The following is a 55,502-nucleotide window of genomic DNA, read 5'->3' as shown; positions in this document are numbered from 1 at the left end:
ACTGCCCCAAAGAAAAACGCTGTCCTTATTGTAAGAGTAACCAAATTGCATGGCGTTCGCCACGATCAGACCGCGCACAAGCTTCTCATACTTTACGCGTTTTATTTGTAGATGTTTTTGTAATTCCATCGTGATGTTTTTAAGCTATTATCAAATACCATGCCCCAATAGCTTCATACACTGTCCATTTTTTATTACCTCGATGGATATGATCTTAAGGATACTTAGTGCGATTAACGTTTGTAAATATTCCGGACATTTTTTGTTTTACACAACCTTACTATAGTTCAAAAACCATATATGTTTGTGAACTTTACGTGGCCTTAACAAATTGCTATATCGGTATCGTGCGTCCGGATGTAACAAATAAAAACTTTTTACAAACTGCGAAAAAGCAGGTATAGTTAGAGAAATTGCTTTTAAAAACAGATACTGATCACAATTTTCTCATCACGATTATTCCAATAGTCATAATTATTAAAAATATCTCATTACATTACAAAGATACCGTACTCAATAAGCTTTTAGATTAACAGAACGGAAGAACACCTACCTTGAGATCTTCCTTGTTTAGGTAAAGGATAAACGTTTCGCAGGCGGTTGAAAAGCAGCGGCCTTTGCAACGGTAACACTTTAAATGCACAGCTTACAATAGTTAAATCATGGAAACAACAAACCGTTCAAAAAAATTGGCTTTGTGCTACCTGTACCTGGTACCGCCGGTGGTAGCCGCAATCGGATTTGGAATAAGACCGGTATCTTGTACGGTTTACCTGCCATTATGGCTATTGAATAGCGGTTTGATGTTGCGGGCGGCGTTTCTTCTGGTGCGCCGCCGGCCCAACGGTTACATAGCGTCCGCTTTGCTATTGCTGGTACCATGGTTGTTGTTCGCAATTTTTGCAGGTATGGGCCCCCCTCCGGTAAATATAGCCGGTTGGCTCACTACGGCAGCAACACAGCAAACCCGGTACACGATACTTATTGTGGGAGGCATTTGCGCTTATCTTGGCTTTGGACTTTTAAAGGAAAAATTTGAAAACCCGGGCGAGCGTATGTATGCCGTGTTGGGATTCGCCCTTTTAACCATCGCGCTGCCTTTATTTTTATTGAATATGGCTTTCTGGGGATATTACCTGCCTACGACGTTTAAGGGGTTTCGGCTATCGCCTACCGAACCAAGACCGGGTTGGTATGTTGCTTTTAAAGAGTTGTTTTATATCATCGCCGTAACTGAAGTTGCTCTTATATACCTGGCCACCTCATTTTTTGCCGTGGCGATGAAAAAAGCGAAGTTGCTTAGTTCTGTCTCCTGTAATTGGTACCGTGGCTTTGGTATAGCCGGAATTATCCTAACTATCATCCCTCCTTCCTGGCCTGAGCCGCTTAGTATGGCAGGATATCTGGCCACCATACCGGCAATCCCCTTTACTATGCCCTATCTTTTGGGGGTAAGGTTATTGAAGGGCTATCATAATTAATTTATAAGAATTATAATACGCTGTTTTCTGCCGTTTTAACGATGTTTCTGATGCATATATTTAGCTAAGCAATACAATTCAAAGCTAACTAAAACAAATTCAAGCTTTTGCATGTTAAGTGTTAATGATTTCAACAAATCGGCCAGCCCGCATTTTACTTATCGAAGATTCTGAGATGGATAGGGTAATATTCAATTTAATGATAAAAAAGATGCTTGATAACCCGGTAATCGAAACCTGCAATAACGGAATTACCGCAATCAGCAGGCTGATGGAGCTAAATTCGCTGGGGAATGATCTTTTGCCCGACTATATTTTTCTTGACCTGGCAATGCCGCTGATGGACGGATGGCAGTTTATGGAAGAATATGACAGGCTTGATATCGATCCAACACATAAAAGCAAGATCTACGTACTTTCATCCTCTGTTTTTAAGAAAGACATCGTCAAATCGCATTTAAACCCGCGGATAGAAAACTTTTTATCAAAACCAATTGATTTTGGAACGATCAAAAACGTTTTCTTTTCAAATTAACGGAGCTATCGGGAGCTGATAACAAGTACACCTTTCATCGCCACCTCAGGTATCGATGTTTTAATATGTATTGCACTGATGGCGGATTTTTTTACTGTAATTAAGGATTGGGTAATCGCCCTTGGCGAAAAACATGAGGTAGACCCTTTGTTGCTGGGCTGTCTTTATTTGGTCAGCAAGATTTGCCTTGTAATTTTCATTGGACTGATAGTTAAAAACCTGAAGGCAAAGAAGGCCATCAGGGTGCCATTACTGCTGGCCGCTGTGAGTTTCAGCACACCTTACCTCTACCTTATTATTGCCGGGAGCAATATTCCTGTTTGGGTATATATATTTATCGCGCTGATGTTTACGTACGGAGGTTATAGCATTTGGAAGAAGGTTAAGCTGACCTGATGGCTAATCTGAAGCTGTTCTGCTGCGCCGGTTTTTAACCGAAAGTAACGTTTGAAGATATGTAGCATCTGATGTATCCCCTATTCAAAGTTTAGATTTATACTGACAATTTAAACCTTAACCTACAGATTTTTTAATTACATCGCTTATAAAACTAAGTTCTTGATGAAAATTTTCGGTATCTGCGATAAACATGCTTTGCGGTAAAAACCACCGTCTTGTTGTGCGCTGAAATACTCCGTCTATGATGAACATAACAATAATGATTCTTTCAGAGTTATGTTCATAATTGACGGCAAACTTTCCCTCAAATAATTCGTTGGTCTTTCTATTTTGGAATTTAATTTCCCCCGACAGTGATCCGCGTTTAATAAATTTCAAATTAAAACCGGAGCAATCGATAACGCAGCTCATCAGGCAATCTAAAAATAATTCAGCACTTCCAGAACAAATATCCATGGTTTTATACGCTTATTTACAGGGGCAATCTCCCCGGGAAGTTGTCTTAGTATCATTATACTTTTAAAGTACTATTAAAATCTACCTATTATTATTTGAATACTTTCATCCAACTTATTCATTCAACCAGCAATCAATTATCCCCCAATAAATAGTAATACGATTGCATAAAAAAAGGCCGCCTGAAACCAGACGACCTCCCATCTATATACACAACCCCATTTCCTTAATCTTCTGCAGGCTCGTTGCTGGCCGCGAAGTTTGCCTGGTTCTCGGCGATCTCTGTAAGCAGCGCGTCCGCTGTTTTTTCTTCATCAAGCGTTAATACCAATAAATCTGCAACATCATAATATCCTAAGGTTTTGGCTAACGCTATCATGCCGCCATACGAAGCGATCTCATAATGCTCCGCTTTTTGGCCGGCGAAAATCAGGCCTACATCACGTTGTGCTGTGCCTTCTTCTGTAGCACTGATGATCTCATCGCCTTCATCAACAATACCTGCCATGGCTTCACATTTACGACTATCTGGTTCTAAACCTAAAATGCCAAAAATCTGTTCCAGGCGGGCAACATGCTCTTCTGTTTCTGTAAGATGTTGTTCAAAAGCATCTTTGAGTTCGGCAGAAGTGGCGGCTTCGGCCATTTCCGGTAAGGTATCCACCAGCTTGTTTTCCGCCCAATACAAATCTTTCAATTCGTTCACAAAAAACTCCATCAGTTTGGATTCGCCGGTACCCTCAGCCTGTTCCTCTTCCCACTCATCATCAGGAATTACGGTTTCTGATTCCGGAGCGTTGTAAGCGGCCTGAGTTTGGTATTCACCGGCTGCTCCCTCGTACGAAGGTTCGGCGGCTACATATTCATCATCTAAATCGTTGTTATCATCGACATCTGTTTCAGATTGGTTACGAAGAGATTTCACCAGATCATGCCCTTCAACAATTCCCTGCTGCTGTGCTAATAACACTTGTTGCAGTTGCGGGTTTAATTCGTTTTCCGGATCCAATGCATCTTTATATGCAGCTTTGGCGGCATCTTCTCCGCGCTCGCATTCGTTAAGGATCGCGGTAAGATCGCTGCCTGTAAATGTTGATTTGATATCAATCCAGGCGCGGTGCAAATCGCCGGATGTACTGGTACCTTCAGCTGCTTCGCCTCCAAATTGATACGCCAGGCTGGTAAGCTCCGTAACATTACGGCGGCTTTCGTCTGCTAATTTGCTGAATACCGCTGTCAGGCTGTTTTCATCTTCTTTCAAATCTTTGCCTGCTTTTTCAAAACCGGCGGCACGGTCATTGTTAATTTTAATGAGATCGTTGATTACATCAAGTGATTTTTCTGTGTTTTCCATAGCCATTTGTGGTAGATTGATTATTTATTGGTTTGAATTTTTTTTTGGATGGCCGCAAGCAACTTTTGATAAGGCGCTTCGAATTTTTCAATGCCTTCCTTTTCCAGCTTATCTGCTATCTCCCGCATATTGAGCCCGGCATCGGCAAGCATCTCAAGCATATATAACGCTTGCTCAGTTCCGCTTTCCAGCTTTGCTATCGCTACGCCGTGGTCGCGAAAAGCTTCTATAGTGCTTAAAGGGGCAGTATTTACGGTATCTGGCCCAATCAGTTCTTCAATATACCGGGTATCGCGATAAGCTGGGTTTTTATTTCCGGTACTGGCCCACAACAATCGCTGAGGTTTTGCACCGGCCTCAGCTAATTTTTGCCAGCGTTCGCCGCTAAAGAGTCGTTTATACAAGGAATAGGCGACCCTGGCGGAGGCAATTGCAGCTTCGCCTTTCACTTCTGCCAAATCTTTGTCGTCAAGCAAAGGATCGACAAGCAGATCTATACGGCTCAGGAAAAAACTCGCAACTGAAGCTATCTGGTTAACGGGTTGCCTTGCCGCCAAACGATCTTCCAGCCCTTCTATGTAAGCGTTTGCTACAGCCTCATAACGTTCAAGCCCAAAGAGTAATGTGACATTGATATTAATCCCCTCGGTGATAGCTGTACGGATAGCTGGCAGGCAGGGCAACGTACCGGGTATTTTGATCATCACATTTTTGCGGTCAACCCTTTGCCAAAGTTCCCTGGCCTGAGCTATGGTAGCAGGTTCATCAAGCGCAAGCAACGGCGAAACCTCCAGGCTTACATAACCATCGGCCCCGCTTACTTCCTCGTTATAAACAGGCGCAAACATATCTGCCGCCTGCTGTATGTCGCTGATAGCGAGACCGAAAAAGACACACTCAGGATCGACGTCTGTTTTGGCCAGTTCCAGGATATCCGCATCATAATCGGCACTCGAACTGATAGCCTGCTCAAAGATGGCCGGATTGGAGGTTACCTCCCGGATGCCATCCTCGTTTATCATTTGTTGCAACCGTCCTGAACGCATTATCTGCCGGTCGATAAAGTCAAGCCAGATGCTTTGCTTAAAATCGGTATGGATCTGTTTAACCTTGTTGGTGTTTTGCATAAAATTATTTTTTAATCGGCTTAGCAGACATGTGCACTGACGGATCAGCATTACCCTTGCTCATTGAATCGGTTGCGGGTGCAATGGCAGAATCGTGTCGATCTTTATTAATTGTAGTTGTATCACGGATGGCTGGCCCACCTGCTTTATTTACACTCGTGGTATCCTGGCTGTTATTGATTTGTTTATGACTATCGCCGGAATTACAAGCGAAAACAGAGGTGGTTAGGGCAGCCAAAGTGCCGGTATACCGAATTACTTTTTTCATTTTAATACCGTTGGTGTGCTAACAGCCTCATAAGTGCTCCACTGTGCAACACCTTTTGGCTCGGCATTTTTCACTTCTGCGCTTTTCACCGCGCTCATTTCCTGGTTTAGTTTTTCAGAGGCTTTTAAATCCCTGCTGAAATCCTGGGGCAGGTTAGTTTGGCCTTCCGTTTCCTGCACCTGCTGTAAAGGTTGTTCAACAAAAACCCATTCCTTGCCTATTCCCGGCATTTCACCTTCGTTCCACGGGCCGCGTACAGCACCGTCGGAAAGATTGTAAACTTGCTGAGTATAGCGAGGATCGGCAGCAAGCACACCCGGCGGGAAGTTATCAGGGATGCTATTCAGCGCGGCTTCAAACATTTTATAATGCGCTACTTCGCGGGTCATTAAAAACGACAGCGTTTCGTGAATATAAGGATCGTCAGTAAATTTCATCAGGTGTTCGTAAACCAGTTTGGCCCTTGATTCGGACGCGAGGTTACTGCGCAGATCGACAGTAAGATCTCCATTGGAGTGGATGTACGATGCGCACCATGGGATGCCCTGGCTGTTGCGCGGAGTTACACCACCGCCGGTAATCATTACAAACTGCGGGTTAGCAGTTAATGCCTCGTGGATGATGTTTTCTTTAGCAGCTTTGCCATTCATTACCTGCATAATCTCCGAACTATCGGCAGCGTTTTTCAACTCGCCGTTAACGCCTTTCAGCAGCATTTGGATAGTAGCGCCAACAATTTCCAGGTGACTGAATTCTTCGGTGGCGATATCCATCAGCATATCGTACTTGTCGGGATACGGAACCTTGGCGCCAAATGCTTGTGTAAAATATTGCATGGCGGCAGCAAGTTCGCCGTTTTCGCCGCCAAATTGCTCCAGTAAAAGGTTAGCAAAGCGGGGGTCAGGGCGCGAAACCCTGGCATTAAATTGTAGTGATTTAACGTGGTGAAACATAAATGTAATTTTAGTAGATGTTAAATGAAATGATTGGGCAAGAGCTTGATAGAGAAGGATCGTTTACTAATACAACTATGGGAAGCACCAAATGTTTCAACTTAAAATTAAAATATTATCATATTTTTTAAGTTGATGAAAATTTTTGTGCCGTAAATTTATCGGCTAACCCTCGAGATCCACACATCACAATTAATTACTACCTGTAAGTGCAAGGCTACCGGGCTTCATTTTATTTATATTATAAATTAAAAAAACAAATATTTTCACTTTAAGTTAAATAGATAGATTAAAAAAATCCAACTATGAAAGCTGCAGTATTTCACAAACCCGGCGATATCCGTTATGATACCGTTGAAGATCCTCGTTTAGAACAGGATAACGATGTCATTTTAAAAGTTACCTCTACTGCTATATGCGGTTCCGACCTGCATATCCTGAGCGGCGGCGTACCGCAACCAAAACCTATGATAATGGGGCATGAGTTTATGGGCATTGTTGAAGAAGTTGGTAAAGGCGTAACCAAATTAAAAAAGGGCGACCGCGTGGTAGTACCATTCCCAATATCCTGCGGCCATTGTTTTTTCTGTCAACATGACGCTTCGCCAGCCTGCGAAAATTCCAATTACAAACATTACGGGCCTGACGGCGATATGGCCGGTCAAAAAGGCGCTGCACTATTTGGATATACCGACCTGTATGGAGGGTATTCCGGCGGACAGGCGCAATATGTACGTGTGCCTTACGCGGATATCAGCCCGAGGATTGTACCGGATAATATGACCGATGAGCAGGTTTTGTTCCTGACAGACATTTTCCCTACCGGCTGGTCCGCAATCGATTGGGCACAGCTAAAAGGCGGCGAGGTTGTGGCCATATTTGGCTCGGGCCCTGTTGGATTGATGGCACAGAAAGCAGCCTGGATCAACGGCGCAAGCCGCGTGATCGCAATTGATCCGTTGAATTATCGCTTAGAAAAAGCTAAAGCCGTGAATAAGGTGGAAACACTTAACCCTAATGAAGTTGATGTGGTAGAAGCCATCCGCGCGATAACCGGCGGCCGTGGTGCCGATGTTTGTGTAGATGCTGTAGGCTTTGAACCCGAACGCAATATTATAGATAAGGCAAAAGCCCTGATCAATTTTGAGGTGGGCAGCATGAAAGTACTGGATATGGCTTTTAAAGCTGTTCGCCGGATGGGGACAGTATCTATTATGGGCGTTTATGGTTCAACGTATGACAATTTCCCGCTACACCGCCTGTTTGATAAAGGTATAACACTTAAAATGGGCCAGGCGCCTGTTTTGAATTACATAGACCATTTAATTGAATTGGTAAAAGAAGAAAAAGTAGTACTGGACGATATTATTACCCACACCCTTCCCCTGAGCGAAGTGACGTATGGTTACGAGATCTTCGATAAAAAAGAAGAGGATTGCGTGAAAGTGGTGTTAAAACCCTGGGAACGGATAAAACCAACGGATAATAACGTACCTGTAAAAATAGAAAACTAAACATCAGCATCCACCTATGGAAAATACGACAGCAGTGCCGGAAAAAATAATAGAAGGTTTCCACTATGTAATCGACCTCGCTTCCTTAACAATAAAACTAACAAGTAATGGCAAAAACCCCAGCAAAACAGAACAAGCAACCTGGCATTGAAGCCAAAATGGACCCGGCACCAGAATACATTAAAAGCAGTTATCATGGCTCAGGTAAGTTAGCTGGCAAGGTTGCTTTAATTACCGGTGGAGATTCGGGCGTTGGCCGGGCGGTGAGTATTCATTTTGCCCGCGAAGGGGCTGATGTTGCCATTGTTTATATTGACGAAGACGTAGATGCTAATGAAACCAAACGGTTAATTGAAGCGGAAGGCCGGGCTTGTCTCTTGCTGAAGGGCGATGTAAAGAAAGCCGCTTTTTGTAAAAAAGCAGTCGGAGTTACAGTTGATAAATTGGGAAAACTGAACATTCTGGTTAACAATGCCGGGATGCAGTTCCCTCAAAAAGATCCGAAATCAATCGATGAAAAACAATTGGAAGATACCTTTCGAACCAACATCTTCGCTTATTTCCATTTTGCTAACCAAGCGCTGGAACATATGCAGGAGGGCGATTGCATCATTAATACCACATCGGTTACCGCCTACCGCTCCTCGCCCAACCTCATTGATTATTCATCTACCAAAGGCGCTATCACCAGTTTCACCCGCTCATTGGCTACTAACCTTACCGATAAAAAGATCAGGGTTAATGCAGTAGCTCCCGGCCCTGTATGGACACCGCTGATCGTTGCCACTTTTGACGAGGAAAAGATCAAAAGCTTTGGCAGTGAAACGGCAATGAAGCGTGCCGGCCAGCCTTCCGAACTCGGTCCCGCCTACGTATTTCTGGCCTCAGAGGATGCGTCTTTTATTACCGGTCAGGTTATTCACGTTAACGGCGGAGAGGTCGTTAACGGTTAAACAACAAACAAACGAAACATCATCCTATGAAAACCATCGTATTTATTCACGGCATGTTCCAAAACCCAAAAAGCTGGGAAAACAAAAGGAACGCCTTCGGACTTAATACATCCAATAAAAGGTTGGCACGGCTATTTTCCAACCGGCACTGATCGCCCGGGCATTGAAAAGCACACATTAGTTATCACACTTTTTAGAAACATCAACTCAAAAAACACAGCGCCAAATTTATTTCGACGCTGTGTTTTTTGATGAGGGTATTTTGATCCATCCGGTCTTATCTCCAAAACTTATAAGTTGATAACCTTTATATATTCCCTTAATTTTAACATTATCTTTAGCACTAAGCGCGGCGATTTGCGCAGCGTTACTGTCAGGGGCGTCATATAATGGTTGCTGATACCGGATAGTTTCAGTACGCTCAATAAGGGATTTTATCTGCGAGGCATTAACTATTGCTGATGTGTTATCGGGATAAATAACTTTATATGAATTTCTTGTAGCTGCGCTGATGGTAACCATAGTTTTTCCTGCTAATTGGTAGTTTAGTGTGGACGTGATGGCGTTTGTTTTGAGATTTTTATAACGATTTGCCATAAGGGCTTACTTGTATTTCTGGGTTTTCGTCCTCATTAGCACCGATCAAACGGTAAGTGATGGTAGCGAAAACGGCGAATACGATATGCGCGGGAATACGCTGCAGGTAATATTTTTCGAAGTTGACCCAGGGCGGTAATGGATGAACTTTAAAAGTAGCCTTCCAGATCAGGAAACCTAAAAAGCCGCTGATAGCTCCCAGCATAATTCCGTTTCTTATAGTATGTTTAATTTTGCCGCTTTCCCAAAGCTCCACATATACGGCAGCGAAAACTACGCCCATGCCATAATGAGCGGCCCAACCTGCAATTACCTTTGCATGTTTGGACATCCCGGGTGCCAGCCTCCCGATCATGGTAGCCAAGTGGTCGGGCTCCCGAAAATTTTCGCCGACAAGTACAGACATCAGGTAACTGGAATCAGTCATGAAGTTTGTACCCATAAATCCGCTCAGCAGTACTTTTTCTGGTTTGTTCATTTTGCTTCTTTTTTAGCCTGTAAACTGCTCATTAACTGCTCGTACAAATCGTCGTTTTTTGGCTTTGGCCGGTTTGAGTTTTTTAATGGTCGGCCGTTTGCCTTTGGCCTTCGCTTTGATCAGCCCCATTAATCGGTATGGTATTCACCCTTGTATTTCGGCAGATCAAACTTTTCGGAATATTAGTTAAGCATTCATTTGATGCGGATGGTGGTTTTCGATCTCATCGGCCAACAAATGCAACACCTGATCTTTAAGGTCACCAGGGTTATTGCAAACCCTGAGGTACTCATGCGGATCGGGCTCGAAACTGGCAACCCAGACCCCATCTTTAAAAACTTTAAACTTGCGGGTTTCGCCGTTATGGTGCAGGTATTCTCCCACTTCAAAGCGCTGCACCTCTTTATCCACACTAATGGTTACCGGGAAATTATCCATATTAAAGTATTTGCTTTTACAACTATTGTGAGCGGCTTTTGTTTAGCAACAATAAGCATATATGATAGTTAACTATACCAAAAACGGATGGGAAGTAATTACGCAAAGGGCACACGGAATGCTGGCAGCGCAGCTGGCGTCTCACTGGCATCATTCGGTACGTACTGAACGGTGGCTGGAAACCTTGCTGGCCATTGCCGAACATGATGACGCCAGGGTTGAACCCGGCGATGATGAATTGCTAACCCACCAGGGCGGCCCGGCCGACTTTAAAATGAAAACATATAACCAGGGACACTGCCAGCGTACTTTTGAAGCATCCATAAGCAAAAGCAGGTATGTGGCCCTGTTATGTTCTATGCACCTGGATTTTGTTTACGGCAGCCTTTGTAAAAACAACGCCGAAGATCAATCATTTATGAAAGCGCAGGAAGCATTGCGGAGAGGCTGGCGTAAAGAACTGCATATCACTATTAAACAGGCCGAAAAGGACTACCGGTTGATGGAATGGTGTGATGCGCTTTCGCTACTCATCTGTCAGCGGGAAAACCAGCCGGAAGGCCGGGCTGTAGAGATCAGTAAAGGCCCTGATAACGGCAACTACCTGCTCACTCAGGATGAACCGGGCATATTAAAAATTACACCCTGGCCGTTTGAAGAAAAGGAATTTAAAGTAGCTTTTGAAACCCGGCTTATCAATCAACTAACTTTTAAAAATAACGATGAGTTTCGGAAAGCCTTTTATGCTGCCGGGGTGATTGAAAAATCATGGATCATTAAACATTAAACCCAACTGCTTGTTGCAGCTTTTACCATTTGAACGGTATTCCCATGTCTACACTATCCGAACGATTAATTGAATTTAATAGCGGCCGCCTGCCCGAAATGGTAGCGCTGAAATATTAAGGTATGGCCGAAAACCATTTCCGGTTTTTCAGGGGTACCTGTCATTTATTTTATGAGGATTTAGCTAAAGCTTCCCCCCTGCCTCTCTCGCCATTGGGCTGGATCTGTGGCGACATGCACATCGAGAATTTTGGAAGTTATAAAGGTGATAACAAGCTGGTTTATTTTGACCTGAATGATTTTGACGAAGCCGTACTCGCCCCGGTTTGCTATGAACTGGCCCGGATGACGGCCAGTATTTTTATCGCTTTTGACAATCTTGGTTTCGAGCCTGAAAAAGCTTTAAAAATGGCTCAGTTGTATATCCGCGATTATGCAAATACGTTGGTTAACGCAAAAGCGATCAGTATAGAACCGCGTACAGCCAGGGGAATTGTGAAGGAATTTTTGACCAGGGCAGATCATAGCAATGAAAAAGACCTGTTGAAAAAGCGCACCATCAGCAAAAAGCGGAAAATCATCCTTTCGCTGGAAGATGAACGCCATTTTAAGCTGGATAAAAAGCTTAAAAGCGAACTGAAATCACATATCAACGAGTGGGTACAAAACAGTAATGATGGGCCTTACAATTACGAAGTAGTCAGCACTGTTTTCCGCCTGGCCGGAACCGGCAGTATCGGCGTAAAGCGTTACCTGTTCCTTTTAAAAAGTACCAATACGAAAAACAAATACCTGATGCTGGAAATGAAGCAATCCATGCAATCGTCTGTGTATCCTTATCTGCGGTACAACAGCTGGATTGGGTGAATGAATCCGAAAGGATTATCAATATCCAAAAGCGGATGCAACAGGTACCTGCGGCTTTATTGAGTACCACAACATTTCGCGGCGATACTTTTGTGATCCAGGAACTGCAACCGGTTAAAGACACTATTAAATTTAAACAATTAAACAATTACCGGGATATGTACCAGGTGATCAGCGATATGGCGACACTTACCGCTTCCTCGCATTTGAGGAGCGGCGGCATGCAAGGCTCTTCCATTATCGATGATCTGATCGCTTTTGGCAAATCAGAAGAGTGGCAACCATTGCTGACAAATTATGCGGAAAATTATGCTGCAAAGGTAAGGTCAGACTACAGGCAGTTTATTAAGGATTACAAAAAAGGCCTTTTTAAGCCAAAACCTGTTGATAATCATACCACCAATTAACCAGTTGTTAACTGTAGCCGGGTACATGGCATATTGTTTATTAAACTCAGATCGATGTAAACAGCAAAGAATGAAAAGCATATATCTCAATCAAAAGTAACGTAAAATACACATGAAAAAGGCGTAAAAAACACGGCCAAATAACATAACAATGCCCCCTTAAACCTGATTTTTATTTATTATATTTATCATTCAGGTTTTATCCTCCCTTGTAAATTTATGGAACTATGCACTTTAAAAAAAGAGATAGCTTTGGCAGCTAATCTCTGTTTCGATCTGGAAGTGCATTCATTTTTACGTGAATGGGTTAACAGACACCAGGAAAGTATGCTACTCCAATTTGAACAGCCTATAGATGAATACATTACAAATAATGCTTTGCGGGATTTCTTTTTAAACACGAGGCATCCGATTCAGCACTTGTTAAAAAACCGCTTCATAACCTGTCATTTAGGCCGCCGCTCAAAGGTGGTGTATTTTGATCCCCTCAGCGGTGACCCCTTACTGGCGGTTACAGAGCAGCGGATCTATAATCTTGCCCGACGTATGGATATTGAAAGCATGCATGTGCCGTTCCGCGCTATTCATCCCAATAAGCAGACAGAAGCAGGAGATACGGCCGATATCAGCACTTACCCTATAGGCTCGGCACTTTGCTACAACAGCGGCAACCATTTTATGAGCCGCCCGGCAAACGGGAATGTTTTTAACGAGAATAGCAAGCGTTGCACAGCAAAATCAGAAGGCCGGCTGCACATCCTTTTTAAGCGCGGTTTTTTGGAAGACAGGCTGCAGGATATTAAAATACTCGCCACCGCTATGCAAAATGAATACGAAAGCGTACCCCAGTTTTTGTAGTCTATAGCAGGCACTCGCAGCAGGAAGGGCATTTCGGCACCTCTTTAGTGATCATGGATCCGGCGAATCCCGACTTTCCAATGCGGGTTTTAGTTTGTGATACCTTGCTTAAAGATCTGCCGCAACATCCACGCTGGTGGAATTATTTTATTGAAGAATATTCGAACGTTTTTGGCCCTGGTATTACCGAGATTATAGAAGACCTTTCTCATCCGCTGCAAAAGGTGAACGTAAAAGGTGATCATCCTTATAACCATGATTGGGATTGCCCCTATTACGCGGCCAGCATGGCCGAAGCACTGGCCGATTTGGTGAAAACCGGTCCGGACATGCTATTAACCGGAAGCCTGGAATCGATCCACAACGCGATGAAACACCTGATGCCGGATTATTATAAAAAAGATTATGAATTGAAAGACAGGCAGGAGATCCGCAAGGCAAACCGCTTAAGGCGGTGGTTAAGCGGACGTGAAGTGATTAAAGACCTGGTGACTGAGATCAACCGGAAATCATCATACGAGTTTTAATTCGTCTGCCTGCTCCCAGTTGCAAGGTTTTAATTATTTATTTATTCAGCAAGCAGGCGTTTTAATAAATGCAGGTTCTCTAAAGCGGCCCCTGCTGTATTATTAAAGTAAGCATAAATTGTTTTGCCTTCCTCCTGCCATTCGCTGATATAAGAAGCATATTCGGAAAGAAAACTTTCCGTATAACTTCCCTTATAATTACCGGAAGGACCATGGAAACGGACATATATTAATTCGTTAGCTGTGATCTCCATTGGTGTAGCCGATTTAGGCATGTCCTGCAACACCATCGCGGCACCATAGCGGTTTAATAATTCAAATACATTGTCCTTGTACCATGAAGAATGACGAAACTCTACAGCTATGGGCCATGTCTCAGTATTCAGCGTATCCAATAATTTTTCCAACTGGGGTAACGCGTTTACCTGCAGGCTGGGTGGAAATTGAACTAACAAACACCCTTGTCGTGATTTTGGCAGCCGGATCGCGTCCATAAAATGGCTGACATCCTGCGGGTTGAAAAACATGTTCTTTTCATGGGTAATCCCTCTCCAGAGTTTAAAGGTGAAACGAAAATCATCACTTACTTCTGTAGCCCAGCGAATAATGGTTTTAGCTTGAGGAATTTTATAGAATGAGCTATTAATTTCGATACTGTTTTCCTTTAAAGAATAATATCCCAACCTGGATAGGTGACTGTACTCTGGCAGAAAATCACGCTTAGGTGTGTCAATCTGCAAGCCGCTGGTACCTCAAAGAATTTTCCTTTTCCTTTCATCAGTCCAGGATAATATACCAGTGATTCTCATCATCCAGCGCATAAACCAGACCGTCGCTCATTTCATAAATATCACGGCCGTACTTTTCACTATAATAAATCTTTTCATCGCTAATCACTGTACCATTATTCTCTATCCGCAAAAAGAGCAGTAATGCGCCAAGATTAGGCGCGACATCCTTGAGATGCCGCGCCTCTCCTTCTTTTACAAATGCCGAACTCATGCCTGTTTAAGTTTGGCTTCCATACTTTGGGTGGTGTGCGGCACCGCGCGCAGGCGCTCCTTTTGGATCAGTTTACCGGTAGAACGGCAAATGCCATAGGTTTTGTTTTCGATACGCATCAACGCAGCTTCCAACTGTTCGATAAACTTTTTCTGTCGACCGGCCAACTGGTTAATTTGTTCCTTCTCGAAAGTAGCCGAACCGTCCTCCAGCGTTTTGCCTGCAATTGCAGCGTCGTCGCCATTGGAGTTGGATGCACTTAGCGTCCCAACCAGATCTTGCAGTTCTTCGCGCGCGATATTGATCTTATCTTTGATCAATATTTTAAACTCGTTTAATTCCGTATCGTTGTACCTTGTTTTGATATTTTCCTGTTGCATGATGAGGTTAACAATGATTTATATAAATGGTTGGATATAATCTAAAAAGGAGTGATTATACCTATAAACCAGTAATTCAAGGTAAATCAGGATAACAAAGAAATTTTGCCGAACGAGGCTATGAATCAAATTGCAGCTTTTAAAGCTAGTATTTTAAGTATTTGCCTGTACAAAATTATCCCAACTCTCACATCCACAGTAAACCGACAATACATGTAGAGTAAATAAGGATGGCCCGAATTTGCTCTCTGTAAGGCCAAACAACCTGCTGACCGTAAGCTGGCTCAAATCAAGATTTGTTTCCTTTTTAATTTGACCAGTTAGTGATGCTATATCTGCCCTACCAACCGATTTCAGCCCTGCTTTAATATATACCTGCTTCTTCAATAATTCAATTTTTGAGCTTAAACGCTTTTCTGACACCTACTTCTTCCCTTTTGATTTTAAGCCTATTACGTGCTTAAAACCAGAAGGTTGCTTTTATTGTGTAATAAATACACAATAAGAAAAAAGACCGTTAAAAGATCCCTTCTGTAACTCGTAGCTATTGATCATTTTTTTGGCTATTAGTCATTCTCTTTGTCGCTTTCTCCTTCTGCTTTTTTATCCTCCTCCAATAGGTTGGTACCTATTGGATTAGCGGCAAGTAATTTGGCAAACCAGGCCAGGTTGGCGGTCATGTACCGAAGCGTTTTGTTGGTGTACAAATAACGCTCCCCACCGCCCTCAACGTAATCTTTTTCGCCGCCGGCCATTCCAACCCAATACGCATTCACATTTGGAGGAATAGTAAAGCCCACTTCCTGCAGTGCCCAAAGCACCTGTGCGGCACAGCTGTGCGCGCCATCTTCATTACCGGTTACCAAACAGCCCCCTACTTTGTTATAAGGCATATACTGGCCATTTTCTTTGCTGCTTAATTCTTCATCCCGGAAGATTGCGTCAAGCCGTTCAATTACTTTTTGCGATGTAGATGCCAAATTCCCCATCCATATAGGGGTAGCAATAATAAAGATGTGGCAGGCTTTGATTTTTTCCAATATCAATGGCCATTGGTCGCCCTCTCCTTCATCCGAAGAATTACCAGTCAAAACCTTGTAGTCGTTCAGTCGGATGATCTCAGTTTCAAAACCTTGTTCTTCCAATTGTCCTGCAGCCTTCTCCGCCAGCGCACCAGTATTAGAAAAATCGGGGCTGCGCTTAAGCGTACAATTAATGATTAGTGCTTTCATAAATAGATTAGTAGATTAAACTTTATTTGCCGGGAGCATACTCGCCTAAACCGCCGATCTTCCCCTGATTACGCCCAGGAGCACAGCGATAACGGCGATAACCAATAAGATGTGAATTAAGCTACCTGCAGCATAAGCGAATGTGCCAATGGCCCAGCCAATTATCAAGATAACGGCGATGATGTAAAGTATAGAGTTCATGTTTACTGTTGTTAAAATGTTCATACCAACAAGTTGTTAAAGCCCGATATTGTTTTGTATTAATAATTAATTAATTTTCAAACAAATACATCTTTTATTCCTTTGTTGCCATACACCTCCTACAATGAAACAGAAAAAGAATTTTTTCGAGCGTTTTTCAAATTGGGCTACGGCAGCTACCGGTAGTTCTGCGGCTTTTGTTATCGCAATTGCCGCTATTGTGATCTGGCTGTTAACCGGGCCTTTGGCTAAATATTCAGATACCTGGCAATTGATCATTAATACAGGCACTACGATAATCACGTTTTTGATGGTGTTCCTGATCCAAAAATCCCAGAATAAAGATTCAAAAGCCATTCACCTGAAGCTAAACGAACTTTTGGCGGCACACGAAGGGGCCAGCAACAGGATGGTTGATATTGAGGACCTGACTGAAAAAGAACTGGACCATCTGCATAAATTCTACCAACAGTTATCAGATCTGGCTGAAGATGAAGACGATATTACCTGTACCCACTCTATTGATGCAGCGGGTGAAAATCATAAGTTAAAAGCGGTTCGCTATAAGAGAAAATAAAATTTGACTATCACTGATTACTATTTGATGTTAATTTGGAAAGAGAATCATCGATCAAGCTCATCGCCTTCAAGCGGAGGTTTGACTCGCCACTCTTCATAATAGCTAAAAGCAAACGCTTTTCCGACAGATATTTCAAAGCGTGTTTAAGATCGTACCTTAGTACCCAACCAATATTGTAGATCAGATCAGCATATTTAACGGTTTGTGCAGCGGAGCTAATGGCGGCTAAGCGTACAGCCTCCCTCGCTTTCCTATCCTTCTTTTTTAATTCGGGATAATTTTTCTTCGTGAACACGTCTGTCAGTTCTACAGTACAATTTAGAATCAGGTGCGCTTCCTGGTCTGTATAACCAAAACCGATTAATGCCGAAAGAAGTTCTGCCCCGGTGGTTTCGGTATCTTCAAAAAGATCGTGACAAAGGCCTGTTTCGTAACCCAATGGGACTAAGCAGGCTAACCCGGCAACAGCAATAAGATGATTGATGTAAGGCTCGGCGGTATACCTGATCAGCTGACCTTTGTGCCGCTGTTTTATCCAGTCGAGTAATTTATCCCTACGGTTCATTTAAGCTTATCCAGTTTAAAATATCCTAAATGGATCTCATCCTCTGGCATATTGCTTCCATCGCCCAAAACGATGTGGTACTTGGCTTTCAGGGCCGGCGAAAGTAAATCCTGGATATTGTGAACACTATCCACATCAACCCCGTATTTTTCATCAATATGGGCTGTAGCTATGCCCTTTAACGAGTTGGTTTTAAAAAACAGGCTTTTTTTTGCGAATTGAATAGCAGCTTGACGGCTATTTTGTACCGTGAGCACTGTGTAGTGCTGTTCTTCCAGCTTTCCTGTAGTGTAGCCGCCAAGATTTAAAAAGAATAGTTTGTTAGCGGATACAGGACTTTCACCATTTAAAGGAAAAACCTGCACTGCAAAACCATCAACCTTAGTTACTTCCCGCCAGTCGTCAATGTGCAGGCTACCACCGGACTCCGGCCAGAACACCCGGACTTCAGGCACTAAGTCGGGCAAGCTTTCGGCAATGCCAAAAAAATAATCATGTTGTTCAACTACCCTGCCAGGCGCTTCGGCTCCTAACAGTAAAAGGTATAACTTCATACCATTAATCTTTCAATAATGATACCAGATACCTCTTCACTAAAATCAAGACCGGAATAATCTGGGTTATACCCTCCGATATAAGGCACCGCCATCATGTAGATCCGTTCATTAAAAGACCCATATGCATCCATTACCTGGAAATTATCATTGATAGTTATGCCGGCAACTTTTAAATAGTAATCTCCCTGTTCATCCTTCGAGACCGGCTTACCGGAGTTCATCGCTTTAAGTCCTTCATCTGCGGACTGGAATTTGAGTTTGGCTGGTGTAACAGTTCGTTTTTCAATCAGGCTCTTAAACGGCAGGTCTTCAAATGCTAAATGCGGTTGGCCTATGCAATCTATATAAGTTTGATAATGTACACTTTGCTCGTTTTTATGCTCATCCGTATAATTATAAATGGCGCCGCCGCCCTCATGTGGTTCTACCATGCTTTCCTCACCTACCGGGATCAACTCCAACACACCTGCCTGGTGTAGCGCCAGTAATTCCTCGCTGGAACTTTGAGGGATATAAGCGATCACGATAGAAATCAGCGGCGTAAGCGAATGCTGTAATCGCTGCATATCCTCGGCAGAAAGATGTTTGGCGGGATAGTTTAAAGCAAAACTTAAAACGCCCAGCATTTCCTTCCAATAGATTGATTTTTTATGTTTGATCGATCGCTCAGCTTCGGCATATTCGGCCTTTAATAAAAGGAAAGGGTCAAGTTCCTCGCGCAAAGCCATCATGTTATCCACAAATTCTTCAAGGCGCATATCTTTGATCTTTTCGTAAAACTCCGGTTCCTTTTCCTGGATCGGCAATTTAAAATCCCTTTCAAAAATATAATCCAGCGACAAAAATCCATCGTTAGCTTTAATATGATCTTTGATCTCGTCTTTGCTCAGCAGGCTATCATTTAATAAATGAGAATCTTCCAAATGAAAACGTACCGCCGGCAGCATGCCATTCCGGGTATGCATCACCATTTTAAAATCTGGATGTGAGGCGAACGGTGTATAAAAAAGCTTGCCGTTTTTGTCTTTATCAAAAGTACCGTTATATCGGGCAAGTGTCCGGATAGCATCAACCGCGGTGAGTGATGAACCTTTAATGGCAACCGGGTGGTTAAGCTTTAGGGCGAGTTTCACCGGCGGATACGGCGAATCAAAATAATTGGGGACACTTCCCTCATGCTTTCTCGGCCAGTTATGACCGGTGCAAATGATCACGTGATCAAATTCGGATTGTTCGCCATCTTCGGTTTCTATAATTACCGAACTTTTTTCAGGCCGATCAATAATATCTGACACGGTGGTATTGTAACGCACATGATAAGTGACACCTGTTTCCCGGGCTTGTTTTTGCAGCAGGTCGAATTGCGCGGTGAGATATTGACCAAACAACAAACGCGGCAGCACTTTGTACTCGTTAAAGCGGGCGGCATCTATATGGTATTTATCCAGTGTATCTTTAGAAATGGTTTTAACCCAGTCATTCAGAGAAGTAACCAGGGGAGGGATCTCATTACCCGACACATTGGTAATATGCTCATCATTGGCACCTTCAGCACTATAAGGCATGCCCGATCCTAATTTATTTTTACGCTCGAAAATGGTAATACTCAGATCTGTGTTTCCTGTGTTTACCAATCGCTTGAACATGAATAGCCCGCTTGGGCCCCCGCCCAGTATGGCTATGCGTTTTTTATCTTTCAATTTATTAAGACTTGGGGATTAAATAAATGCTAATATTAATCGCGGCGGCTAATTATCTTTTATTTAGTTCCAGAGCGCGGGATTGTCGCGGATATTGCTCAGGTGTTCAATCACTTCCTGCACTTCATCATGATTTAATTCCCGCTGTCCATCTGCAGTATAAGTGAAGAGTTTTCCAGGTAATTCAAATGTGATAAAACCGAAATACTCGGGATCGTTAATTCTTTCCAGGTGCAGGATGCTCTCCTTACTCCTGCTTATTAAAGGGTTACCAGCACAGATATCGAGAAAAATACTGTACGTATGGGTAATTATCGTACGGCCATTCAAATGGGCAGCTGTATCCGGGATCACCATTAATGGGTAACCTTGTTCGAGTTGAAAAAATAGCGGTTTCATGCTGCTGTAAATGTTTACAGCTACTACAATATGCAGCCTGTTTAGTTTTAGCCAGGTAGCCTAAAATATTAGTAAATAATATTTTCTCTTATAAATTAAGTAAAACCCTTCGGTCTAAAATCATTATGAACCAAACAGACAGATCGCCGATTTAGAGTTTATCGCAGGTTTAGCGGGAGCTTATTTTACCGGAACCATCAGCAACTTTAATGGCATAAGTTGATCGGATGGCCATAAATGCAAAAAAAACAATTGTGCTGATAGCGAGTATAATGTAGATATAGTCTACGGTTTTAAATGAGTTCTCTTTGTTCATAATATGTCAAGAATTCAAAGTTAACTATTTATTTTACAGGCATTAAGAATACCTCACTCCCTATTGCTTTAATCGTAAATAGATTGCACATCGTCCACTTAGTTTAACATTAAGGGGAAACATCATCGGTAAACAACCAAGGATTGGGTTAGCCTGCACCTGGCTATCGGTTACTAACGCCATTCCTCCAACGGATTGTATGCAACCAGATATTGTAATTCGTTAACATGAATAGCTTTCAAAGTGATAGGTTCGGTGAGCGGGACCGAAAGGGCCGTCTCAACCATATTTAGCATTCGGGCAAGTTGCTCAATACCTGGTTCAGCAAATACACTTACACGATATTGTTTCTCAATGGCTATTTTGTCGGCTTTACTAACCAATTTCAATTGCCATGGCTTATCTTGTTTAAAACCATGTTCTATTGCTACATTCCGCAGATCGAACAGGTATTCCATTACCTGTATGTTTATAACTCCGTTTGTCTTCAATCTTTTTTCTTTTTATTAATTGATACACTATCGCTTGATGCCGATTTTTTGCCGGCCTGATAATCTGAAGTCGACTTATTACCGCCTGTTGCGGGAGCCTTTTTTACGTTTTTACTACCTTTATCTTTACTCATGATTGTTTTTTGATTAATATCATTTCAACGTGCGTTTTTTCAGGATGGCTTTAACAATTCCGGGAAACCTGATTATATATCCACACCTCATTTGTTGGCACTGAGATTAGAAAGCAACAAAAAAGCATCCAATTTTATCAATGGATGCTTCTGCGAAATTGATATTGTGATGATTAGATTACTTTAACATTGATCGCATTAAGACCTTTGCGGCCTTCTTCTACATCGTAAGCCACCTGGTCGTTATCGCGGATCTCGTCGATCAAACCTGTAACGTGTACGAAAATTTCACTTCTGTTGTCATTTTGTGAAATAAACCCAAAGCCTTTTGTGGCATTAAAAAATTTCACAGTTCCTTCTTTTTGCATTATATTCTTTTTTAATAAGTGCGCAAGGTACAAATTAAATTCCGTTATTTATTTTTTATTTAAAATATTTAATAAAAAATTAAATTGATTACCACACATCATTTTTACCAATTTGAAGTTTAATGTACCCGTAGTTTGGTTTTTTCGGATCAGACCGACTTTTCCACAGTCAGCTACCCGGACTTCGGTAATATCCAGTATCGCCCTATTACAACCATACCAATTACTTGGTGACCTTTATATCTTTTCCAGTATATCCTGCTTTTCAACCTCTTTCATGTTTCCATTTCTTTTTCAAGCTGCTGTAAATCATATTGCTTTCTGCAGCTTGCCATCGTTTATAAAAGATGGCTGCCGCTGCCGCTTTCTCCGGCTCTCCAGTTCCCCGCTCCATTTGTGCATAATCATCCCCGGCATCATATTTTTTGCCGCCTTTGTAATTCGCATATCGGCGGGCACGGGTGTAACCCATCTGTAAATACTTGCGTGCCATGTCTGCCCCCACAAAATCATCGTTAGCTATATATGTTTCGAACAAATCGAATATTTTTTCGCTGCTCTGTTCGGCGACTTCCCCGTTAAGAAAACGCCAATACTGCCCGATTTCACTTTTATATGGTTCGCAGATCAGAACACCCTGTTCCCCTTTGCCCACCCGGTACAATTCCGGGTGCTCCCGGTAATTGATGTCCGGTTTCCAGGCATATGTAGACTTGTCAAAGTCCAGGTAAGATGGCCGGTTAGTCATATCTAAAAGCATACACAAAAAAAGCCGCCCGATTAGGCGGCTTTTTTAAATTATCAATTCATTAGTTTTTAGCAGCATCGCGCAACGCCTTGATCTGGTCATGCGCTGCGTTGATCTCAGTAGCCTGACTGCGAACCGTTTGTACGGCTTCGGCCGGCAATTCGCCGCCGCTCAGGGCATCGTTGTAAGCTTTTTTGATCGCATCCTCACCACGCTCTGCTTCTGAGAGGATACTGGCGCGGTCACTACCACCGAAGATCGATTTCACATCAATCCATGCACGGTGCAAAGTTCCGCCCACACTATTTCCTGTTTCTACTTCTTCGGCGTCGCCAACAAATGCAGCTAACTCCTGGCCATTTTTGCGGCTTTGCCCCGCATAACCCTGGAACAACTGCTTCAGGTCAATGTTTTCCTCTTTAATATCCGCGATAGCTTTTTCAAAACCCGCTACACGGTCGTTGTTAATCTCGATTAGGTCGTTCAGTACGCCTGTTGCATTTGTTGTAGTTGCCATAATGTTTTTCTTTTTAGATAGGCTTCATACAGTCCCAATACCATGCCAAATATCGTCATCACCGGTATTTTAACTAACACTATTAATGGAACAAAAGTTGTTGTATAGGCGCAGGCAAACACAAAAATCATGGCAACTAAAAAGAAAAAGGATCCCTGCTGGTCAGGCTACACTAAAGAAGGAATGAAAAAGAAAGACGGCAAAACTGTACCGAATTGCGTCAAAGATTCTTCTAAAAAGGACTAAATCAAGGTAAGGAATCATTTCAAGAGAGCAGTATGGTCTCTATAGAGCATTACATCATTCCGATACAACTCTCTTGATAACGCTTCAACAATAATTTCAGCGATCAGCTTAATTAACTCATAACTTTAGCTATACTTTAAAGGCCTGCTTAATGCTGTTAGCATAGGCTAACTAGAAACCATACAATTTACAAACACATAACATATCAGCAATATAATGCACGTTAATAAAAAGGTACTGATCTCCGGTGCAAGTATTGCCGGCCCTACGCTGGCGTTTTGGCTTTCTAAATACGGCTTTGATGTTACGATAGTGGAACGTTCGAAATCGCTAAGAATGGGCGGCCAAAATCTGGATATAAGAGGTGCTGGTCGCGCTGTTGCGAGAATGATGGGCATAGAAAAAGAGATCCTTGCTGCAAATACCGGGGAGATCGGCCTGCAGTTTGTTGATAGCGATAACAAGGTTAAGGCTGCCTTTCCAAGCGATGGTGCCGGAAGCTTCACCAGCGAAGCAGAAATTTTGCGGGGCGACCTTGTTAATATACTTTACAACCATACGAAAAATGATGTAGAATATGTCTTTGGTAAGCACATAACAGCAATTAACCAGCACGATAACAAGGTTAATGTAACCTTCAATGATGATAACAAGGAGGCATATGATTTGCTGATCGCCGCCGATGGCGTTCGGTCAACCACACGGGCGTTGATTTTCGGCGATGAGCCCAAAGTTAAATTTACCGGATTATATAATGCCTGGTACACCATCCCTAAAATAGAAACTGACACCCAGTGGGCACGCTGGTACACGGCAACGGGATCAAGGGTTATGTTGATCCGGCCGGATAATCATGGTACGGTCCGGGCATCATTTAGTTTTCTTTCAGATGATGCCGACATACAAAAGTTATCAGCAGGCGAACAAAAAAAGATCCTGAAAGAAAAACTATCAGGTGCCGGATGGGAAGAAAAGCGTTTGACGGACGAGATTGAAAAAAGCGATGATGTGTATTTCGACGGCATCAGTCAGATCCATGCCCCAAGGTGGTTCAATGGCCGTACAGGGATGATAGGTGATGCAGCTTATTGTCCCACACCTTTAACAGGGATGGGTACAACATTGGCTATTGTTGGCGCTTATTTGTTAGCAGCGGAACTGTCGCGGCATAATAAGCATGAAGACGCCTTCATCGCCTATGAAAAATGCATGCGCCCCTTTGTTGAAAAAGTTCAAAGCCTTCCCCCCGGAGTTCCGTGGCTTGCACATCCAAAATCTAAATTCGGCGTAGCCGTAGTTAATACGGTAGCGGGAATATTGGCAAGCAGTTTTGTTAAAAGAATCGGTAAACTTTTTGAAAGTAAAAACAAGGATGTGACGAAAGATGAAATTGAGCTGCCTGATTTTAAAACCGTTTAATCAACATTACAACTTACTTTGTAATTCATTATCCAACAATCGTTCAGCAAAAGCATAGCTGCATTTATGCTGCCATGGGCCACCCAGATACTGCCAAAGGTCTATACCAAGACTGTCAACCGAAAATGGTTCAAAGCTAACGGAAAGCTCCTTTATCAGCGCACGCGCCCGTTCAGGCGTAGTTTTATTCATAATGGTAATATGGGGCCGGAAGCCCTGCAAGTCCTGGGGTATCAGTTCATTTTTAAAATGAGTGCTTAATAATTTATGTAATAAATTGAGTTCTGAACTCTCCGCCCGGTATGCGACACCCGCACCCAGATTCATCAAGCCGACAATATTTAACGAAAAAGGTTCATAAGAAAAGTCCTTCAATACCTTATAGGTTTCCGGGTCATTCGGCAACTGATGAAAAAGCATTAAATGAGCTTCTAAAAAATTTCGTTCGGGCGGGAAATATAATTGTCGTTTAGTATTAAAAAAGCCCTGGCTGTTTTCGTCCAACTTCAGCGTTAATATCAGCGGTTCTTCCTGCATTTTTCTGAACAGTATTTAACTTCATCCCATACCTTTTCCCATTTTTTACGCCAGGTAAAAGGCCTGCCGCAGGTTGGGCAGATTTTTTGAGGCAGATTATTCTTTTTAATCCCTTTCACAAATCAAGCTTTAGTTTAATGGTATCCAATGTTGTGCTGTTTTCCTATGTATTTGTATAATAAGATCAATTTCAACTATATTCAAATTCATGGTGTCGTTTAATTTAAAGGATTAATTTCAGTTGCCAGGGTTCTGAGATCTTCTTTGCTTACAATCGTTTTCTTTTCATGGTGTTCCAGATGAAAATCTTCCAGCTTCTGTAAAAGGTATTGTAAGGTGAATTTTTCGGCCACAGTTAATTTGCCGGTAATGATCTTGCCTACATAATTGGTATGTTCAAATACCCGGTATAACAAAGCTTTTCCTTCATCGGTAATGGCAACGTGCTTACTGCGTTTATCTTTCTCATCATCCCATTGCCTTACCAGGCCTGATGCGATCAGCCGCCTGATCACTTCAGTGCCCGATGTTTTTTCCTGCAGATTATAACCGATCAGTTCCGACTTTGATAAATGATCGTGTGTAAGTAAAATAGCCAACGCGGTAAAATCTTCGCCGGTTTGCAGTGGGGTACCATCCAAAGCCTTTTTGATATAAAATTTAGCATAACGGCTCATGAAAACAAATAAACGGCCAATGTTATTCTCCAGCTGATAAGCGATCTCCAATGCGGTACGATCATTTTCTCCAAACCTCACCTCGCCACTGGTATTGCTATAAGCAGTGTGACCAACCTTATTCAATAAAAAACCGGTAAAATCCTGGATGGAAGCTTCCCTACCCTGGTTTTCTTCCTCAAGTTCCGCTACGAGGTTTATCAGTTGGTGAATGAGTTGGTATGATTTCATGGTTTGGTGATTAAAATTATCGGCAGATCGTTCAAATTTAGTTTCTTTTAACGAGTTCCGGGTTCTGCGCTTTAAAAGTGGCATAAGCAGCATGATAAACCTTTTTGCTGTCGCCTTCTGGTTTAAAGCTTTTCAACAGGTTCATTGTCTTTATTAAGGTCAGCTTGTATCGGGGCAAGTCCGGAGCATTTATCGCTAGCATATCCGCAATCTCTTGTCCAAGCAGGTAGCGCATTAAGCCCAGGATATCTTCGGCGGTGGCTTTACTTTTATTAACAGACATGATGTGCGCTGTTAGCGAAGAAGTTAATTCCCGTCCCTGAGTTGAAGTTTTAAACTGACGCTTTTTAATGCTGTTATCTAATTGTTGTGCCATTCTGGAGTTTTCAGGGATGAGGTCCTCGTCTAAGCCTGTCAAATATCCAACCACTGCCCAGATGTGCATAAAGGCTGCCTGGTCGTCCTGGCTCACGCTAAAACCGAGCAACCGTAAGCCACAGATGACGATAAGTGAAAGTGAAAATGAAAGATTAGTTCCGGCCATATCTTCCTGGTTGATAGGAACTCCCCAGGATTGATCCCAATGTCCGTTTGCCAGGGTGTAGTGACGAACAGCGGCATGCATAATCCGCACTTTTAGTATTTCTTCGTAAGCGTTGCCATTTTTTCCAAAAGCGTTGGGCCCCATCACTTCCCAAACAAAAACAGCGGTATCATAAAGCCGTTTGGTGGTTTGCTTCCGGATCAATTCTGACAGATACAATACCATTGCGCCGTTGGCCGCAGTGTAGCAATACGGCAAGGATAATAAACCAAGCAAACTCATAATGGAGGTTGAATGCCTGGCATAAAAACCTGCCCCTTTCTTCATTAAACGGGGTTCGGCCCAGGACGGTAGATCGCTGGCTTTATTAACAATCTCGAAATCCGGAAAAACACCCTTTAAACTATCCAAATGTTCCGGGCCGGACTTTCCGGCCATCCATTCCTGTAACTGCCTTTTCTTTAACTCATCAGCAAACGCATGAATTATAAAAGCATCCGCATTCGGATCACCCGACAGCCGTTTGAGGTCTAAAAAGTCATTAGTATATAAATTTTGACCGCTCATTTCCGCGTGTTTTCTAAGGCTGAAGTGAAGATAAATGAGGCGCGACACCCGGCTTTGCGTAGGCCAGCTGACCGACAGGTTGCGGAAGATAATAGGTATCTAATCCGGCCACGGTCATTGTTTTCGCTTTACCGTGATCAACAGTTCCATCCGCTGCAATTACATCATCATCCATTAGTATGTGAATGATCTCGCCGATAAGAATCGTGGTGCCATTAATTTCTATATCAATAATTTCCCGAAGTTCCAGTCCTATGCGAATGTTAGATTCCCCGACAAAGGGTGCCTTGAAGTCCTTAACATATTGTTTATGAAACCCACAGGTGTCGAATTCTGAAATCCCCGACGGATAGCTCGCACTGGTTTGGTGCGCCTGCATATACCATTCGGGTAAAACGTTATTGAGGGTGTACTGACCTGTTGATTTGATGTTACGCAGCGTGTCGTTATGTTCGCGTTCCGGCCTGATCACCAATCCGATCAGCGGCGGGTTTGCACCGAGGTGAAATGCAGAACTGATGATGCACAAATTGGAGATGCCGTCGTTACTGGTTGTGCCCAACAGGTTTAACGAACGAAAACCGATCAGGCTATTGATCAGGCTGATCCGGTAATATTGTTCCAACTCATGGATCTGTTCACTTTTAATATTTAGCATGCTAACTTGTTTTTAATTTAACCCTGACCTGCAGAACAATACATTTCCACCACCTGTTCCAGGCATATTTTAAACCAGGCGGTGTAATCATCCGGTTGTTTTAATAATTCAAGGATCAGCAAATCAGTTTCCATATACCTGAAACCGGCTACTTCAGCCGCATCCGGCCTTGGCATCTCGTCGCTCATGCCTACAAATACATGGTCATATTCATGTTCGATCAGCCCGTTTTCAAACTCGTGGCGATAGCTGAATTGAAACAATTCTTTCAGTTCGCAATCAAAACCCATTTCTTCCTGTAAGCGTCGATGTGCAGCATCAAGTGTTAATTCGCCCAATCGCGGATGGCTGCAGCAAGTGTTTGTCCAAAGGCCACCTGAATGATATTTATCGAGAGCTCTTTGCTGCAGCAATAATTGTCCCCGGCTGTTAAATACGAACACCGAGAAGGCACGATGAAGGGCTCCCACACGGTGAGCCGCCATTTTTTCCATTGTACCGATACCCTGGCCATTTTTATCAACAATCACAATGCCATCATTCATCTTTTTTCTGTTTTAATTTACCGTTTTCCCGCTTCCATCTTTTAAAACGCAATTGATTTACCAGCATCCTAAAAGGCCTAAAGCCTTCATAATACATTTAATTTGTACCTGATCAGGGAATCAAACATCAGGTAGAATTTATGGCCATTAGATACCCTTATACGTTCCGACATTATTTTTTCAGCCGGGACTTTAGCGATCTTTCGGAATAACTGCTTGTAATAAACATAAGCCAGATAAACCCCTTTGCGGCAGGAACGCGGTAATTGCCTGATCCCATTTAAGGCTTCATTTAATTCTTTTAAGATATCTTCCTCGATAGCCCGCTTGTTTTCATCAGAAAACGCAGACAGGTCAACGTCAGGAAAATAAGTCCGGTTCAATTCCTGATAATCTGCATTCACATCCCGGAGAAAATTCACTTTTTGAAAAGCTGAACCCAGTTTCATGGCGGGTATTTTTAAGTGTTCAAATTCTTCTCCGTTACCATTGGAAAATACATGCAAACACATCAGCCCCACAACCTGGGCAGAGCCCATGATATATTCATCGTATTTTTCTGAAGTATAGGCCTGATCTTCAAGATCCATCTCCATGCTATTCAGGAACTGGATAATCAACTGATGCTTTATGCCAAATTGATTAACTACCTGCTGGAAGGAATTAATTACCGGGTTAATGCTTATTCCCCTTTCAATAGCTTTAAAAGTATCTGACTTCAATTCAGCAAGCATCAATGACTTTGGGTAGTCATGAAAACTATCCACAATCTCGTCGGCCAGCCTCACAAAACCATATATCGCGTGAATAGGATCACGAACATCTTTCTTAAAAAATAGTATTCCGAGAGAAAAGCTGGTACTATAAAGCCGGGTTGTTTCCCTACTGCACGTTGCTGATAATGTATCGAATCTTTCTTTCATCTGTAGTTGGGGGATTGTGTAAACAGTTGGGCTAAAACTTTAATATTTATAAAGATGATAAACCTATTAGCAACCAATCGGCCTAACAATATTAATACAATATTGAATTACTATTGTTTTTTAAGAACAATTATGCACTAAATTTATTACAACCTACTTCTCTCACCTAACAAGGCAATCATTTTTTTCAATGGATTTATTGATCCATCTGATTCAATTAGATAAAATTCTGTTTCCGCTTATGAGTTAACCTCACCCGGAATTCCCAAGGAACCTGTTGCTTTTGCCGGAACTTTAGTGTTATTCATCGTCACATGCCTTTGCATGGTGTTGGTTTGTTCTTATCAACCTGCAATTTGGTGGCATCATAGTTGACCATATCAATGAAAAACTTATGGGCACGATTAAGACTTTTTTATTAGGCGCAGGAACAGCTTATGCTATCTACTTCATTACCAGGAAACGAATAGACGGAACCTCAATACTGGACGAGTTATTGGACAATCCTTCGTTATTTATGAACAAGGCGAAAGACTACGCAATAGCAGAAATAGTACATACGGTAAAACAAAAATTAAGGTAATACTGTGAATATACAACAATTCAAGGGATTGCCGTTTTATTTAAAACTGGCCGCCGTACTTTTCAGCCTGATTGCATTGGTTTGGATCGTGATCATCGCAAAGGAAATCCTTTCGCCATTAATATTTTCCTGTCTGTTTTCCATTTTATTACTCCCTTTTGCCGCTTTTCTGGAAAATAAGCTCCAGATACCGCGCAGTGCAGCATCAATGCTCGCGGTTTTAAGCCTGCTGGCCTGTATTGGCGGATTGCTTTATGTGATCGGTTCCCAGGTGTCAGACCTTGCGAGTGACTGGCCACAGTTCCAGAATCAACTACATAAAACGCAAAATGACGTTATGGAATGGATCGGTTCCAGTTTTCATGTCACGCGGCATAAGCAACTTACTTTCGTAACAAATACCACTAACAAAGTAGTTGCGTCCGGGGGATCGGTCGTAGGCGCAACATTGTTATCCTTGTCGGGAATGCTGCTATTTTTAGTTTTTACTTTTATCTATACTTTTTTCTTTTTGCTATATCGCAAACTGATCATGCGTTTTTTGGAATCGGTTTTTGAAGAAGATAACAAAAAAGTGGTGCATGACATTGTTGAAAAAGTGCAGTTTATGATCCGGAAATATATCACAGGGCTTCTAATCGAAATGGCCATTGTTGCGACAGTAGTTAGCGTTGCTTTTATGATCCTGGGAGTTAAGTATGCCATCTTGCTGGGTTTGATCACTGGTTTGTTCAACATCATACCTTATATCGGGATATTCACAGCACTGGTGTTAAGCGCAGCAGTGACCTTCGCTACATCACCGGAGCAAATAACGGTGATTTATGTGATAATTACCCTGGTGGTCACACACCTTATCGACAGCAATATATTGTTGCCATTGGTTGTGGGCTCTAAGGTCCGGATCAATGCGCTGATCACAGTATTGGGTGTGATCATTGGTGAAATGGTCTGGGGTATCCCGGGAATGTTCTTATCCATACCCGTAATAGCGGTATTGAAAATTATATTTGACCGGGTCGAAAGCCTCAAAGCCTGGGGTATAATACTCGGCGATGAGGAACCGAAGCAAAACCGGCTGGCAAAGAAACTAACGGTAAGGAAAAAATTAGTAGCAAGCTGATCAGGCGTTCCGGTTTAAATCCCAGGTTGCAGCGATGTGACCTGGCTAATGCATAACAGGGAGGTTCTCTGGTCTTTTATAAGGGATCCAAAAAGATATAACTGTCCCCTCGTCCACTTCACTTTTGAGAGATATCTCTCCGCCCTGACCCTGGATCAATTCGCGACACAGATACAACCCCAGGCCGGTGCCGGGCTTTTGCCCTCCGGCCTGGTAATATGGCGTGAACAACTGCGCTTGCCTGTTTGCAGGGATACCCGAGCCTGTATCACTAACCGTCACATTCAGCCGATGACCGAGCCCTGCTCCTACAAGTTCAGCTGTCACTGAGACGCTTCCTTGATCAGTATATTTAATGGCATTGCTTAATAAATTCAACAAGACTTGTTTAAGACGAAAACTATCACCCTCAACAATGGTGTCAGAGTGCCCATTCCATAATAATTTCAATTGCAGGTTTTTATTTTCAGCCATAAAACGCATTGCTTCGATTGATTCGGCTATAGCTTCTTCTGGTTTAAAAGGCCCGCTTTGCCGCGTTTGCGCATAGCCCTGCTCCAGCTTACTGGCATCTAATACATTATTGATCGTTTCCAATACAAGGCCTGAGGCCAGCGTAATTGCCCCCAGCTTCTGTTCCTGTTGCGCCGACAATGTTGTTTTTTTCATTGTAAAAACCGCACCGTTGATCGCCATTAATTTATTACGGATCTCATGGCTCATAATGGCCAGGATCTCCGATTTTTGACCGGCCAACCGTACAGCGCGGCTATTTTCCACGCGTATCCGCCGTTCCGCCCAACCGGCACGGCGAACATAGATCACCAGTAAAACGATAAAGATCAAAACGGCCACAAGCGAGATGCCGGTAAAAGTATTTAGGTCGCGTGTTGCTGAAGCATAAGCTTTTAAAGTTGCTTCCCGGCTTTGTTCATAAGCAATTTGGTCTATATCCTGTAACTGCCGCGTCAATTGCCGCAGTTGGTTCAACAAATTAAGGTTAGCTGTTACCAGGGCCTGTCCGGACAATGCCATCCGTCCATACTGCGAGCCAAGTTCGGCCAGCAATCGTTTTGCTGCTACGTTCGAAAGTCCGGCCTTTTCCCGTTGACGCTGGCGTACAGTGAGTACTTTTACCGATTACGTGGTGTGAAACGCATCTTTTAGCCTGCGCAGCAAACTGTTTTTTACTGTTTCTTTTTTGGTGGTTACGATGGTATCGGCACTAACGAGCACAGATGATGTATGCTGGAGATCACCCCGGTTATGGATGCGGTCAAAAGTGGTGACTCGTAGCAACAAATCAAAATTTTTCCGTAGGCCGAATAACTGTCTCGATAAATTAAGTTTTTGCTGCAGCTTTTGTTCCAGTTGCCTGCGGCTTTCCGGTAGGGAACTGTCCCCACCCTGCCGGTAATGATCAATGATCAAATTCATTCCGCGAAAGATCGTATCCAATCGCCGCTGATATATGGCCAGATCAGCCGGGCTTCCGTCTGCCGCAGCTTTCTGAAAGTTGTTCTCCGCAACGTCCAGGTCTACCAAAAGTGCGGTGATCCCCTGGCGGTAAGAAGGTGTTTTTAATTGCTCACCTAATTTGTCGAGTTTATGCGTTATGGCATTTCTCAAAACAAAAGATCCTGTTGTCACCAAAAAGGTGAACAACAGGAAAATAATAAAAACCCGGTTAATTATCCCTGAAAAATTCCCTGCCTTTGTTGCCATGTGTTGATTGACATTGAACAGTTGTATCCTTCATAAAGTTTCAGACCTGATCTTGCTGCAGCTTTGCAATCTTTTCTCTGGTCTTTTCGATATCTTTATTCAAGTCTTTGATCTTTTTCTGGTCTTTTTTTACTTTATTATCAGCATCTTCCGCATCGCCTGTTTCATTCGCAGCTTTTTTTGCTGCTTTGGCCGCTTTACGCGCGTCACCGGTATCACCGCCTACAGCGGAAGAGGCTTCACTTCGGCTTTTTTCCTGTGCTTTACTTGAACTTTTGGATGCTTCTTCGGCAGCGGCCTGTTCATCAGGCAAACGGTTTTGAACTTTGGTCAGTTCCGCCTGCAGATCGGTCAGCTTTTCATTTAATTTGCGTAACTGATTGTTGATCTTCACCGTATCGCGTTTGGTAGAATCATTTTTTTCAGCAGCCCGGGCAAAGGTTCCTAAACCAAGCATCAGGGCAATCATTATCATCTTTTTCATGGTCGTTCTTTTAAATTATACTCAAATGAACGCCATCGATAATTAGTTGGCAAGCCGCTTCGACCAAAACGAATTTCCGGCCGACGAAAACAGGCTCTCATCCGTTAGAGCCATTCGCGAAATTCAGCCTTGAAAGCCTCGCGGTATTGCTCAGTGACCGGGATGATGGTTTTTCCAAACCTGATGGTTAAGTGCTGAATTTGTTCGATCTTGTCAATGTTGACGATAAAAGAACGGTGCACACGCATGAATCGCTTTCCTGAAAGACGTTCTTCCATAGCTTTTAGAGTAGATAAAGCTATTATCGTTTGGTCGCCGGTAAATACTTTGACGTAGTCCTTAAAACTTTCTATGTAACAGATCTCTCTAATATTTACACGGATCAGGTCATGTTCCACTTTTAAAAACAAATACTCATCGGCTGGCGAGGTTTTAGGCACGTTCGCTAACGTTCGCACTTTGGCTACAGCCCGGTAAAAGTCTTCATAGGAAAATGGTTTGACCAGGTAATCTACGGCGTCCACTTTATAACCATCAACGGCATAATCCCGGGAGCCGCTGATGAGAATTACGCGTGGTATGTACTCCCTTGGCAAGTCTTTCAGGGTACTGGCAAAAGTAACCCCATCGATTCCAGGCAAATTGATATCCAGCACCAGTAAACCTATGCCGCCTGCTTCCAGCCTATTCAAAGCCCCGGGAGCATTGTCGTATGATCCCGCCAAATGCAAAAATGGGATTTGATCTACCATTTCGCATACATAGGCATTTACATCCGGGTCGTCATCAATTACCAGGCAGTTAAGCACTTGTTCCATCATGCTAAGATACAATGGGTCGCGATCCTTTCCAATTAAGATATAACGTTGATCATAACAGATTTACGATAGACATTATTCGAGCCAAATTATTGAGAAGCATCCTTGTTAAACAACGAAACTACGTGAATTACATTTAGTTTAGCGGCAAGCTGAAATAAAAAGTACTGCCCTTTTCTATCTGGCTTTCTACCCATATTTTTCCATCATGCCGTCTGATGATCTCGGCACACAAGTAAAGCCCGATACCGAACCCCGAAACATGTCCCAGGGAATCAGCACGGTAATACCTGTCGAAGACATGTTTAACGTCGTCAGGTTTGATGCCGATCCCCACATCACTTACCGAAATTACCACCTGCTTATTTTCAAGCCTGCAGTTAACAACGATTTCCGTACCGGGCCTGGAGTATTTGACCGCATTGCTGATCAGGTTGTTCAATACCTGACCGATCTTATCATGGTCGCCAAAAATACTCACCGATGATTTGCAGGCAAAAGTAATAGTGTGCGCCGTGTGCATAGGATTAACTTCTTCACGTGCCTCCGCAAAAAGTTCCTGTATATCGAACGGTGCTTTACTAATGGCAATCTGACCGGATTCCAATCGGGAAACATTCAAAAATCCATTGATCATGGCGGTCATCTTTTTAACCTGTTTAGCAGATTGTTCCAGCGAACGCTCAATGAATTGATCATCCGCTTTACCGAGTTTGGCCTGCATTACCTGAAGGTATGCGTTCAGCGAAGTAAGCGGCGTTTTCAACTCATGGCTAACCATACCTATAAAATCGCTTTTTCGTTGTTCTTCTTCCTTCATCCGCTGAATATCGGTCGTCGAGCCAACCCACATAGTGATCTCGCCTTCTTCATTTAACACAGGTGAGGCAATATTCAGGTGCCAGCGATAGTTGCCATTAATATCTTTAAAACGCATTTCGCTTTCCAGCGCCATTCCTTTCGTAGCAGCTTCACGTAATTTTTCTGCGAATTCCGGGATCTCATCCGGATGCATCATAGCGTGATAACCAAAATCCCGCAGGTCCTCGAAATTCATACCGGCATAATCCAGCCATTGTTTATTAAAAAAAGTAACCTCGCCGCTGGGCAAAGCATTACTGATCTTGGCAGGTACCAAATCTGCAAGATAACGGAAATGTTTTTCGCTATCCTCCATCTTTTGGGCGGCCAAATGTTGCTGGGTAATGTCCATTACAACACCGGTAAATGCTGAAAATGCTCCGGATGGATCAGCCTGCAGGTTACCTATGGCGCGCAGCCAGCGCAGCTGCTGATCATGCAGACCTTTTACGGGATAAGTTACATCGTAATCGCCGTGATTATAAATAGCATTCTCCAGTTTATCCGACACAAATCCACGATATTCTTCAGTGATCTGGGCAATAGCTTGCTCGATGCTTAGTGGCTCATCAGGGTAATACCCAAACAGTTCTTTTAAGCGGGTGTCGGTAATAAACTCTCTTGTCTCAGAATTGATAAACCATGTGCCAAAATTTGCCGCTTCAATTGCCAGACGAAGTGCAGTTTCACTTTTTTCAACCTGCCTACGGGCTTTCTGTAGCTGCTGATTTACTGAAGCTAACTCCTGATTCGTAGCGGTCAGTTCTTCATTGGATGCGGCTTGTTCCTCGTTGGTTGCTGCCATTTCTTCGTTTATAGCCTGCAATTCCTCTGAACTTTGCGCAAGAGCCTGTTCCATTTGCTTGCGCTCGGTAACATCGCGGGTAGTGCCCGCAACCGCCTCTACTTCGCCCGTTTCATTTAGCACTGGTATCAAAATATAATCATATATGCGTCTTCCTAAAGTTGCGTGGGGGAAAGAGACTTCACCCCTAACGGATTGCTTAGTAGCCCGTACCTGATCGATCTCCCGTTCATGCATTTGTGCATGCCATTCTTCATAACCATTTTCACGAAGGCCTTTACCAATGGCGGTATCCCATGTTTTGCCCCACATGGAAAGCAAAGCACTGTTAACGTAGGTAAACCGGTAATCCAGATCCCAAACATACATCAGATCGGGGGTGCCTGAAGTAATGGCCTCGTAAACCCTTTTCTGCTGATCGGCTTGTTGCCTCACCTCCTGCAGGGCTTCCTCAACCTGCTTGCGCTGAGTTATATCGCTCGCCGTACCGAACCATTCCACAATATTGCTTTCGTTATCCAAAATAGGTACAGCACGTGAAAATGTCCAGCCGGGTGAACCATCTGTTCGCAACACCCGGTGTTCCAACTGAAATATTTTCTTAGCCTTTATCGCCTCTTCTATTGCCGCATTAACCTTGTCCAAATCGTCGGGATGAACGTTCCGTTCCCGCCAACCGGTAATAGGTTTATCGGTGTCCTTCAAAAAACCGCGTCCATCAAGTTCGTTCATTATCTGCCAATCCGCGCTTACGCTATATGTCACATCAGATGTGGCAGTTACCAATGCCCTGAGGCGTTGTTCACTGGCAGAAATGGCTTTGCGTTCTTTAACCTGTCGTGTGTTTTCCAGCACCCAAATAGCTAATTTGGTCACTTTACCGGTTTCATCCTTTACAGGTGCGTAAACAAAGGTCACAACTATTATCTCCTCGCGGCCATGCCTGATCAGCATCAGCTCCGCTTCTTCCGCGTAGTAGGCTTCACCAGTTTGCACCACGCCAACCATCGCAGCTTCATAATATGTGCGGGCTTCTGCAAAGGGGTCCCAGTACCACTTGCCTATAATGGCTTCTTTAGGTTTACCCGCAATTTCCAGGAACTTATCATTGAGCATTTCGGCCTTGAAAGTAAACGCATCCAAAATGCAAATGCCTATCGGGGCGCTTTGTACAATCGTATGTAACAGCTCATTATCCTGTAAATTCATAATGCTCAAAAAACTGAAAAACAGGAAATTTGTTTGATTGTAAAACTGCTATATTTACTTATAACCCACTGGCATTGAAGAAGAGAATATTGATCATTGAGAACGACCAGGATATCCGGAATATCGTGGAACTCATTTTAGAAGATCAGGGATTTGAAACGCTAAGTATTCCTGAGCCGGCTGATCTGGCTGAGATCAGCTCATTCAAGCCTGATCTGATCCTGCTTGACGAGTTCATCAACAGTAAACCTGGCCATCGCTTGTGCCGTAAGATCAAACAGGTACCAGACCTCGCGGTCACCCCGGTAATTATCCTTTCAACCGCTAATGATATTGAGCTGATTGTTGAAGAATGCGGGGCCAACGATCATATCCGTAAACCTTTTGATATAGAAGACCTGATCAGTAAAGTACTTCGGCTCCTTAGCTACCAGCAATTAACCCATATCGGAGTATAGATTCCTGCACTGAACCGATTAACAAACAACTCAATCCCGGTTGAGAAATCCTTATTTTACTACAAACTGTGCTAAATATGAGGCTATTGCAATTGATCTTTTACCTTATTGAGCAGCACGTCGATGTCAAAAGGTTTGGGAATAAAATCGTTCGGGGCTCCTTTTTGATTTAATGAATCTGAAAGGTTGTGCGTACCAGAGATCAGGATTACCGGTATATGGTGTGTGTTTTCATCTTCCTTTAATTTGCTGCAGATTACCCGGCCATCCATATCGGCCAGCATCACATCCATCAGTACAAGATCTGGATTAAACTCGCTGATCACAGCTTTAACCTGTTCTCCTGAGGAAAGCGATTTCACTTCAAAACCACTATCGGTCAGCAAATAGGATACCACATCCAAAATGTCCTGGTCATCATCCAGGATGAGTATTCGCTTGCCCATAGAGTTATATATTTATTTTGTTAGCACAGTGCGAATACGATGCCAGTAAAGCGCACGCTCACATAATATTGAATAAGGATTATTAAATGTATCTTTGTGATGTTCAGCTATGATAGAAAAAGAGTTACCGGTTCCGGAGAATGAAGCTGAAAGGCTGATCGCATTACAATCTTATGATATTATCGATAGCGGTGAGGAAAAGGATTTCGACACTATAGCTTCTATAGCGTCTGCCATTTGCGGTACACCGATCTCGCTGATCACTTTCATTGACGAAAAACGCCAGTGGTTTAAATCACATATCGGGACTGACCTAACTGAAAATTTCCGTGACCTTTCTTTTTGCACCTACGCTATTGCAGCACCCGATGAGATCCTGATCGTACCGGATGCTTTGCAGGATGAGCGTTTTGCAGACAATCCTGTCGTGACGGAAGCCAATGTTACCTTCTACGCAGGCGTGCCACTCGTTAATGAAGATGGTTATGCTTTAGGTACCTTATGTGTGCTCGATCAGCAGTCGCATGATTTTAGCCAGGGACAAATTGATGCGCTAAAAGCGTTGGCCAAACAGGTAGTGGATAAAATTGAACTGCAGCGTAAAGTATCCTTACTCGAAAAAACCAACCAAGAGCTATTGAATGCTAATGTATTGATCCAGAAGTTCGCTTCGATGGCCGCCCACGATATTAAAAACCCGCTCAGCAGCATCAAGCTGACCTCGCAGGCCCTTCGTACCAGAAAGGAAATTACCATGAGCGAAAACTGCTTACGACTGGTAAACATGAACATATCTGCTACGGATAACCTGTTGCTACTGGTTGACGAAATGATGGCCTATTCGAAGAACCCGGCATTATTACTTGAAAAGCGGCAGGAGTTTGAACTCAATGCTTTAATCAGCAAAATAGTAAGCTTGCTGACAGTACCGGATAGTATCCGTATTGAAATACCATCGGCTAAGCAAATGGTAAACTTTTCGATTGTTGCTATGGAACAGATCCTGATCAACCTGCTGAGTAATGCAATCCGCTACAATGACAAACCAGAGGGCTGGATAAAAATACGCTTTGCCGAGGATGTGGAGTTCTATCACCTGGAAATAGAAGATAACGGCATGGGTATCCCAAAGGCTTACCTCGAAAAAATATTTACGAATAACTTTACGCTCAACGTGGCCGATAGGTTTAATAATAAAGGGTCAGGTATCGGATTAGCTACGGTGAAAGATTTGCTTTATCTGCTCAACAGCACAATTTTCGTAGAGTCAAGTATCGGACTGGGGTCAATTTTCAAAGTTCGCTTAAAAAAATAACAGTTAAGTCAATTATAGCTTTTCGCATTCACATGTCTATTTCTAACACTTTGGCTAAGTGAACAAGCTTTTGACAACATCTATGGGCAACGTTGCCTGAGTTGCTGGTTTGCGTCTCCAATTAACTCTTCGCCTATTTAACCTGATTGGACGTACTTGCTTCTATCGATTATCATAATCCTAAAATTATCTAAAAGTGACGGTTATTCAAATTTATTTAACCATTCGAATAACATGTCAAGTTTTTGTCGAAAATTATTCATCGTTAATAATCGACCAGTGTTCGACAATCGAACTTTTTAAAGATTGAAATTTTAAAAGCAAAAGAATAAAATCCGTTGCCTATCAGATTTTAAAATTTTTCAAGCCATTAAGAAGCTACAATAGTCCATATTTAACTACTTGATTTTAAGCTTACTAATAAACATTAATACAGGCAAAAGGTGTTCGACCTGAATCCCTCCGACTCCACAAAGCACTTACCGTAAGTTGAACGTGTGTTTGGCTTACGGTTTTTTTGTTATAAGAATTGCATCGAAACCGCGTATTGGATTATGTATTTGTGTTTCTTAAATTCTCCGGCAACATACCCGTGCCCTAAAAAAGCATAGTCCCCTTCAACTTCACCTTTATTATAGCTTTATTTTTTTTAAAATAAGACTTATCTTCAGCAAGCAACTTTTCAATCAATAATGGTAAAAAAATCCAGCTTTACCCGTTCCGCAATTGGGCTGGTCGCCCTTAGCCTTGTTATTACGGGTAAGTTATTTGCTCAAAAAAGTGATACCGGCCATATAGCTGTAACCAAATTCGTTACTATTCATTCCACTATTTTAAACGAGGACCGAAAGCTACATATTTATACACCGGCGGTAATGGGCGATAGCAGCTTTAATAACGAGCCGATGCCAGTGTTATATGTAATGGATGCTGAAGCCCTTTCTGCGCTTGTTTCCAGCCAGGTGAATTATTTATCGATCAATTATGGGTTATTGCCCCGAATGATCGTTGTTTCTACCTGTAATTATTCTTATGACCGAATCCACGACCTTACTCCGACCCATTTCATTACAGGCTATGAAGGTAAACCAGACAGTAGTTTCAAAACCAGCGGGGGCGGTGAAAAGTTTCTGCAATTTATGCGCGAGGAAGTAATACCATATGTAGAAAAGCACTACAAAACACAGCCGTTCCGTGTTTTCGCCGGCCACTCCTTAGGCGGCTTAATGACCACTTATTGCCTGTTCCATTATCCTGATATGTTTAATGCTTATTTAGCTATAAGTCCCGCGCTTTGGGTAAACAACGACGCAGGAGTTGCAGATGCGGCGTCAAAAATGAAATCACCGATAGCTGAAAAAAAATTTTTTTTCATGAGTGATGGCAACGAGGGAGAACGTTTTCATACGCCCGTAGCCAAGCTGGATTCTCTTATCAGTTCGAAAAAGTTAACCAACTTCAATTACCAATTTATCCACTACAATGATGAAAGCCATGGATCAGAGCCAGTGAAAGCCTTTTATGATGGCCTGCGCTTGATTTACCGGCGTTATGAACTTTCGCCGGCTGATACAACAGCATTGTCAATCCAAAAACACTATAGCGATCTTGCTGCGGCTTACGGCTATCACCTGCTCCCTCCTGAAGTTGACATCAACGCGATTGCTTATTACTGGCTCTCTAAGTCATGGAAGATGGATGACGCCATAGCACTTTTCAGGATGAATACGATCAGCTACCCAATGTCATTTAACGCCTATGATAGCCTCGGGGACGGTTATGCCAAAAAAGGGGATAAAGTAAAAGCTATTGAGAATTATAGGAAAGCAATTGCACTTAAGCCCGATCTTGAATCAACCAGGAAAAAACTGGCAAAAATGACGCAATAGGCCGCGTTGGTTGTTAAAAGCCCGTTATAGTCATCACTTATCCTATGCATTAATTATCAAATACGCTTTTACTTATTGACGTTTAAATGGCATATTAAAAATCGGCCATGAATTGCAGAAAAGTATAACGCGAATTGGCGGTCTGCTCGCCCAATACAGGTTTAAAGGACGCCAGCAATATTTAGGGACCAATCCAAAACAAATTCAGAGCGATTATGCATGATTATTCCGACGATAAGCAGGTCACTATTTGGAAAGGCTTTTTAAAAGAGAAGTTATTTTAAAAGGTTTCTTTAGCGGATCTTTCCATAGCATCAATCGCATCAAGCAAGTCATTAAACAAAAACAAATAATCTTCGTTTTCAAGTAATAGAATAGGATCTGGTTCTAACTCAGTCCCCTTGCGTCCGCAAATTACCTACCGTAAGTTAAACGTATGTTTGGCTTACGGTTTTTTGTTATAAAGGTATATCAGTTTAGAAACCTAAGAAAATACACAAAAAATTGTGGAATAGTACCCGTAGTTGCATCATAGTGTTACAGAAGTAACTAACCAAAGGGATAGATTTCAATCAAGGGATGAAAAACCAACTATTAATCATTCTCATAATATTCTCATTTTCCACAACCTTTTCTCAAACAAAAAGAATAAATGGCGACACCTCTTATTGGGTTAACGCAAACAAGACCTCTGAAAGAACATTAAATTTGAAAAACTTTGAAACATCGGCCGATGAATTTAATTTCAGGGTTCGTTATTATGGGCAGGTAATTGAAGTTACAAAAGATGGCTGTAGTGTTAACGCCTACCTTACAAATTACATTTTCCATACAAAAAAGGCGAATAGAGACAAAACCGACACCTTATTTAGCAAAGTAACTTTATCTACGGAAAAAGCTAAAAACATATACAACCTTATTATAAACTCTGGCATTTTAAAATTGCCAACCGACAAAGAGATAAAAAACTGGCAACATGGTGCAGACGGAGTTACTTATTTTATAGAGTATTCTGATAAAGAAAATTATTCCCTAAAAAACTACTGGACGCCGTCTGCACAGGATTCTATTCCGGAGGCTTTAATGGTGCTGAATTTTATAAAAAAAATTTCCGACTCATTGAATTTAAAAGAAATGTACATGGCCTTTGAAAACGGTTTACCAAAACAAGGGTGCTACAATTCGGGCGGAATGGTAACTACTTGTTATAGTTCAAACACATTTGAATTTGGATATAGCGGAGCAACAAAAATGCCATACGGATTTTGCACTTCCTACCGGGCATCATATATAGGCAAAATAAATATAAATTCGGGAGCTGCCTTACAGTACAATTTTGATGATAATAAATTTTACCATTTAAATTTCCTGGTGTCCAAATGGAATATTTTAAAAATCAAATCGCAATTTTCAGATTTCATTGCTTATAACTATCAAAACAGAAGACTTAATATCGATAAAACAAACAATAAGTTTCAAAATCATCAAATTGAATATGGCTTAAACCTGAAAAATAATTTCAGTATGAGAACGGGTTTAGATTACTTGATTAATAACGACGAAAAACCCGGATTTTTTTTATACGGTTCAAAATTCTTCCCCAAAATCAACACCAGTGTGGTATTAGTTTCTTCTGTTTTTAGCAACCGGATAAATTACAAAGCACAAATACTCAAGCTTTTTAATCTAAATCAGAATCTGGCTACAAACCGCTTTGCATTAGGTTTAACTTATGAAGATTTTATGCGTTACAAGGATGTTTATGTTAACCTACAAATATCACTCTGAGGCAAACGGAGGTAGTTTGAATGCCGTCTTTGCGTTTCTGCGGAATTGATATTGGTAAAAGACACCGGCTGTCTGTTGGCGAAAAAAGAATTTCACGTGCCGACATATAGTACTTAATATCACATAGGTATTTAAATATGCTCCAACAGCCATTTTATAGGCTTTATAGGATTTGCGGGCTTCAAACCAAAAGCCTTTATACTTTTCTCGGCTATCAGGTTAACGGCCTCCTGTATGTCGTCGGTAATCAGGTATAATTTCGTATCGTCGGGGCCAATGGTTCCGTTATCCTTCATCAGGTTAATATGTTCAACAAGCTCTTTGTGGTAGGCTGTGCCGAAGATAATAACGGGGAAATTTTCTATTTTATGGGTTTGAATTAAGGTAAGCGCTTCAAAATACTCATCCATAGTTCCGTAACCACCGGGCATTACCACAAAAGCGAACGAGTATTTAACCAGCAATACTTTCCTAATAAAAAAGTGCTTCATGTAAACCCATTTATCGAGGTACGGGTTTGGTTTTTGCTCTATCGGTAACTGTATATTGCACGCAACCGACCGCCTACCTACATCTTTGGCACCACGATTGGCCGCTTCCATAAGCCCGGGGCCACCTCCCGTCATTATCGTAAAGCCAAGTTTGGCAAATTCGGCCGCGGCTTTTCGAGTGAGTTGATAATAAGGGTGATCTTCATTAAACCTGGCCGAACCGAATACGGTAATGCAAGGCCCGATAAAGTGTAAAGCGCGGAATCCCTTTATAAATTCCCACATGGTTTCGAAGGTAAAACGCAACTCCTTTAACCGTGAATGAGGCCCATCCAGGAATACGATCTCTGATTTACTTGTACCGTTAGCCATAACAGGTTATTTTAATCCAAATCTGTTATTTGTTGCAGGATTTTGAAATGATGCCGATCAGAAACTTAATTGACAGAGATCACATTAATTGGCATTATGCGTAAAAAACAGAGGTGCCATAAAGCTATTTAAAGCCTCAAGATAATGGCAACCTGCTTTATCCGAGATTTTCATTTTTGCCGCTGTTTCGCTCAAAATTTGCTGAATCCTTTGCTGTTCTTCAAAAGGAATAGAGTAACCTGCACCAGCAACACTCAAAGCCCGATTTACACAAATGGAATTCAATTTTCCCTTGATTGAGTTTACCAATAAAAGGCCTTTGCGCAGCTGGCACCACGCTGCAAATTTGTCAACAAAACAGTGAATTATTGTTTGCGCAGCCTGTATATCGGCTTGCCTTTTCTGTAACGTTTCAGCATTAACAAGTGATACCTCGTCAATATCTAACTAACTTGATGTTCGCCAATTTCGCCACCTCTGGATCCACGTTACGTGGTACAGCCAAATCTACTACCAGTTTTTCGCCCGTACCAACAAAGTGGCTTTTAAAAATAACCGGGTAAGCCGCGCCGGAAGCAACAACGATAGCATCTGCAACTTTAATTAAGCTTTCCAAATCAGCAATATCGGCGTAGTTAATGTTCATTTCGGCGGCAATTTCCCTGGCTTTATTTACAGAACGGTTAACTACTGTGATATCCGGTTTCGCTGGGCAACCAATAAGGTTTTTACAGCTAAGCCGCCCCATTTTACCGGCCCCCACAATTAATATTTTACTATCTGCTTTTAAAAAGCCATGTTGCTTTATGAGCTGAACCGCGGCGAACGATACTGATGTGCTTCCCTTGCTAAGATTAACTTCATTTTTCACCTGCTTTGAGGCCTGCAAGGCTGTATTATAAAGTTTTTCTAAAAAGCCATCAATAAAGCCGCGCTCTTTAGCAAATTTAACGGCTTGTTTCAGCTGTCCAACAATTTCGTAATCGCCAAGTATCTGCGAGTCCAGGCCCGCAGCAACGTTAAATAATTGGTTAACAGCACTTACACCTGTCTTTTTGTAACAATGGGCTTCAAACTCCGCTCTCTTGCCAACCGTAACGCTGCATAGCAAATTAACCAGGTTGCTGATATTATCTGTCAACCCATAAATTTCGGTACGGTTACATGTAGATAGTACAAACACCGATGTTATTCCATAATGCTTTGCATGCTTCAATAAAACCTCATATTGATCCGGGCATACTGCAAATTTGCCCCTGTTATGGGCGTCACTCTTTTTATAACTTATCCCAACGGTACAAAAATGCCTTATATCGGCTATACAATTAATTGTTTTCAAAATATCGGGTTTGTTAAAAGTGTACCGGCGGCAATTGTTCAGGCAACACCAGCAGGGGTATATTAATATGATGGGAAAGTTTCTGTGTGTAGCTGATGCTAAACAACCGTTCGAGAGAGTTAACCTTGCGGTGTACCATTATAAGCATATCAATTACACCGTGCTGGCTTAACCAGTCGAGGCCATGCATAACATCCATACTTTTTATATGTCGGTAATAAATTTTAGGATAATTGGCCTTGCAGGTAACATCCTTTAAAAAATCATCAACTTTTTGTTTGTCATCACCGTCTTCAAATTTATCATCGGTAATATGTGCTATCAGCAGCTCTGCATTGAAATAATAGGCCAGGCTTGCTGCCGAATGGATCAATTCGATGTCGCCGCTGTTCAAGTCGGTGGCAAAAGCTATTTTCAATATCGGTCGAAAACGGGCTTCGGCCGGGATCAGCAACACCGGGAAAGTTGCTTTATTAATAACTTCCTGTGTATTGCTCCCTAAGAAGAACCGGCTTATAGCTCCCGCTCCCGACATACCCATCACCACCATTACACATTTTTGCTCTTCAACCGTGTTTCTGATCATATCCATTACCTCACCGGTAGCGCTGCGGGTATTGATAAATTCAGAACCGGAACCTGTTTTTTCAAAGCCCGCTTCATGGCGCAGGCTTGCCGACAGATCGTTAAGCTCCTGGTCGGTTTCTTCCTTCAATGAAGTATAATCCTCCAGCGGCCAGGCCACCTGGGCAGCCATCGGCGCTTCTGATGGTACCTTAATAACGTGGCACAAGGTTACACCCGCCCTAATATTTTTTGCAAAATTTACCGCATAGCTTGCCGCGTTATTGGCGGCTGCCGAAAAATCTGTTGGTACTAAAATGGTTTTCATCACGTACTAAGTTTTAATATCCGGTTAATGGGTTTTATTGTTAGGCTTAATATTATAAAGCATGTTTTCGATGCTGCTGTCCAAATTGTAAAGATCATTGTATTTAACAATCTGGCCTTCAACAATAGCCGCCGTAATGTAGGTGATGCTGAGCGGGATAGGCTTTTTCAAACCAAAAACCTTAACTTCCCGATTCATTAGGGCGCGATGAACAGATTTAATATCGCTTTCGCTGCCCCCGGTTTTAAGTAACTGTTTTGCAAACTCCTCGCCCCGCTCAATTTTTATCGCCCCGTCGCTTACGGCTCTTTCGCTCTTATTGAATAAACGTTTGTTGGATACACCTTGCAATTCAATACCTGCTCTATTATCGGGTATAAAGTATATATAATCCCCTTTTTGCCCGTTGGTTGCGGTAGGTTTAAAAGATAAAACCCCGGAATTAAATTTATCCGGACTACCGCTTTTCGGGCCACGAGGCCCTGCCGAAGTTGCAAAATCAGTAAGCAAGGCAACCATCGTTGGCGTTGGTGTGGCACGCTTCCCTACAATAACTTTAAAATAAAAAGCTGTATCCGGCGTGGCCAGTTTTAATGAATAAGTTGGGATGTTGATCTGGATGTAGCTACTATCGTTAAGTTCGGCCCAGCGTAAGCGCTCCATATTCACGGCTATTTTTCTTACGTCGGCCTCTGGTGTTTCATAGCAATCGCCTTCGTAAACGCCTTTAATCAGGTGTAATTGATATTGAAAAGCTTTGTAATCGGCACTGGTAGGCTGCACTTTTACTATCGCGTCCATAAAAGCAGGCTGAGTGAGCGCGTTAGCTAAAACCTCACTGCCATTAAAACCTTTCACCGTTTCCCGGTCGGTTTTTGAAGACGGATAATAGGGATTTAATTTACCGAAATGGAGGTTATTTATAAACGTTAGCATGGCATCCGTAAGCAGTATTTCAAAACGGGCTTTTTGTTTACTGCTTATTTTTTCGGACTGTTCAAGTATTTTATGGAGCAGCGGGTACAGCAGTTCGTCGGGGTGATAATCCTCGTGCCTTAAACCAAATTGCAGTACACAATCAACCAGCAACATGGCAGCCCAGGTTTTGTTCTGGTCTTTTTGTTGCAATGTCCAGATGGGCGCATAACCGCGTTTAGCGAAAAAACGCTTTGTCGACAATGGGAAATATAACCCGCTGTTCACCGTCCTGTCATTCAGTTGCGCGGTTATCTCGGCCTTTACCGAAGTATCGCCTTTTAAAGCAACCACCCTCGCGGCTTCAGCGTTACCAAAAGGAAAAATGACTAACGCAAAGAGGAACCCAAGGGTTATTTTAATGGCTGCATTATTTATAGCACGTGCTTTCATAACATCGTTTTTTATAATGTAAAGTTGCGGTGCTTCAATTATTTAATAAGTGATAACGGTCACTTATTTGGTTGATCCTAAACACCCCTGCCATGCGCTAACCTGCTAAAAATCAGCAAGAAAAAATCATCACCGGAATGGTTATATGAATGGGGACGGATGCGTCGGCACCTTGTGTAACCAACTCTTCGCAGTGAAAACGGTGATGAACCACCGCCAGCAAATCAGCATTCATGGTGTGTACCATAACGTCTACAGCGCGGGTAACATCCCGTTCCTGCGTGTTATTAAAGTACAACCGATTATAATCAACGCGTTTACTTATCTCGTCGCTAAATAGTGTGAGCGCATAATTTTGTTCGATATGTGGCAAACCTTTCGCTGATAGGTGCGCGAGCAGTATATCGGCGTTGAAGGGACGGGCTAATTGGGCAAGGTATCTCAGTACATTTAAACGGCAATAACGCAAATCGGCAATGTGGATGATATGCTTAAAGGGCTGGTCGTCATATTTTTCCGGGATAAGCATCAAGGGGCACGCAACCCTGTTTAAAACCGCGTGGATCTTTACATCGTTGCTTAAGGGTTCAAATTCGCCTACTCCTTTTACCAGCAGCCAGATGTTGTTTTTGTTGATATAGGAGGTCAATTGAGCTTCAGTATCAAGTATAGCATTGAAATCGCTGATTAGGGGTGTAAAACCTACAGATGCGGCTGCTTTACGCCTCAATTCATCAGAAAGGCTTCGCCTTGATTCAGGGATATGAAATTCAGTTATATCCCTACCGACCAGCTGATATTCTCTGGAAACCAAAGGTTGTTTTAAAGCACAAACGCGTGCCAACACTAAATTTGGCTTTACCTGCCGGGCAACGCTCAATGCAAAATGTGCCGCATGTTGTGCTGATGTGGAGCCATCATCAATTACCAGGATCGTTTTCATAATAATGTTTTTAGGTTAATAACCGGGTAACAACAGCAAAATAAGGCATCAGGCAGTTTTTTTTCATTGATGACTATCAGTCGTTTATGTGATTTCCATCATCCGATTTGTGTTGCGGAAATAGCAGTTTTGGTGTGACAGCAATCATTATTTAAACTGATAGCGAACATCTTATTTAAATAACGTTGAGTTTAGCTTTGGTTAAATTAAATACTTGCCATTATGTTAGGAAAATTAGAACAACCAGAAATTGAAGCTTTGCTCGGCCGACAGGTAACAGGCCGGCTGGGGTGTCACGCCGGTGGTACAACCTATATCGTTCCTGTTAATTACGTTTATAAAAACGGCATCATTTACGCGCACTCTGGGCCGGGAAAAAAGATTGATATGATGCGGCAAAACCCCGAGGTTTGCTTTGAGGTTGACGAGATAAAAAACATTTTTAGCTGGAAAAGTGTGATTGCCTGGGGAAAATTTGAAGAGATTACCGGGATGGAAGAACAGCAGCGAGCGATGCAGGCTCTCATTCACAGGATAATGCCATTGGTTGAACAGCCTACCGGTCATCCATCACATGGCATTACCGAAAGCGAATATGACCTTGGCGATAAAGTAGACCTTATTGTTTATAAGATTATCATTCACAAAACTACAGGCCGTTTTGAGCAGAACTGATTAATCCAGTGCCTGGGGGCAATGGTGCCGATAATATCCTACGGCAATTGTTTACTATCTGGTTCCCGATCGGATAAAACTAATTTGGCACCAAAAGGCATTAACATTGGCTGTTCGATAAATGATTATCATCTTTTTTTTTGCGGAGATAATCATTTCGTGCGGAAAGCTTCAGGCTAACTTTGTTGCATATTAAACCTACAATAGCAGGTAAGGCTCATTCAATATCAACCGGCAGGTAATACAAACGCAGGCGCGGCATGTTGTAAAAGGGTTACGAATAATTATTATATGATAACCAAAAACGAAGTTTTCGGCTATACACCCGATGAAAAATACCAAACCGGTGTAGCCTATTTTTCGATGGAGTTTGCTCTTGACCAGGCGCTGAAGATTTATTCCGGAGGGCTGGGCTTCTTATCCGGGCCGCATTTGCAAAGTGCCTATGAGTTAAAGTAAAACCTTATTTTTTTAATTTCTACACAAAAAACGAATGTTAAACATCGCCTAAGCCTTCAATCTGACCAACGATGTCATCAAGGCGACGCCGGTCCATATAATCAAAGCCTTTTTTCATAATCCATTTTTTTTGAGGATTTTTTTCAAGCCAGGCCCCCATCTTCAACAATAACTTGTCTTTCCATGAAAGTTTAGCAACCTCGCATCTGCCTGGGAGGAAAAACATTTTAGCTGTATCGATGATATTACGTTTAAAATTATTATTGATCAGCATTTGCTGCTGATGAAGATCTTGGCCATTAGCGCTGCTAACAATGAATATGAACAACTTTTTTTGTTTAAGGCTACTGTTATTTCTGGCCAGCCAATCACGCAGTACCAGGCTGCCAACATATACGGAACTGCCAATCACAACCACCTCATAAAGTTTCAGTGCGTTTGCCGTAACATCCTCCGCTTTTGATACAGGCATTTCCAATGCATCAGCCAACCAGTGTGCATACTGTTCGGTAGCACCATACTTTCCCCCGTATATGATAATTCCTTTCATTAAAATAAGTGATTTTGATAGCGCAAGTTACCGGGTGAGAATGGAGCCCGAAATGATTATGGTCACATTCCGCAACTGATCTTAGCGATGGTTATCTTTGACAATAAACCTTCTTGCTGGGCGGTGACCGGGTTTTGTTGTAAACGCCCGAGATTCACCGGCTTGAACTGCGCCGTATTGCTAAAATCGGAAAAATTCCAAAAAATAGACCAAACACAAAATTTAAATATCTGATTATAAGATATTTAAATAAAGGCATGCCAATTGAAAAGAGAGTTATAAAATTATTGTTATGAACCCTTTCGCCTCAAAAAACTTTCAAAACAGCAAACCAAGAGCTACTTTGTTGATAATATTGCTTGCATCGACAATGTTTATAATATCCTGCAAAAAGGATACCAGCTCAGGTTTGGTTAGCCAGCCGCCGGTTGTGGTAACGCCGGGTGACAGCGTTATCGCGCCTGCAAATTTTGATTTTGCCACTACAAAGCTTGTATCAGTTAAAATTAACCTGCAATCAAACAACAATGAGCCCATAGCAGGCGTGCCGGTAGATATTTTTGCCGGCGACCCGGCAACAAGCAGCCCGATATTAACAAGCCTTAGCGACAATAACGGCGTATTGCAGGCCCAGGTTAGTTTACCCGCTTATGTTGATACCTTGATAGTTGATGCAAAATATGTTGGCCTTATGCGTAATGCCAAAGCTGTAATAGTGAATAATGTAGTCAACGGCACTATTGGTGGCTCGGCGGGATTTTCGGGTAACATATCCCAAAACAATTATGTTAGTAAAAGTATAGGCAAAATTAGAAACTTAAACTCGTTTAGCACCATGGTTTCTAACAGCAGCAATACCGTTTACAGTTATATGGGCCAATATGATAATTCGGGTGTTCCTAAATATCTCGAACCTACTTATGATGTGATCACGTCGGATCTTTTATCGTTCATAAACGCTTCTTTACCCGAGACAGTGGATGTACGAAAGAGCCATCCTCAATACCTCCAGTCGTCAGCCACAGCCGATTTAAACATTACCGAAACAGCCGATGTTTGGATAACCTTTGTAAGTGAAGGCGCCGGTTATTTAAACTCACTGGGGTATTATACCTATACTACCGGCACCCCGCCAAAAAGCCCTTCTGACATAGCTTCGGTTAAGTATATATTTCCTAACGCCTCGCTTCCCGGTTCGGGTGGTAACCTTCGTTCGGGTAGCAAAGTGAAACTGGGCCGTTTTAACGCGGGCACATCAATAGGATTTGTGTTGTTAGCCAACGCCTGGGATGGCGGCTCAAAAACGGTGAGCACAAGCACTGCTAAATTTTACTCAACAACTGCCTGCAATCCAGAAACAAACGCCGATCTTAAAAAACACACCGTGCTGCTTTTTTCTGAAACTCAAAACCTTTTCCTGATTGGTATTGACGATCAAAACCGCCAGACGGGTGGCAGCGATAACGACTTTAACGATATTGTATTTTACGCAACATCAAACCCGATAAGGGCGATATCACAAACCGATGTACAGCCAATTGATAAACCGGTAGATACCGACGGCGATGGTGTGACAGATACTTTCGACCAGTTCCCTACCGATCCTACAAGGGCTTATGTAAGTTATTACCCTTCAAAAACAACATTCGGAACAGTTTTATTTGAAGATCTTTGGCCTGCAACCGGCGATTACGACATGAATGATATGGTAATAGGTTACAGATACAAAACCGTTACCAACGCCAAAAACCTCGCCGTAGAAATGTACGCCGACTATGCTGTAAAAGCTTCCGGAGCATCATTTGTAAGCGGCTTTGGGGTACAGTTTCCGTTTGCGTCAAATGCGGTTCAAAGTGTAACCGGCCAAAAAAGGGCATCCAATTACATTGTACAAAACGGCAACGGAACCGAGGCTGGCCAGGGTAAAGCGGTTATTATTCCGTTTGATAGCTACCAGGCTGTAATAAAACGTCCAGGCGGTTATTATATCAATACTCAAAATGGCGCACCTTATATTACCGGCGATACCGTGCATGTGCATATTAACTTTACTACTCCACTTTCGGCAGCAACATTAGGTACAGCGCCTTTCAATCCATTCCTGATCAGTAATCAGCGCCGGGGATACGAGGTACACCTTCCTAATAATATGCCGACAGACCTTGCAGACAAGAAATTATTCGGCACGCTGCAAGACAACTCAAACGCGGGATTGAACAGTTACTACAAAACCAAAAACTCCTGGCCGTGGGCTTTAAACTTTGTAGAGCAGTTTGACTACCCATCCGAAGGAAGCAATATTGGCAAAACGTACAATTATTTTCTGCAATGGGCAAAATCAGGTGGAACATCACACCCGGATTGGTACCTGGGCACTTCAGGCAACCGCAACGAATCGATGATCTACAGAAAATAAAACAGATCAATTACAAACAGAGCCAGGTACGTAGCCTGGCTCTGTTTGTATTAACGGGTGTGGCATTTTTTAAGTTTAAGATAAGCTATATATTTAGCCCGCTTAACCCCTGTTAAATGACCGATGAAATTAAATCCCGTTTTTATGAGGTAGGATTTGAAGTGGCCGACCATACCTCGGCCATGCTTGCCTATTGGGATAAAAACCTTGTTTGCCGTTATGCCAACGCGGCCTATATCGAATGGTTTGGCAAATCTCCGGCCGATATGATTGATAAAATAACTTTACACCAATTACTCGGACCGCTGTTTGCATTGAATTTGCCATTTATTACCGAGGTTTTAAAAGGTAAAGTACAGGTATTTGAACGCGATATTAAAATTCCGGATGGCCAGGTTAAAAGTACAATCGCCACGTATTGTCCTGATTTTGCCAACCAGGAAGTTAGAGGTTTTTTTGTACATGTTGCTGATGTTACACCTCTTAAAAATCGTCAAAACTCAAATATTATACCCAATGATGGCTTAACATACAATGACCACTTGATTACGCAGGTGCAGGAAACGTTAAAAGCCTGTTTGTTTACGAAATTTCCGGGTATTGCGGCCTTGGCCAGGCAACACTTTATTTCAGAAACCAAGCTGAAAAAAGGCTTTAAAACAAAATTCAACACAACCATCTTCTCCTATTACCGGGAGTTACAGATGGAGCTTGCGCATAGATATCTGAGCGAAAAAAAGTGCAGTAAAAAACAAGTTTCCATTTTGTTGAATTTTTCTAACCAGGCTAATTTTTCTGCATGCTATAATAAGTACCTGAGCACTCAAAAAACAAAGCGAATTATCGCCGGTTTGCAGAAACAAAATGAAAACCTGCATAAAACCTTCACCGAACAGGTTCCGTTTGCTATGGCCATGCTGGATAACGATTTAGGATATTTAGCTTATTCGCAAAAATGGCAGCATTACTTTAAGGCAGGCGATGACACTGTTTTAAACGTTCTTAAATTATATAACCTGGGGCAAAACGCAAACGACTGGGAGTTGATTTTATCCAACTGTTTGCAAGGCACTCCATACAGCAGCAATGAGCAACTGATTGAATTTATTGATGGCAGGCAGTTATGGATAAAATGGGATATCCGCCCCTGGTATCAGCAAAATGATATGATTGGAGGAGTTATAATAGCCGCCGACGATGTAACAGCCATTAAACAGCGGGATATTGAGAACCAAAAGCTGCTTGAGATTTTAAATAAAACCAACGAAATAACCAGAACAGGCGCATGGAAACGAAACTTTGATAACGGAACTGCCATCTGGAGTAAAATATTAAAAGAGATTCTTGAAGTGCCCCCGGATTTTGAGCCCACCGTTGAACTGGCATTCAATTTTTATAAAGAAGGTAAGGATCGTGACCTGGTAAAAGCGGCGCTTCATAGCGCGATTACCCACGGTACCCCTTTTGATATAGAAGCAACTTTAGTATCTGCCAAAGGTAATTTAAAACGGGTAAGGGTAATTGGCTATCCCGAATTTAGTAATGGCGTATGCCATAAGTTATCAGGGATATTCCAGGAGTTGTCCAATACCGGCAGTCTATCTTAAAAAATGCCTTCTGCAGCTAATAATTAACCCTCAGCATATATTCCTGCGCCTCTTCAAGGCAGTAACTTCGCTTTAATATTATTTCACCATTTTAATTTACCTAACAACCTTGAGAGCAACACTTTATATACTTTACAACGAACATAAACCGCTACCTTAAATATCATAGTAGTAGCAGATTGGAGAGAAAAATTATCAGCTAACGGTTTGCCTGTAAAGTTATGGCAATACGAATTATATACGGGTGCTTTGCCTCGGCATACATAAGTTGTACGGATATGAATTAGCTACAATCATGATATCACTTTCCAGATCAAGCATTTTGAATGCATCATTCAGAAATATTTTCGTCGCGCAAATAAAAATATTGTATAATTCAAAGCAGCAACTAATAGGGTATCTGCCACTTTTGCTTAACGACTGTTATTATATGCCGCTTAAACACGCCATAGCCGAAATTTTAGAGGATATATCAAAAAATGCGCACACACTACGAAATATCATTAAATTATTAAGCGAAGACCCGGAATATAAATATTGCCTTGGCACCAGTTCGCTCGTATATGAAGCATACAGCCAGGTGAAACTCAAAAAATACAACATCTGGGAAATTGACATGACGGTTGTATATTATTTGTCTGCCATGATGAGCCAACAACTGGGTGTTGCTAATACAGTACTGCTGATTACTAAAGAAGCAACTTACAGCCCTTTTGCCCAATCCATTGAAGAAATAGCTGATACCACATCAGAAAACTGCACACTGTTAAATCACCTTGCGACAGAAATTGTAAAATACGCCGGCAAGCTTTACGAAGTTGATACGGTGTAACGAAACTGACTAAAAACAAAGGAGTAGGCACCTCTATATTTCCGGAGGTGCTTAATAACATTTGATACGAAATGGACCTGCAAACGAAACAAATAACCCTCCTAAAGTTAATACAGGAAATACAGGGCTATGCTATATTTCTTTTAGATGAAAATGGAAACGTGGAGACATGGAACGCAGGCGCCCAAAAAATTAAGGGGTATCTTGCGGATGAGATTATCGGAAAAAATATAAGTATCTTTTATACTCAGGTCGATCTGGCAAAAAATTTACCACAAACATTGCTGGCCGAGGCCGCAAAAAACGGTACAGCCTACAATGAAAGCTGGCGCGTGCGAAAAGACGGATCAACTTTTTGGGGAGCGGTTACCATAATGGCGATGTATAATGAAGAAGGAAAAGTTTACGGCTTTGCCAAAATAACCCGCGACCTTACCGAAAAAATGCTATCGGAATTGACGATTAAGCAACACGCCGAGAATTTGGAAATTAAAAATAAAGAGATTGAGCAGTTTGTTT

Annotated in this window: 68 protein-coding genes (2 of these 68 cut by a window edge); 24 read left to right on the top strand and 44 right to left on the bottom strand. The window is 42.4% G+C overall.

Features of this window, described 5'->3' with window-relative positions:
• A protein-coding gene (locus tag HYN43_RS30245; protein WP_162996372.1) for a hypothetical protein crosses the window boundary here: on the bottom strand, positions 1–129 show its 5' portion. It extends 42 nt beyond the left edge of the window; 129 of the gene's 171 nt are visible here — the first part of the coding sequence; its start codon is at positions 127–129; its stop codon lies beyond the left edge, outside the window.
• 533 nt (positions 130–662) lie between these two features.
• Between HYN43_RS30245 and HYN43_RS07915 the strand changes: the two genes are divergently transcribed.
• From HYN43_RS07915 to HYN43_RS07905, 3 genes are all read left to right on the top strand, one after another.
• Positions 663–1,481 (top strand): hypothetical protein, encoded by an 819-nt coding sequence (locus HYN43_RS07915; protein ID WP_119408927.1) that lies wholly within the window; start codon positions 663–665, stop codon positions 1,479–1,481.
• A gap of 124 nt (positions 1,482–1,605) precedes the next feature.
• Positions 1,606–2,016, top strand: coding sequence for a response regulator (locus HYN43_RS07910; RefSeq protein WP_119408926.1), 411 nt, complete (start codon positions 1,606–1,608; stop codon positions 2,014–2,016).
• A 78-nt stretch (positions 2,017–2,094) separates the two neighbouring features.
• Complete coding sequence (locus HYN43_RS07905; RefSeq protein WP_119408925.1) at positions 2,095–2,412, top strand: hypothetical protein; 318 nt, start codon at positions 2,095–2,097, stop codon at positions 2,410–2,412.
• 117 nt (positions 2,413–2,529) lie between these two features.
• On the opposite strand, the gene HYN43_RS07900 is transcribed toward HYN43_RS07905, so the two are convergent.
• The 5 genes from HYN43_RS07900 to HYN43_RS07875 all read right to left on the bottom strand — a co-directional run bounded on the left by HYN43_RS07900 (position 2,530) and on the right by HYN43_RS07875 (position 6,573).
• Complete coding sequence (locus tag HYN43_RS07900; RefSeq protein ID WP_162996371.1) at positions 2,530–2,871, bottom strand: hypothetical protein; 342 nt, start codon at positions 2,869–2,871, stop codon at positions 2,530–2,532.
• Positions 2,872–3,097: 226 nt separating this feature from the next.
• The gene (locus tag HYN43_RS30725) at positions 3,098–4,225 is read right to left on the bottom strand and encodes a DUF892 family protein (RefSeq protein ID WP_245447198.1); all 1,128 of its coding nucleotides are present in this window, start codon (positions 4,223–4,225) and stop codon (positions 3,098–3,100) included.
• Between the two features lie 20 nt (positions 4,226–4,245).
• The gene (gene tal / locus HYN43_RS07885) at positions 4,246–5,352 is read right to left on the bottom strand and encodes a transaldolase (RefSeq protein WP_119408923.1); all 1,107 of its coding nucleotides are present in this window, start codon (positions 5,350–5,352) and stop codon (positions 4,246–4,248) included.
• A 4-nt stretch (positions 5,353–5,356) separates the two neighbouring features.
• Positions 5,357–5,620 (bottom strand): hypothetical protein, encoded by a 264-nt coding sequence (locus HYN43_RS07880; RefSeq protein ID WP_119408922.1) that lies wholly within the window; start codon positions 5,618–5,620, stop codon positions 5,357–5,359.
• The gene (locus HYN43_RS07875) at positions 5,617–6,573 is read right to left on the bottom strand and encodes a manganese catalase family protein (protein WP_119408921.1); all 957 of its coding nucleotides are present in this window, start codon (positions 6,571–6,573) and stop codon (positions 5,617–5,619) included. The genes HYN43_RS07880 and HYN43_RS07875 overlap by 4 nt, the downstream gene beginning before the upstream one ends.
• Before the next feature lie 305 nt (positions 6,574–6,878).
• On the opposite strand from HYN43_RS07875, the gene HYN43_RS07870 reads away from it, so the two are divergent.
• Positions 6,879–8,087, top strand: a complete 1,209-nt coding sequence (locus HYN43_RS07870) for a zinc-dependent alcohol dehydrogenase (protein WP_119408920.1) — start codon at positions 6,879–6,881, stop codon at positions 8,085–8,087.
• 107 nt (positions 8,088–8,194) lie between these two features.
• A complete protein-coding gene (locus tag HYN43_RS07865) occupies positions 8,195–9,040 on the top strand; it encodes an SDR family oxidoreductase (RefSeq protein ID WP_119408919.1) in 846 nt (281 codons plus the stop codon).
• Between the two features lie 228 nt (positions 9,041–9,268).
• On the opposite strand, the gene HYN43_RS07860 is transcribed toward HYN43_RS07865, so the two are convergent.
• The 3 genes from HYN43_RS07860 to HYN43_RS07850 all read right to left on the bottom strand — a co-directional run bounded on the left by HYN43_RS07860 (position 9,269) and on the right by HYN43_RS07850 (position 10,553).
• Complete coding sequence (locus HYN43_RS07860; protein ID WP_162996370.1) at positions 9,269–9,637, bottom strand: SH3 domain-containing protein; 369 nt, start codon at positions 9,635–9,637, stop codon at positions 9,269–9,271.
• Entirely contained in the window at positions 9,621–10,115 is a 495-nt protein-coding gene (locus tag HYN43_RS07855; protein WP_119408917.1) for a hypothetical protein, read from the bottom strand. The genes HYN43_RS07860 and HYN43_RS07855 overlap by 17 nt, the downstream gene beginning before the upstream one ends.
• Before the next feature lie 186 nt (positions 10,116–10,301).
• Positions 10,302–10,553: a hypothetical protein gene (locus HYN43_RS07850; RefSeq protein ID WP_119408916.1), complete on the bottom strand. Its 252-nt coding sequence runs from the start codon at positions 10,551–10,553 to the stop codon at positions 10,302–10,304.
• A gap of 61 nt (positions 10,554–10,614) precedes the next feature.
• On the opposite strand from HYN43_RS07850, the gene HYN43_RS07845 reads away from it, so the two are divergent.
• The 5 genes from HYN43_RS07845 (at position 10,615) to HYN43_RS30710 (ending at position 13,998) form a co-directional block, all read left to right on the top strand.
• A complete protein-coding gene (locus HYN43_RS07845; RefSeq protein ID WP_119408915.1) occupies positions 10,615–11,340 on the top strand; it encodes a DUF3891 family protein in 726 nt (241 codons plus the stop codon).
• A 122-nt stretch (positions 11,341–11,462) separates the two neighbouring features.
• Positions 11,463–12,206 carry a DUF2252 family protein gene (locus HYN43_RS30875; RefSeq protein ID WP_119408914.1) on the top strand — a complete coding sequence of 248 codons (744 nt, stop codon included), beginning with the start codon at positions 11,463–11,465 and terminating at the stop codon, positions 12,204–12,206.
• Complete coding sequence (locus tag HYN43_RS30870) at positions 12,203–12,613, top strand: DUF2252 family protein (protein ID WP_162996369.1); 411 nt, start codon at positions 12,203–12,205, stop codon at positions 12,611–12,613. The genes HYN43_RS30875 and HYN43_RS30870 overlap by 4 nt, the downstream gene beginning before the upstream one ends.
• Positions 12,614–12,832: 219 nt before the next feature.
• The gene (locus tag HYN43_RS30715) at positions 12,833–13,471 is read left to right on the top strand and encodes a hypothetical protein (protein WP_245447196.1); all 639 of its coding nucleotides are present in this window, start codon (positions 12,833–12,835) and stop codon (positions 13,469–13,471) included.
• A gap of 53 nt (positions 13,472–13,524) precedes the next feature.
• Positions 13,525–13,998: a hypothetical protein gene (locus HYN43_RS30710; RefSeq protein WP_245447194.1), complete on the top strand. Its 474-nt coding sequence runs from the start codon at positions 13,525–13,527 to the stop codon at positions 13,996–13,998.
• A 41-nt stretch (positions 13,999–14,039) separates the two neighbouring features.
• Here HYN43_RS30710 and HYN43_RS07825 read toward each other — a convergent pair whose 3' ends face one another.
• The 5 genes from HYN43_RS07825 to HYN43_RS07805 form a co-directional block, all read right to left on the bottom strand.
• Entirely contained in the window at positions 14,040–14,738 is a 699-nt protein-coding gene (locus tag HYN43_RS07825) for a DUF72 domain-containing protein (RefSeq protein WP_119408912.1), read from the bottom strand.
• Positions 14,739–14,775: 37 nt separating this feature from the next.
• A complete protein-coding gene (locus tag HYN43_RS07820; protein ID WP_119408911.1) occupies positions 14,776–15,000 on the bottom strand; it encodes a hypothetical protein in 225 nt (74 codons plus the stop codon).
• The gene (locus HYN43_RS07815) at positions 14,997–15,380 is read right to left on the bottom strand and encodes a TraR/DksA family transcriptional regulator (RefSeq protein ID WP_119408910.1); all 384 of its coding nucleotides are present in this window, start codon (positions 15,378–15,380) and stop codon (positions 14,997–14,999) included. The genes HYN43_RS07820 and HYN43_RS07815 overlap by 4 nt, the downstream gene beginning before the upstream one ends.
• 566 nt (positions 15,381–15,946) lie before the next feature.
• The gene (locus HYN43_RS07810; RefSeq protein ID WP_119408909.1) at positions 15,947–16,612 is read right to left on the bottom strand and encodes a flavodoxin family protein; all 666 of its coding nucleotides are present in this window, start codon (positions 16,610–16,612) and stop codon (positions 15,947–15,949) included.
• A 45-nt stretch (positions 16,613–16,657) separates the two neighbouring features.
• Positions 16,658–16,813: a lmo0937 family membrane protein gene (locus tag HYN43_RS07805; protein WP_119409305.1), complete on the bottom strand. Its 156-nt coding sequence runs from the start codon at positions 16,811–16,813 to the stop codon at positions 16,658–16,660.
• Between the two features lie 124 nt (positions 16,814–16,937).
• On the opposite strand from HYN43_RS07805, the gene HYN43_RS07800 reads away from it, so the two are divergent.
• A complete protein-coding gene (locus tag HYN43_RS07800; RefSeq protein WP_119408908.1) occupies positions 16,938–17,390 on the top strand; it encodes a low affinity iron permease family protein in 453 nt (150 codons plus the stop codon).
• Between the two features lie 10 nt (positions 17,391–17,400).
• On the opposite strand, the gene HYN43_RS07795 is transcribed toward HYN43_RS07800, so the two are convergent.
• The 10 genes from HYN43_RS07795 to HYN43_RS07760 all read right to left on the bottom strand — a co-directional run bounded on the left by HYN43_RS07795 (position 17,401) and on the right by HYN43_RS07760 (position 23,188).
• Complete coding sequence (locus HYN43_RS07795; protein WP_119408907.1) at positions 17,401–17,958, bottom strand: hypothetical protein; 558 nt, start codon at positions 17,956–17,958, stop codon at positions 17,401–17,403.
• A complete protein-coding gene (locus HYN43_RS07790) occupies positions 17,955–18,512 on the bottom strand; it encodes a DUF1543 domain-containing protein (RefSeq protein WP_119408906.1) in 558 nt (185 codons plus the stop codon). Before HYN43_RS07790 ends, HYN43_RS07795 begins: the two co-directional genes overlap by 4 nt.
• Positions 18,509–20,215: an FAD/NAD(P)-binding protein gene (locus HYN43_RS07785; RefSeq protein WP_119408905.1), complete on the bottom strand. Its 1,707-nt coding sequence runs from the start codon at positions 20,213–20,215 to the stop codon at positions 18,509–18,511. The genes HYN43_RS07790 and HYN43_RS07785 overlap by 4 nt, the downstream gene beginning before the upstream one ends.
• A gap of 63 nt (positions 20,216–20,278) precedes the next feature.
• Entirely contained in the window at positions 20,279–20,614 is a 336-nt protein-coding gene (locus HYN43_RS07780) for a hypothetical protein (protein ID WP_119408904.1), read from the bottom strand.
• Between the two features lie 169 nt (positions 20,615–20,783).
• Positions 20,784–20,930 carry a hypothetical protein gene (locus HYN43_RS30240; protein ID WP_162996368.1) on the bottom strand — a complete coding sequence of 49 codons (147 nt, stop codon included), beginning with the start codon at positions 20,928–20,930 and terminating at the stop codon, positions 20,784–20,786.
• Between the two features lie 173 nt (positions 20,931–21,103).
• Positions 21,104–21,421, bottom strand: coding sequence for a hypothetical protein (locus HYN43_RS07775; RefSeq protein WP_119408903.1), 318 nt, complete (start codon positions 21,419–21,421; stop codon positions 21,104–21,106).
• Positions 21,418–21,555, bottom strand: coding sequence for a hypothetical protein (locus HYN43_RS30235; RefSeq protein WP_162996367.1), 138 nt, complete (start codon positions 21,553–21,555; stop codon positions 21,418–21,420). The genes HYN43_RS07775 and HYN43_RS30235 overlap by 4 nt, the downstream gene beginning before the upstream one ends.
• 173 nt (positions 21,556–21,728) lie before the next feature.
• Positions 21,729–21,923, bottom strand: coding sequence for a cold-shock protein (locus HYN43_RS07770; protein ID WP_091207888.1), 195 nt, complete (start codon positions 21,921–21,923; stop codon positions 21,729–21,731).
• Between the two features lie 265 nt (positions 21,924–22,188).
• Positions 22,189–22,671: a DUF4385 domain-containing protein gene (locus HYN43_RS07765; protein ID WP_245447192.1), complete on the bottom strand. Its 483-nt coding sequence runs from the start codon at positions 22,669–22,671 to the stop codon at positions 22,189–22,191.
• 61 nt (positions 22,672–22,732) lie between these two features.
• Positions 22,733–23,188 (bottom strand): ferritin-like domain-containing protein, encoded by a 456-nt coding sequence (locus HYN43_RS07760; RefSeq protein WP_119408901.1) that lies wholly within the window; start codon positions 23,186–23,188, stop codon positions 22,733–22,735.
• 462 nt (positions 23,189–23,650) lie between these two features.
• Here HYN43_RS07760 and HYN43_RS07755 point away from each other — a divergent pair, with 462 nt between their 5' ends.
• The gene (locus HYN43_RS07755) at positions 23,651–24,853 is read left to right on the top strand and encodes an FAD-dependent monooxygenase (protein ID WP_119408900.1); all 1,203 of its coding nucleotides are present in this window, start codon (positions 23,651–23,653) and stop codon (positions 24,851–24,853) included.
• 6 nt (positions 24,854–24,859) lie between these two features.
• On the opposite strand, the gene HYN43_RS07750 is transcribed toward HYN43_RS07755, so the two are convergent.
• From HYN43_RS07750 to HYN43_RS07720, 7 genes are all read right to left on the bottom strand, one after another.
• Positions 24,860–25,357, bottom strand: a complete 498-nt coding sequence (locus HYN43_RS07750) for a 2'-5' RNA ligase family protein (RefSeq protein WP_162996366.1) — start codon at positions 25,355–25,357, stop codon at positions 24,860–24,862.
• A 14-nt stretch (positions 25,358–25,371) separates the two neighbouring features.
• Positions 25,372–25,509, bottom strand: a complete 138-nt coding sequence (locus tag HYN43_RS07745; RefSeq protein ID WP_119408898.1) for a DUF2256 domain-containing protein — start codon at positions 25,507–25,509, stop codon at positions 25,372–25,374.
• Between the two features lie 99 nt (positions 25,510–25,608).
• Positions 25,609–26,298 carry a MarR family winged helix-turn-helix transcriptional regulator gene (locus HYN43_RS07740; RefSeq protein WP_162996365.1) on the bottom strand — a complete coding sequence of 230 codons (690 nt, stop codon included), beginning with the start codon at positions 26,296–26,298 and terminating at the stop codon, positions 25,609–25,611.
• Positions 26,299–26,335: 37 nt separating this feature from the next.
• Positions 26,336–27,409 (bottom strand): oxygenase MpaB family protein, encoded by a 1,074-nt coding sequence (locus HYN43_RS07735; protein WP_119408896.1) that lies wholly within the window; start codon positions 27,407–27,409, stop codon positions 26,336–26,338.
• Positions 27,410–27,422: 13 nt separating this feature from the next.
• A complete protein-coding gene (locus HYN43_RS07730; protein ID WP_119408895.1) occupies positions 27,423–28,067 on the bottom strand; it encodes a flavin reductase family protein in 645 nt (214 codons plus the stop codon).
• A 17-nt stretch (positions 28,068–28,084) separates the two neighbouring features.
• Positions 28,085–28,612, bottom strand: coding sequence for an isopentenyl-diphosphate Delta-isomerase (gene idi, locus HYN43_RS07725; RefSeq protein ID WP_119408894.1), 528 nt, complete (start codon positions 28,610–28,612; stop codon positions 28,085–28,087).
• A gap of 86 nt (positions 28,613–28,698) precedes the next feature.
• Entirely contained in the window at positions 28,699–29,535 is an 837-nt protein-coding gene (locus HYN43_RS07720) for a phytoene/squalene synthase family protein (protein WP_119408893.1), read from the bottom strand.
• 394 nt (positions 29,536–29,929) lie between these two features.
• Between HYN43_RS07720 and HYN43_RS07715 the strand changes: the two genes are divergently transcribed.
• Together HYN43_RS07715 and HYN43_RS07710 are read left to right on the top strand one after the other, a co-directional pair.
• Positions 29,930–30,118, top strand: coding sequence for a YtxH domain-containing protein (locus HYN43_RS07715; RefSeq protein ID WP_119408892.1), 189 nt, complete (start codon positions 29,930–29,932; stop codon positions 30,116–30,118).
• Positions 30,119–30,122: 4 nt separating this feature from the next.
• The gene (locus HYN43_RS07710; RefSeq protein ID WP_245447190.1) at positions 30,123–31,241 is read left to right on the top strand and encodes an AI-2E family transporter; all 1,119 of its coding nucleotides are present in this window, start codon (positions 30,123–30,125) and stop codon (positions 31,239–31,241) included.
• 45 nt (positions 31,242–31,286) lie between these two features.
• On the opposite strand, the gene HYN43_RS07705 is transcribed toward HYN43_RS07710, so the two are convergent.
• From HYN43_RS07705 to HYN43_RS07685, 5 genes are all read right to left on the bottom strand, one after another.
• A complete protein-coding gene (locus HYN43_RS07705) occupies positions 31,287–32,309 on the bottom strand; it encodes a sensor histidine kinase (RefSeq protein WP_119408890.1) in 1,023 nt (340 codons plus the stop codon).
• Between the two features lie 72 nt (positions 32,310–32,381).
• Positions 32,382–32,906, bottom strand: coding sequence for a hypothetical protein (locus HYN43_RS07700; RefSeq protein ID WP_162996364.1), 525 nt, complete (start codon positions 32,904–32,906; stop codon positions 32,382–32,384).
• A gap of 100 nt (positions 32,907–33,006) precedes the next feature.
• A complete protein-coding gene (locus tag HYN43_RS07695) occupies positions 33,007–33,450 on the bottom strand; it encodes a hypothetical protein (RefSeq protein ID WP_119408888.1) in 444 nt (147 codons plus the stop codon).
• 104 nt (positions 33,451–33,554) lie between these two features.
• Positions 33,555–34,268: a LytR/AlgR family response regulator transcription factor gene (locus HYN43_RS07690; protein WP_162996363.1), complete on the bottom strand. Its 714-nt coding sequence runs from the start codon at positions 34,266–34,268 to the stop codon at positions 33,555–33,557.
• A gap of 136 nt (positions 34,269–34,404) precedes the next feature.
• Entirely contained in the window at positions 34,405–37,143 is a 2,739-nt protein-coding gene (locus HYN43_RS07685) for a PAS domain S-box protein (protein ID WP_119408886.1), read from the bottom strand.
• Between the two features lie 74 nt (positions 37,144–37,217).
• On the opposite strand from HYN43_RS07685, the gene HYN43_RS07680 reads away from it, so the two are divergent.
• Complete coding sequence (locus tag HYN43_RS07680) at positions 37,218–37,601, top strand: response regulator (protein ID WP_162996362.1); 384 nt, start codon at positions 37,218–37,220, stop codon at positions 37,599–37,601.
• Positions 37,602–37,684: 83 nt separating this feature from the next.
• Here HYN43_RS07680 and HYN43_RS07675 read toward each other — a convergent pair whose 3' ends face one another.
• Positions 37,685–38,047 carry a response regulator gene (locus HYN43_RS07675; RefSeq protein ID WP_119408884.1) on the bottom strand — a complete coding sequence of 121 codons (363 nt, stop codon included), beginning with the start codon at positions 38,045–38,047 and terminating at the stop codon, positions 37,685–37,687.
• Positions 38,048–38,156: 109 nt separating this feature from the next.
• On the opposite strand from HYN43_RS07675, the gene HYN43_RS07670 reads away from it, so the two are divergent.
• The 3 genes from HYN43_RS07670 to HYN43_RS07660 all read left to right on the top strand — a co-directional run bounded on the left by HYN43_RS07670 (position 38,157) and on the right by HYN43_RS07660 (position 43,039).
• Complete coding sequence (locus HYN43_RS07670; RefSeq protein ID WP_119408883.1) at positions 38,157–39,362, top strand: GAF domain-containing sensor histidine kinase; 1,206 nt, start codon at positions 38,157–38,159, stop codon at positions 39,360–39,362.
• Between the two features lie 692 nt (positions 39,363–40,054).
• Positions 40,055–41,251, top strand: coding sequence for an alpha/beta hydrolase-fold protein (locus tag HYN43_RS07665; RefSeq protein ID WP_119408882.1), 1,197 nt, complete (start codon positions 40,055–40,057; stop codon positions 41,249–41,251).
• Between the two features lie 579 nt (positions 41,252–41,830).
• Entirely contained in the window at positions 41,831–43,039 is a 1,209-nt protein-coding gene (locus HYN43_RS07660; RefSeq protein ID WP_162996361.1) for a hypothetical protein, read from the top strand.
• Positions 43,040–43,170: 131 nt separating this feature from the next.
• On the opposite strand, the gene HYN43_RS07655 is transcribed toward HYN43_RS07660, so the two are convergent.
• The 6 genes from HYN43_RS07655 to HYN43_RS07635 all read right to left on the bottom strand — a co-directional run bounded on the left by HYN43_RS07655 (position 43,171) and on the right by HYN43_RS07635 (position 48,444).
• Positions 43,171–43,902 carry an LOG family protein gene (locus tag HYN43_RS07655; RefSeq protein ID WP_119408880.1) on the bottom strand — a complete coding sequence of 244 codons (732 nt, stop codon included), beginning with the start codon at positions 43,900–43,902 and terminating at the stop codon, positions 43,171–43,173.
• Between the two features lie 84 nt (positions 43,903–43,986).
• Complete coding sequence (locus tag HYN43_RS30230; RefSeq protein WP_162996360.1) at positions 43,987–44,211, bottom strand: hypothetical protein; 225 nt, start codon at positions 44,209–44,211, stop codon at positions 43,987–43,989.
• A gap of 127 nt (positions 44,212–44,338) precedes the next feature.
• Entirely contained in the window at positions 44,339–45,241 is a 903-nt protein-coding gene (gene hemA / locus HYN43_RS07650) for a glutamyl-tRNA reductase (RefSeq protein ID WP_162996359.1), read from the bottom strand.
• 13 nt (positions 45,242–45,254) lie between these two features.
• Positions 45,255–46,133, bottom strand: a complete 879-nt coding sequence (locus tag HYN43_RS07645) for a universal stress protein (RefSeq protein ID WP_119408878.1) — start codon at positions 46,131–46,133, stop codon at positions 45,255–45,257.
• A 24-nt stretch (positions 46,134–46,157) separates the two neighbouring features.
• Complete coding sequence (locus HYN43_RS07640; RefSeq protein WP_119408877.1) at positions 46,158–47,501, bottom strand: L,D-transpeptidase scaffold domain-containing protein; 1,344 nt, start codon at positions 47,499–47,501, stop codon at positions 46,158–46,160.
• Between the two features lie 112 nt (positions 47,502–47,613).
• Positions 47,614–48,444 (bottom strand): universal stress protein, encoded by an 831-nt coding sequence (locus HYN43_RS07635; protein WP_119408876.1) that lies wholly within the window; start codon positions 48,442–48,444, stop codon positions 47,614–47,616.
• Between the two features lie 222 nt (positions 48,445–48,666).
• Here HYN43_RS07635 and HYN43_RS07630 point away from each other — a divergent pair, with 222 nt between their 5' ends.
• Together HYN43_RS07630 and HYN43_RS07625 are read left to right on the top strand one after the other, a co-directional pair.
• On the top strand, positions 48,667–49,119 hold the full coding sequence (locus tag HYN43_RS07630; RefSeq protein WP_119408875.1) for a pyridoxamine 5'-phosphate oxidase family protein: 453 nt from the start codon (positions 48,667–48,669) through the stop codon (positions 49,117–49,119).
• Between the two features lie 291 nt (positions 49,120–49,410).
• The gene (locus HYN43_RS07625; RefSeq protein WP_205589895.1) at positions 49,411–49,578 is read left to right on the top strand and encodes a hypothetical protein; all 168 of its coding nucleotides are present in this window, start codon (positions 49,411–49,413) and stop codon (positions 49,576–49,578) included.
• Between the two features lie 37 nt (positions 49,579–49,615).
• On the opposite strand, the gene HYN43_RS07620 is transcribed toward HYN43_RS07625, so the two are convergent.
• Positions 49,616–50,128, bottom strand: a complete 513-nt coding sequence (locus tag HYN43_RS07620) for a flavodoxin domain-containing protein (RefSeq protein ID WP_119408874.1) — start codon at positions 50,126–50,128, stop codon at positions 49,616–49,618.
• Positions 50,129–50,420: 292 nt separating this feature from the next.
• On the opposite strand from HYN43_RS07620, the gene HYN43_RS07615 reads away from it, so the two are divergent.
• From HYN43_RS07615 to HYN43_RS07600, 4 genes are all read left to right on the top strand, one after another.
• Positions 50,421–52,544 carry an LruC domain-containing protein gene (locus HYN43_RS07615; protein ID WP_245447188.1) on the top strand — a complete coding sequence of 708 codons (2,124 nt, stop codon included), beginning with the start codon at positions 50,421–50,423 and terminating at the stop codon, positions 52,542–52,544.
• Between the two features lie 116 nt (positions 52,545–52,660).
• Positions 52,661–54,151 carry a PAS domain-containing protein gene (locus HYN43_RS07610; protein WP_119408872.1) on the top strand — a complete coding sequence of 497 codons (1,491 nt, stop codon included), beginning with the start codon at positions 52,661–52,663 and terminating at the stop codon, positions 54,149–54,151.
• A gap of 295 nt (positions 54,152–54,446) precedes the next feature.
• Positions 54,447–54,983: a DUF892 family protein gene (locus HYN43_RS07605; protein WP_119408871.1), complete on the top strand. Its 537-nt coding sequence runs from the start codon at positions 54,447–54,449 to the stop codon at positions 54,981–54,983.
• Between the two features lie 71 nt (positions 54,984–55,054).
• Positions 55,055–55,502 carry the 5' portion of a sensor histidine kinase gene (locus HYN43_RS07600; RefSeq protein ID WP_119408870.1) on the top strand. 659 nt of this gene lie beyond the right edge of the window, so only the first 448 of its 1,107 coding nucleotides appear in the window; the start codon lies at positions 55,055–55,057; its stop codon lies off the right edge, out of view.

Origin of the sequence: Mucilaginibacter celer, assembly GCF_003576455.2 — a bacterium.
Taxonomy (GTDB): Bacteria; Bacteroidota; Bacteroidia; order Sphingobacteriales; family Sphingobacteriaceae; genus Mucilaginibacter; species Mucilaginibacter celer.
The sequence above is the reverse complement of the archived record's forward strand: the minus strand, read 5'-3'. Positions and strand labels throughout refer to the sequence as shown.

Coding starts and splice junctions, on each gene's coding strand:
- HYN43_RS07915 (WP_119408927.1), top strand. CDS start 663: ATGGAAACAACAAACCGTTCAAAAAAATTGGCTTTGTGCTACCTGTAC.
- HYN43_RS07910 (WP_119408926.1), top strand. CDS start 1,606: ATGATTTCAACAAATCGGCCAGCCCGCATTTTACTTATCGAAGATTCT.
- HYN43_RS07905 (WP_119408925.1), top strand. CDS start 2,095: ATGGCGGATTTTTTTACTGTAATTAAGGATTGGGTAATCGCCCTTGGC.
- HYN43_RS07900 (WP_162996371.1), bottom strand. CDS start 2,871: ATGGATATTTGTTCTGGAAGTGCTGAATTATTTTTAGATTGCCTGATG.
- HYN43_RS30725 (WP_245447198.1), bottom strand. CDS start 4,225: ATGGAAAACACAGAAAAATCACTTGATGTAATCAACGATCTCATTAAA.
- tal (WP_119408923.1), bottom strand. CDS start 5,352: ATGCAAAACACCAACAAGGTTAAACAGATCCATACCGATTTTAAGCAA.
- HYN43_RS07880 (WP_119408922.1), bottom strand. CDS start 5,620: ATGAAAAAAGTAATTCGGTATACCGGCACTTTGGCTGCCCTAACCACC.
- HYN43_RS07875 (WP_119408921.1), bottom strand. CDS start 6,573: ATGTTTCACCACGTTAAATCACTACAATTTAATGCCAGGGTTTCGCGC.
- HYN43_RS07870 (WP_119408920.1), top strand. CDS start 6,879: ATGAAAGCTGCAGTATTTCACAAACCCGGCGATATCCGTTATGATACC.
- HYN43_RS07865 (WP_119408919.1), top strand. CDS start 8,195: ATGGCAAAAACCCCAGCAAAACAGAACAAGCAACCTGGCATTGAAGCC.
- HYN43_RS07860 (WP_162996370.1), bottom strand. CDS start 9,637: ATGGCAAATCGTTATAAAAATCTCAAAACAAACGCCATCACGTCCACA.
- HYN43_RS07855 (WP_119408917.1), bottom strand. CDS start 10,115: ATGAACAAACCAGAAAAAGTACTGCTGAGCGGATTTATGGGTACAAAC.
- HYN43_RS07850 (WP_119408916.1), bottom strand. CDS start 10,553: ATGGATAATTTCCCGGTAACCATTAGTGTGGATAAAGAGGTGCAGCGC.
- HYN43_RS07845 (WP_119408915.1), top strand. CDS start 10,615: ATGATAGTTAACTATACCAAAAACGGATGGGAAGTAATTACGCAAAGG.
- HYN43_RS30875 (WP_119408914.1), top strand. CDS start 11,463: ATGGCCGAAAACCATTTCCGGTTTTTCAGGGGTACCTGTCATTTATTT.
- HYN43_RS30715 (WP_245447196.1), top strand. CDS start 12,833: ATGGAACTATGCACTTTAAAAAAAGAGATAGCTTTGGCAGCTAATCTC.
- HYN43_RS30710 (WP_245447194.1), top strand. CDS start 13,525: ATGGATCCGGCGAATCCCGACTTTCCAATGCGGGTTTTAGTTTGTGAT.
- HYN43_RS07820 (WP_119408911.1), bottom strand. CDS start 15,000: ATGAGTTCGGCATTTGTAAAAGAAGGAGAGGCGCGGCATCTCAAGGAT.
- HYN43_RS07815 (WP_119408910.1), bottom strand. CDS start 15,380: ATGCAACAGGAAAATATCAAAACAAGGTACAACGATACGGAATTAAAC.
- HYN43_RS07810 (WP_119408909.1), bottom strand. CDS start 16,612: ATGAAAGCACTAATCATTAATTGTACGCTTAAGCGCAGCCCCGATTTT.
- HYN43_RS07805 (WP_119409305.1), bottom strand. CDS start 16,813: ATGAACTCTATACTTTACATCATCGCCGTTATCTTGATAATTGGCTGG.
- HYN43_RS07800 (WP_119408908.1), top strand. CDS start 16,938: ATGAAACAGAAAAAGAATTTTTTCGAGCGTTTTTCAAATTGGGCTACG.
- HYN43_RS07795 (WP_119408907.1), bottom strand. CDS start 17,958: ATGAACCGTAGGGATAAATTACTCGACTGGATAAAACAGCGGCACAAA.
- HYN43_RS07790 (WP_119408906.1), bottom strand. CDS start 18,512: ATGAAGTTATACCTTTTACTGTTAGGAGCCGAAGCGCCTGGCAGGGTA.
- HYN43_RS07780 (WP_119408904.1), bottom strand. CDS start 20,614: ATGAAACCGCTATTTTTTCAACTCGAACAAGGTTACCCATTAATGGTG.
- HYN43_RS30240 (WP_162996368.1), bottom strand. CDS start 20,930: ATGAACAAAGAGAACTCATTTAAAACCGTAGACTATATCTACATTATA.
- HYN43_RS30235 (WP_162996367.1), bottom strand. CDS start 21,555: ATGAGTAAAGATAAAGGTAGTAAAAACGTAAAAAAGGCTCCCGCAACA.
- HYN43_RS07770 (WP_091207888.1), bottom strand. CDS start 21,923: ATGCAAAAAGAAGGAACTGTGAAATTTTTTAATGCCACAAAAGGCTTT.
- HYN43_RS07765 (WP_245447192.1), bottom strand. CDS start 22,671: ATGACTAACCGGCCATCTTACCTGGACTTTGACAAGTCTACATATGCC.
- HYN43_RS07760 (WP_119408901.1), bottom strand. CDS start 23,188: ATGGCAACTACAACAAATGCAACAGGCGTACTGAACGACCTAATCGAG.
- HYN43_RS07755 (WP_119408900.1), top strand. CDS start 23,651: ATGCACGTTAATAAAAAGGTACTGATCTCCGGTGCAAGTATTGCCGGC.
- HYN43_RS07740 (WP_162996365.1), bottom strand. CDS start 26,298: ATGAAATCATACCAACTCATTCACCAACTGATAAACCTCGTAGCGGAA.
- HYN43_RS07735 (WP_119408896.1), bottom strand. CDS start 27,409: ATGAGCGGTCAAAATTTATATACTAATGACTTTTTAGACCTCAAACGG.
- HYN43_RS07730 (WP_119408895.1), bottom strand. CDS start 28,067: ATGCTAAATATTAAAAGTGAACAGATCCATGAGTTGGAACAATATTAC.
- idi (WP_119408894.1), bottom strand. CDS start 28,612: ATGAATGATGGCATTGTGATTGTTGATAAAAATGGCCAGGGTATCGGT.
- HYN43_RS07720 (WP_119408893.1), bottom strand. CDS start 29,535: ATGAAAGAAAGATTCGATACATTATCAGCAACGTGCAGTAGGGAAACA.
- HYN43_RS07715 (WP_119408892.1), top strand. CDS start 29,930: ATGGGCACGATTAAGACTTTTTTATTAGGCGCAGGAACAGCTTATGCT.
- HYN43_RS07695 (WP_119408888.1), bottom strand. CDS start 33,450: ATGAAAAAGATGATAATGATTGCCCTGATGCTTGGTTTAGGAACCTTT.
- HYN43_RS07690 (WP_162996363.1), bottom strand. CDS start 34,268: ATGGAACAAGTGCTTAACTGCCTGGTAATTGATGACGACCCGGATGTA.
- HYN43_RS07685 (WP_119408886.1), bottom strand. CDS start 37,143: ATGAATTTACAGGATAATGAGCTGTTACATACGATTGTACAAAGCGCC.
- HYN43_RS07675 (WP_119408884.1), bottom strand. CDS start 38,047: ATGGGCAAGCGAATACTCATCCTGGATGATGACCAGGACATTTTGGAT.
- HYN43_RS07670 (WP_119408883.1), top strand. CDS start 38,157: ATGATAGAAAAAGAGTTACCGGTTCCGGAGAATGAAGCTGAAAGGCTG.
- HYN43_RS07665 (WP_119408882.1), top strand. CDS start 40,055: ATGGTAAAAAAATCCAGCTTTACCCGTTCCGCAATTGGGCTGGTCGCC.
- HYN43_RS07660 (WP_162996361.1), top strand. CDS start 41,831: ATGAAAAACCAACTATTAATCATTCTCATAATATTCTCATTTTCCACA.
- HYN43_RS07655 (WP_119408880.1), bottom strand. CDS start 43,902: ATGGCTAACGGTACAAGTAAATCAGAGATCGTATTCCTGGATGGGCCT.
- HYN43_RS07645 (WP_119408878.1), bottom strand. CDS start 46,133: ATGAAAACCATTTTAGTACCAACAGATTTTTCGGCAGCCGCCAATAAC.
- HYN43_RS07640 (WP_119408877.1), bottom strand. CDS start 47,501: ATGAAAGCACGTGCTATAAATAATGCAGCCATTAAAATAACCCTTGGG.
- HYN43_RS07635 (WP_119408876.1), bottom strand. CDS start 48,444: ATGAAAACGATCCTGGTAATTGATGATGGCTCCACATCAGCACAACAT.
- HYN43_RS07630 (WP_119408875.1), top strand. CDS start 48,667: ATGTTAGGAAAATTAGAACAACCAGAAATTGAAGCTTTGCTCGGCCGA.
- HYN43_RS07625 (WP_205589895.1), top strand. CDS start 49,411: ATGATAACCAAAAACGAAGTTTTCGGCTATACACCCGATGAAAAATAC.
- HYN43_RS07620 (WP_119408874.1), bottom strand. CDS start 50,128: ATGAAAGGAATTATCATATACGGGGGAAAGTATGGTGCTACCGAACAG.
- HYN43_RS07615 (WP_245447188.1), top strand. CDS start 50,421: ATGAACCCTTTCGCCTCAAAAAACTTTCAAAACAGCAAACCAAGAGCT.
- HYN43_RS07610 (WP_119408872.1), top strand. CDS start 52,661: ATGACCGATGAAATTAAATCCCGTTTTTATGAGGTAGGATTTGAAGTG.
- HYN43_RS07605 (WP_119408871.1), top strand. CDS start 54,447: ATGATATCACTTTCCAGATCAAGCATTTTGAATGCATCATTCAGAAAT.